The 49,732-nt window shown below is 58.9% G+C and carries 50 protein-coding genes; 30 read left to right on the top strand and 20 right to left on the bottom strand.

What is annotated here, in order from left to right:
• The 4 genes from REA38_RS09065 to REA38_RS09080 form a co-directional block, all read left to right on the top strand.
• Window positions 1-1,006 (top strand): RHS repeat-associated core domain-containing protein (locus tag REA38_RS09065; RefSeq protein ID WP_308885742.1); only part of this gene is annotated, 1,006 nt, incomplete at its 5' end.
• 8 nt (window positions 1,007-1,014) lie between these two features.
• Window positions 1,015-1,416 carry a hypothetical protein gene (locus REA38_RS09070; RefSeq protein ID WP_039566212.1) on the top strand — a complete coding sequence of 134 codons (402 nt, stop codon included), beginning with the start codon at window positions 1,015-1,017 and terminating at the stop codon, window positions 1,414-1,416.
• Between the two features lie 154 nt (window positions 1,417-1,570).
• Window positions 1,571-2,326: a macro domain-containing protein gene (locus REA38_RS09075; RefSeq protein ID WP_308885743.1), complete on the top strand. Its 756-nt coding sequence runs from the start codon at window positions 1,571-1,573 to the stop codon at window positions 2,324-2,326.
• An 11-nt stretch (window positions 2,327-2,337) separates the two neighbouring features.
• Window positions 2,338-2,868, top strand: coding sequence for a hypothetical protein (locus REA38_RS09080; protein WP_308885744.1), 531 nt, complete (start codon window positions 2,338-2,340; stop codon window positions 2,866-2,868).
• Between the two features lie 43 nt (window positions 2,869-2,911).
• Here the strand turns inward: REA38_RS09080 and REA38_RS09085 are convergent, their stop codons facing one another.
• Together REA38_RS09085 and REA38_RS09090 are read right to left on the bottom strand one after the other, a co-directional pair.
• The gene (locus tag REA38_RS09085) at window positions 2,912-3,808 is read right to left on the bottom strand and encodes a PhzF family phenazine biosynthesis protein (protein ID WP_308885745.1); all 897 of its coding nucleotides are present in this window, start codon (window positions 3,806-3,808) and stop codon (window positions 2,912-2,914) included.
• Window positions 3,809-3,862: 54 nt separating this feature from the next.
• Entirely contained in the window at window positions 3,863-4,780 is a 918-nt protein-coding gene (locus tag REA38_RS09090; protein ID WP_164097979.1) for a DMT family transporter, read from the bottom strand.
• 181 nt (window positions 4,781-4,961) lie between these two features.
• On the opposite strand from REA38_RS09090, the gene REA38_RS09095 reads away from it, so the two are divergent.
• The 4 genes from REA38_RS09095 (at window position 4,962) to REA38_RS09110 (ending at window position 7,547) form a co-directional block, all read left to right on the top strand.
• Window positions 4,962-5,831 (top strand): helix-turn-helix domain-containing protein, encoded by an 870-nt coding sequence (locus REA38_RS09095; RefSeq protein ID WP_047567568.1) that lies wholly within the window; start codon window positions 4,962-4,964, stop codon window positions 5,829-5,831.
• A 17-nt stretch (window positions 5,832-5,848) separates the two neighbouring features.
• The gene (locus REA38_RS09100) at window positions 5,849-6,283 is read left to right on the top strand and encodes a glyoxalase/bleomycin resistance/dioxygenase family protein (RefSeq protein WP_060420630.1); all 435 of its coding nucleotides are present in this window, start codon (window positions 5,849-5,851) and stop codon (window positions 6,281-6,283) included.
• Window positions 6,284-6,707: 424 nt separating this feature from the next.
• Window positions 6,708-7,046, top strand: a complete 339-nt coding sequence (locus tag REA38_RS09105; RefSeq protein WP_060420978.1) for a MoaF N-terminal domain-containing protein — start codon at window positions 6,708-6,710, stop codon at window positions 7,044-7,046.
• Between the two features lie 9 nt (window positions 7,047-7,055).
• Window positions 7,056-7,547: an ester cyclase gene (locus REA38_RS09110; protein WP_308885746.1), complete on the top strand. Its 492-nt coding sequence runs from the start codon at window positions 7,056-7,058 to the stop codon at window positions 7,545-7,547.
• A gap of 171 nt (window positions 7,548-7,718) precedes the next feature.
• Here the strand turns inward: REA38_RS09110 and REA38_RS09115 are convergent, their stop codons facing one another.
• Window positions 7,719-8,918 (bottom strand): multidrug efflux MFS transporter, encoded by a 1,200-nt coding sequence (locus REA38_RS09115; protein WP_039566203.1) that lies wholly within the window; start codon window positions 8,916-8,918, stop codon window positions 7,719-7,721.
• 254 nt (window positions 8,919-9,172) lie between these two features.
• On the opposite strand from REA38_RS09115, the gene REA38_RS09120 reads away from it, so the two are divergent.
• From REA38_RS09120 to REA38_RS09130, 3 genes are all read left to right on the top strand, one after another.
• Window positions 9,173-9,745 carry an isochorismatase family cysteine hydrolase gene (locus tag REA38_RS09120; protein WP_197845812.1) on the top strand — a complete coding sequence of 191 codons (573 nt, stop codon included), beginning with the start codon at window positions 9,173-9,175 and terminating at the stop codon, window positions 9,743-9,745.
• Window positions 9,742-10,758, top strand: coding sequence for an FUSC family protein (locus REA38_RS09125; RefSeq protein ID WP_308885748.1), 1,017 nt, complete (start codon window positions 9,742-9,744; stop codon window positions 10,756-10,758). The genes REA38_RS09120 and REA38_RS09125 overlap by 4 nt, the downstream gene beginning before the upstream one ends.
• A gap of 95 nt (window positions 10,759-10,853) precedes the next feature.
• On the top strand, window positions 10,854-11,303 hold the full coding sequence (locus REA38_RS09130) for a MarR family winged helix-turn-helix transcriptional regulator (RefSeq protein WP_103798563.1): 450 nt from the start codon (window positions 10,854-10,856) through the stop codon (window positions 11,301-11,303).
• A gap of 37 nt (window positions 11,304-11,340) precedes the next feature.
• Here the strand turns inward: REA38_RS09130 and REA38_RS09135 are convergent, their stop codons facing one another.
• The gene (locus tag REA38_RS09135; protein WP_033634498.1) at window positions 11,341-11,622 is read right to left on the bottom strand and encodes a YjcB family protein; all 282 of its coding nucleotides are present in this window, start codon (window positions 11,620-11,622) and stop codon (window positions 11,341-11,343) included.
• Window positions 11,623-11,916: 294 nt separating this feature from the next.
• Here REA38_RS09135 and mrdA point away from each other — a divergent pair, with 294 nt between their 5' ends.
• Window positions 11,917-13,842: a penicillin-binding protein 2 gene (gene mrdA, locus REA38_RS09140; RefSeq protein WP_308885749.1), complete on the top strand. Its 1,926-nt coding sequence runs from the start codon at window positions 11,917-11,919 to the stop codon at window positions 13,840-13,842.
• A 107-nt stretch (window positions 13,843-13,949) separates the two neighbouring features.
• The gene (locus tag REA38_RS09145) at window positions 13,950-15,668 is read left to right on the top strand and encodes a penicillin-binding transpeptidase domain-containing protein (RefSeq protein ID WP_308885750.1); all 1,719 of its coding nucleotides are present in this window, start codon (window positions 13,950-13,952) and stop codon (window positions 15,666-15,668) included.
• A gap of 118 nt (window positions 15,669-15,786) precedes the next feature.
• Here REA38_RS09145 and REA38_RS09150 read toward each other — a convergent pair whose 3' ends face one another.
• A complete protein-coding gene (locus REA38_RS09150) occupies window positions 15,787-17,025 on the bottom strand; it encodes a hypothetical protein (protein ID WP_308885751.1) in 1,239 nt (412 codons plus the stop codon).
• Between the two features lie 404 nt (window positions 17,026-17,429).
• Here REA38_RS09150 and REA38_RS09155 point away from each other — a divergent pair, with 404 nt between their 5' ends.
• Window positions 17,430-18,974 (top strand): methyl-accepting chemotaxis protein, encoded by a 1,545-nt coding sequence (locus REA38_RS09155; RefSeq protein ID WP_308885765.1) that lies wholly within the window; start codon window positions 17,430-17,432, stop codon window positions 18,972-18,974.
• Between the two features lie 151 nt (window positions 18,975-19,125).
• On the opposite strand, the gene osmB is transcribed toward REA38_RS09155, so the two are convergent.
• On the bottom strand, window positions 19,126-19,338 hold the full coding sequence (gene osmB, locus REA38_RS09160; RefSeq protein ID WP_033648276.1) for an osmotically-inducible lipoprotein OsmB: 213 nt from the start codon (window positions 19,336-19,338) through the stop codon (window positions 19,126-19,128).
• 227 nt (window positions 19,339-19,565) lie between these two features.
• Between osmB and REA38_RS09165 the strand changes: the two genes are divergently transcribed.
• The 3 genes from REA38_RS09165 (at window position 19,566) to REA38_RS09175 (ending at window position 20,890) form a co-directional block, all read left to right on the top strand.
• Window positions 19,566-19,961, top strand: coding sequence for a DUF427 domain-containing protein (locus REA38_RS09165; RefSeq protein WP_308885752.1), 396 nt, complete (start codon window positions 19,566-19,568; stop codon window positions 19,959-19,961).
• A 130-nt stretch (window positions 19,962-20,091) separates the two neighbouring features.
• The gene (locus REA38_RS09170) at window positions 20,092-20,562 is read left to right on the top strand and encodes an Rrf2 family transcriptional regulator (protein WP_033648278.1); all 471 of its coding nucleotides are present in this window, start codon (window positions 20,092-20,094) and stop codon (window positions 20,560-20,562) included.
• Between the two features lie 193 nt (window positions 20,563-20,755).
• Entirely contained in the window at window positions 20,756-20,890 is a 135-nt protein-coding gene (locus REA38_RS09175; RefSeq protein WP_033634505.1) for an AcrZ family multidrug efflux pump-associated protein, read from the top strand.
• 79 nt (window positions 20,891-20,969) lie between these two features.
• On the opposite strand, the gene REA38_RS09180 is transcribed toward REA38_RS09175, so the two are convergent.
• Window positions 20,970-21,857, bottom strand: coding sequence for a LysR family transcriptional regulator (locus tag REA38_RS09180; protein ID WP_308885753.1), 888 nt, complete (start codon window positions 21,855-21,857; stop codon window positions 20,970-20,972).
• 121 nt (window positions 21,858-21,978) lie between these two features.
• On the opposite strand from REA38_RS09180, the gene REA38_RS09185 reads away from it, so the two are divergent.
• Entirely contained in the window at window positions 21,979-23,136 is a 1,158-nt protein-coding gene (locus tag REA38_RS09185; protein WP_308885754.1) for a serine hydrolase domain-containing protein, read from the top strand.
• Window positions 23,136-24,353 carry an MFS transporter gene (locus REA38_RS09190; protein ID WP_308885755.1) on the top strand — a complete coding sequence of 406 codons (1,218 nt, stop codon included), beginning with the start codon at window positions 23,136-23,138 and terminating at the stop codon, window positions 24,351-24,353. Before REA38_RS09185 ends, REA38_RS09190 begins: the two co-directional genes overlap by 1 nt.
• On the opposite strand, the gene REA38_RS09195 is transcribed toward REA38_RS09190, so the two are convergent.
• Complete coding sequence (locus REA38_RS09195; protein ID WP_230120685.1) at window positions 24,280-25,155, bottom strand: alpha/beta hydrolase; 876 nt, start codon at window positions 25,153-25,155, stop codon at window positions 24,280-24,282. The two genes, REA38_RS09190 and REA38_RS09195, sit on opposite strands and share 74 nt — an antisense overlap.
• Before the next feature lie 148 nt (window positions 25,156-25,303).
• Here REA38_RS09195 and REA38_RS09200 point away from each other — a divergent pair, with 148 nt between their 5' ends.
• The 3 genes from REA38_RS09200 to REA38_RS09210 all read left to right on the top strand — a co-directional run bounded on the left by REA38_RS09200 (window position 25,304) and on the right by REA38_RS09210 (window position 28,641).
• Window positions 25,304-26,053 (top strand): DeoR/GlpR family DNA-binding transcription regulator, encoded by a 750-nt coding sequence (locus tag REA38_RS09200; protein WP_033655028.1) that lies wholly within the window; start codon window positions 25,304-25,306, stop codon window positions 26,051-26,053.
• A gap of 12 nt (window positions 26,054-26,065) precedes the next feature.
• The gene (locus REA38_RS09205) at window positions 26,066-27,133 is read left to right on the top strand and encodes an oxidoreductase (RefSeq protein ID WP_049212345.1); all 1,068 of its coding nucleotides are present in this window, start codon (window positions 26,066-26,068) and stop codon (window positions 27,131-27,133) included.
• Between the two features lie 113 nt (window positions 27,134-27,246).
• A complete protein-coding gene (locus tag REA38_RS09210; protein WP_230120688.1) occupies window positions 27,247-28,641 on the top strand; it encodes an MFS transporter in 1,395 nt (464 codons plus the stop codon).
• Between the two features lie 91 nt (window positions 28,642-28,732).
• On the opposite strand, the gene REA38_RS09215 is transcribed toward REA38_RS09210, so the two are convergent.
• The 5 genes from REA38_RS09215 to REA38_RS09235 form a co-directional block, all read right to left on the bottom strand.
• Window positions 28,733-29,134, bottom strand: coding sequence for a VOC family protein (locus REA38_RS09215; RefSeq protein ID WP_033634513.1), 402 nt, complete (start codon window positions 29,132-29,134; stop codon window positions 28,733-28,735).
• Between the two features lie 144 nt (window positions 29,135-29,278).
• Window positions 29,279-29,473, bottom strand: coding sequence for a ribbon-helix-helix domain-containing protein (locus tag REA38_RS09220; RefSeq protein WP_038872997.1), 195 nt, complete (start codon window positions 29,471-29,473; stop codon window positions 29,279-29,281).
• An 80-nt stretch (window positions 29,474-29,553) separates the two neighbouring features.
• On the bottom strand, window positions 29,554-30,342 hold the full coding sequence (locus REA38_RS09225; RefSeq protein ID WP_033634514.1) for a spermidine synthase: 789 nt from the start codon (window positions 30,340-30,342) through the stop codon (window positions 29,554-29,556).
• Between the two features lie 30 nt (window positions 30,343-30,372).
• On the bottom strand, window positions 30,373-30,828 hold the full coding sequence (gene fabZ / locus REA38_RS09230; RefSeq protein ID WP_308885756.1) for a 3-hydroxyacyl-ACP dehydratase FabZ: 456 nt from the start codon (window positions 30,826-30,828) through the stop codon (window positions 30,373-30,375).
• A gap of 188 nt (window positions 30,829-31,016) precedes the next feature.
• A complete protein-coding gene (locus REA38_RS09235) occupies window positions 31,017-31,511 on the bottom strand; it encodes a TIGR00645 family protein (RefSeq protein ID WP_033648490.1) in 495 nt (164 codons plus the stop codon).
• A 215-nt stretch (window positions 31,512-31,726) separates the two neighbouring features.
• Between REA38_RS09235 and REA38_RS09240 the strand changes: the two genes are divergently transcribed.
• On the top strand, window positions 31,727-32,389 hold the full coding sequence (locus tag REA38_RS09240) for a CPBP family intramembrane glutamic endopeptidase (RefSeq protein ID WP_086579825.1): 663 nt from the start codon (window positions 31,727-31,729) through the stop codon (window positions 32,387-32,389).
• A 22-nt stretch (window positions 32,390-32,411) separates the two neighbouring features.
• On the opposite strand, the gene REA38_RS09245 is transcribed toward REA38_RS09240, so the two are convergent.
• Together REA38_RS09245 and REA38_RS09250 are read right to left on the bottom strand one after the other, a co-directional pair.
• Window positions 32,412-32,705: a SelT/SelW/SelH family protein gene (locus REA38_RS09245; RefSeq protein WP_197794384.1), complete on the bottom strand. Its 294-nt coding sequence runs from the start codon at window positions 32,703-32,705 to the stop codon at window positions 32,412-32,414.
• A 126-nt stretch (window positions 32,706-32,831) separates the two neighbouring features.
• The gene (locus REA38_RS09250; RefSeq protein ID WP_308885758.1) at window positions 32,832-34,070 is read right to left on the bottom strand and encodes an FAD/NAD(P)-binding oxidoreductase; all 1,239 of its coding nucleotides are present in this window, start codon (window positions 34,068-34,070) and stop codon (window positions 32,832-32,834) included.
• Window positions 34,071-34,261: 191 nt separating this feature from the next.
• Here REA38_RS09250 and REA38_RS09255 point away from each other — a divergent pair, with 191 nt between their 5' ends.
• From REA38_RS09255 to adhP, 3 genes are all read left to right on the top strand, one after another.
• A complete protein-coding gene (locus REA38_RS09255) occupies window positions 34,262-35,047 on the top strand; it encodes a sulfite exporter TauE/SafE family protein (protein ID WP_077791463.1) in 786 nt (261 codons plus the stop codon).
• A 17-nt stretch (window positions 35,048-35,064) separates the two neighbouring features.
• Window positions 35,065-36,354 (top strand): bifunctional sulfur transferase/dioxygenase Blh, encoded by a 1,290-nt coding sequence (gene blh, locus REA38_RS09260; RefSeq protein ID WP_033655034.1) that lies wholly within the window; start codon window positions 35,065-35,067, stop codon window positions 36,352-36,354.
• A 204-nt stretch (window positions 36,355-36,558) separates the two neighbouring features.
• Window positions 36,559-37,575, top strand: coding sequence for an alcohol dehydrogenase AdhP (gene adhP / locus REA38_RS09265; RefSeq protein WP_033634519.1), 1,017 nt, complete (start codon window positions 36,559-36,561; stop codon window positions 37,573-37,575).
• Window positions 37,576-37,635: 60 nt separating this feature from the next.
• Here the strand turns inward: adhP and REA38_RS09270 are convergent, their stop codons facing one another.
• The gene (locus tag REA38_RS09270; RefSeq protein ID WP_041035074.1) at window positions 37,636-39,156 is read right to left on the bottom strand and encodes an aldehyde dehydrogenase family protein; all 1,521 of its coding nucleotides are present in this window, start codon (window positions 39,154-39,156) and stop codon (window positions 37,636-37,638) included.
• Between the two features lie 275 nt (window positions 39,157-39,431).
• On the opposite strand from REA38_RS09270, the gene REA38_RS09275 reads away from it, so the two are divergent.
• On the top strand, window positions 39,432-41,195 hold the full coding sequence (locus REA38_RS09275) for a sigma-54-dependent Fis family transcriptional regulator (RefSeq protein ID WP_308885759.1): 1,764 nt from the start codon (window positions 39,432-39,434) through the stop codon (window positions 41,193-41,195).
• 53 nt (window positions 41,196-41,248) lie between these two features.
• Here REA38_RS09275 and REA38_RS09280 read toward each other — a convergent pair whose 3' ends face one another.
• Complete coding sequence (locus REA38_RS09280; RefSeq protein ID WP_308885760.1) at window positions 41,249-42,166, bottom strand: ABC transporter substrate-binding protein; 918 nt, start codon at window positions 42,164-42,166, stop codon at window positions 41,249-41,251.
• 149 nt (window positions 42,167-42,315) lie between these two features.
• Between REA38_RS09280 and REA38_RS09285 the strand changes: the two genes are divergently transcribed.
• Window positions 42,316-43,512 (top strand): MFS transporter, encoded by a 1,197-nt coding sequence (locus REA38_RS09285; RefSeq protein WP_308885761.1) that lies wholly within the window; start codon window positions 42,316-42,318, stop codon window positions 43,510-43,512.
• Here the strand turns inward: REA38_RS09285 and REA38_RS09290 are convergent.
• A complete protein-coding gene (locus REA38_RS09290; protein ID WP_308885762.1) occupies window positions 43,509-45,602 on the bottom strand; it encodes an EAL domain-containing protein in 2,094 nt (697 codons plus the stop codon). The two genes, REA38_RS09285 and REA38_RS09290, sit on opposite strands and share 4 nt — an antisense overlap.
• A 933-nt stretch (window positions 45,603-46,535) precedes the next feature.
• Here REA38_RS09290 and REA38_RS09295 point away from each other — a divergent pair.
• Both REA38_RS09295 and REA38_RS09300 read left to right on the top strand, forming a co-directional pair.
• Window positions 46,536-47,975 (top strand): serralysin family metalloprotease, encoded by a 1,440-nt coding sequence (locus REA38_RS09295; protein WP_308885763.1) that lies wholly within the window; start codon window positions 46,536-46,538, stop codon window positions 47,973-47,975.
• A 98-nt stretch (window positions 47,976-48,073) separates the two neighbouring features.
• Window positions 48,074-48,388: an AprI/Inh family metalloprotease inhibitor gene (locus REA38_RS09300; RefSeq protein WP_308885764.1), complete on the top strand. Its 315-nt coding sequence runs from the start codon at window positions 48,074-48,076 to the stop codon at window positions 48,386-48,388.
• An 86-nt stretch (window positions 48,389-48,474) separates the two neighbouring features.
• On the opposite strand, the gene REA38_RS09305 is transcribed toward REA38_RS09300, so the two are convergent.
• Both REA38_RS09305 and REA38_RS09310 read right to left on the bottom strand, forming a co-directional pair.
• Window positions 48,475-48,771 (bottom strand): DUF1330 domain-containing protein, encoded by a 297-nt coding sequence (locus REA38_RS09305; RefSeq protein ID WP_033655039.1) that lies wholly within the window; start codon window positions 48,769-48,771, stop codon window positions 48,475-48,477.
• A gap of 1 nt (window position 48,772) precedes the next feature.
• Window positions 48,773-49,447, bottom strand: a complete 675-nt coding sequence (locus tag REA38_RS09310) for a GntR family transcriptional regulator (RefSeq protein WP_033648296.1) — start codon at window positions 49,445-49,447, stop codon at window positions 48,773-48,775.
• Window positions 49,448-49,732 lie beyond the last annotated feature (285 nt).

The raw sequence follows: 49,732 nt of genomic DNA on the forward strand, positions 1-49,732 counted from the left end.
CCGTTACGACGCCTGGGGCAACCTGATCAGCCGGCGCAACGGCCTGTACGAACAGCACTACCGCTACGACGCCGACAATCGGCTGGTGCAGGCGCACGGCCGCGGCCCGCAGGGCGAGTTCGAGGCGCAGTATCATTACGACGCGCTGGGCCGCCGCAGCCGCAAGGCGGTGCGCTACAAGGGCAAAACCGAACAGACGACCCGTTTCCTGTGGCAGGGCTACCGGTTGCTGCAGGAGCAGCGCGACGACGGCAGCCGCCGCAGCTGGAGCTACGATCCGGCCAGCCCGTGGAGCCCGCTGGCGGCGCTGGAGCAGGCGGGCGACAGCCGCTCGGCAGATATTTACTGGTATCACACCGATCTGAACAGCGCGCCGCTGGAAGTGACCGACGCGGCGGGCAACCTGTGTTGGTCCGGGCAATACGATACCTTCGGCAAGCTGCAGGGCCAGACGGTGGCCGGTGCGGCGAAGCGGCAGGGCGCGCAGTATCAGCAGCCGCTGCGCTACGCCGGGCAATATCAGGACGACGAAAGCGGCCTGCACTACAACCTGTTCCGCTACTACGAACCCGAGGTGGGGCGTTTCACCACGCAGGATCCGATAGGGTTGGAAGGCGGGCTGAATTTATATGCATACGCGAAAAATCCGCTCATTTGGGTTGACCCGTTAGGCCTTACTGGTTGTAGCATTCAACCTGGTAAAAACTTTAAAGATCACTTTATTCGGCATAAAGGTATACTAGAAGGCTATTTAGGGAAAAAATATCCAAAATGGAAAGTGGATGAAGGTGCTGAGTTCTTGAGAGATGTTGAAAAGTTACGAGATAGCGGGAAATTGGTCCATGTAGGACAAGGGACAATTAAAAAAGGTCAGCCTGTGATGGAGATATATAGAGGTGAAGGGATGACCTATATTTCTAAAAAGCTGTCTGATGGTAGGGAGGAATTTGTAACTCTTATTGAGTCTGGCAAAGGCATGGATCTTGGGATTGTTTTTTCACCATAGGAGTGCATATGAAAGAATTTATTGAGCATGTAACTAGGAGTAGCGTCAGTGATATAATTGTCACGGGTTATATAGATGGGGAAACAGTACCAGTGTTTCATCCGATGTATGACAGAGTTTACTTTATATCAGATGAAACTATATTTGAACTGTATATTGATGATGATGGGATTGTTAATTCACGTTTAGTTGAAAACATCGTTCCATGGTTTGAGGTGGATGAGGATGATAAGTTTTCCATGATGTCAATTTATTCCCAGTCATTTAAAACTGAGCAGGAGGTTAGCATAGTTGGAGTAAATTATAGTGACGATCCGTTCTCAGGGGTTTTCTTAAAATATAAGGCAGGTGACGATGAGCGGCTATTGTCTTTAGAATCAAATAATTTTTTCGGTTTTCTTATTTCATAGTTAAAAGGATTTCGAGATTATTGAATGCTAGTAGTTAATTGAAGCTTTGAGTTTTTTGATAGTGGTATTGAAAATTAGAGGGTTATTGTAAGTAACATGGTGATTGACTGTTATAAATAACTTATTCCATCTGTCGTAGGAGGAGGAAAGAACTGTGGAGTCCGATAAGAATTATTATAAAGGTACATGTGAACTCATTTCTGGCGAAGGGAGGATCTATACCGAGTTTAATGGCGATGCTGCAACAAGACAAATAACTATAATAAATGATTTGTATTATTCATCCTCATCTTTGGAAGATTGGCACGAAGATATAGGTTTTTTACTTTATGATGGTAAGAAAAGTGAGCTTGATCTTTCTGAGTCAAAGTTGATAACTAGTCTTGAATTTGAAAGTGAATGGAATAAGACAATCACCTCTGATGTTTTGAATGATTATGTCAGTTTTAGCTATGGTGATGCATCTATTCCTTTGTCAAAATCTAAAATGATCATTCATATTGTGAATAACAAGGGTAAGTGGGGAAAAGGCTTTGTTCTTCCTCTATCAAAACGCTATCCAGCAGTAAAGGAAGAATATTTAAAGTGGTTCTCTGAAAAAAAGGATTTTTTTCTTGGGAATGTACAGTTCATCTGTGTGAACGAAAATGAGCGGGTATATGTTGCAAATGTGTTGGCTCAGGATGGACTAAAGAAAAGTAAAGATGATAATGCTCAGTATGTTTCATATGAAGCACTTAAAGAATGTCTAAGTCTGGTTTCTGATTATGCATTAAAAGAAAGGCTTAGTATACAATTACCTATGATTGGTGCAGGATTGGGAGGTGGTGATTGGGATGCTATTTTTTCTCTAATTAAAGAGCGCTTGGCAAGAAAGAAAATAAAATGCAACATCGTTAAATTAGGTTGAGTGAGAGTGACATGAACTTCTATACTTTCAGTGGCTTTACATTTGGCGATAACTTGATTTGCTTTCCCGATCCGAAATCAAGATTGTCCAGCTTTTTTATTTGGAATGAAGGTGATGGTAAGTTCCTATTCTACTCACTGCCAAAAGGGAAAGTGCCAAGCGTTTTGAGTAGCGATATTTTTAATTTGCATGACTATTTTCCTGCCAGTCTCGGAATTCCAATTTTTTCAAAAAGGGCTAAGGCTGTATTTGAACGTAAGGTTTCGTCTGAGATGTCATTCTATGAGTGCGCGGTAGAAAACGTAACTGAAACGATTTTTCTGTGTAAAGTGAATAATTATTTTCCAATTATTAATGAGGAAGCCTCGACGTTCAGAGAACTTGAAGATGGAAGCAAGCTCATTGATGTGCCTGCTTACAAGTGTGAAAGGGAGTTATTTATTGCCAGGGATAGCATCTATTGTGAAAGAATAATTGTCTCTCAGCAGTTTGTTGACCTATGTAATGAAGAACAGCTAAACATAGGCTTTGAGCGTTGCTAATTGACGTTCCCAAAAGATGCTCACTATCTTCTTACCCCAAAAACTAAATACCCAATGTCCCGTTAATCAGGGTGCGGCACTGCCCGCCGATCCAGGGTTCGCCGTCAATAAAACGCACGCTCACGCGGCCATCTCGATTCAGTTGGGTGCCCTGGCGCACCTGGTAGCCCTGTGCGGTCTGGCCGCCGTCGGGAAAGCGGTTGGCCTTCAATAAGCGCGCCAGGCAGGCGTTGGCGCTGCCGGTCACCGGATCTTCAATCAAGGCGCCGCATTCCACCATAAACGCGCGCATTTCGTAATCGGCCGGTTCGGCCGTGGTGCAGGCGCCATAGATCACCACGCCATCCACATCACACACCGTTTGCAACCGTTTAATCGTGGCCTGATCCGGCGTTACCGCCAGGCAGGATTGTGCGTCCGGCAGGCGCACCATCAGCCAGCGAATGCCCATCTCGGCAATCACCGGTAGGGGGCCTCCTTCAATCACCGCGGGCCGTAAAGCGGCCATCAGCCGTTCTGTTTCCTCAGTCGCCATTGGGCGGAACTCAACTTCGGGCGCGGCGAACGCCAATGTGCCTTCCGGCTGGATATTGACCGCCACCAGGCCGACGCCGCATTCCTGCATCACCGTCCCAGGCCGTTTAGGCGTCAAACCGGCTTCCAGCAGGGCGTGGGCGGTGCCCAGCGTCGGGTGGCCGGCGAAGGGCAGCTCTTTTTCGGTGGTGAAAATGCGCACCTTATAATCCGCCGCCGGGTGCGTCGGTTTAAGCACAAAGGTGGTTTCCGAAAGGTTGGTCCAACGGGCCAATGCCAGCATTTGCGCGCTGCTCAGCCCCTCGGCCTCCAGCACCACCGCCACGGGGTTGCCCTGCAGCGGCGTACGGGTAAACACGTCCACCTGTTTGTAGGCGCGGGGTGTCACATCATCACTTCTGAGCATTTGCCATCATCCGTTATCAACAAAACCTGATGATAACGATATTCGCCAATGGCTTCAAAGGGTTGAGTTTTGTTTTGAGATACCCGGCCGTCGCCAGTTCAGCCCCGGCTTGGCGAACATCACCAGGTTGCCCAGCAGGATCAGGCACAGGCCCAGCACGGCGTTGAAGTGCCACTGATAGCCTTCGTAGATCGTTGAGATGGTCAGCGCTACCAGCGGGAACAGCAGGGTGCTGTAGGCCGCCGCGCCGGCGCCGATGCGGCCGAGCAGGCTGAAGTAAGCGGCGAAGGCGATCACCGATCCGAAAATCGCCAGGTACAACAGGGAGCCGATATAGCGGCTGCTGAATTCGATCTGGAACGATGCGCCCTGCGCCAGGGCGATCAGCGCCATCAGCAGCGCGCCGTAGGTCATGGCGTAGGTGTTGGTGGAAAAGATATCCAGCCCGCGGCGCTGATGGCGCGTGCTGATCATGTTGCCCAGCGAGAAGCCGTAGGTGCCGAGCGCGCTCAGGCCGATGCCTTTGAGCAGCTCCGGCGCCATGCGGGTGGCGGCCAGATCTTGCCAAAACAGCGCCACGATGCCGGTCAAACCCAGCAGCGCCGCCGGCAGCAGGTTGGGGCTGGGACGCTGGCGGAAAAACAGCAGGCTGTTGAGGGCGTTGAACAGCACCGCCATCGAGAAGATCACCGATTCCAGCCCGCTGCTGATGTAGGCCGCCGCGTGGTAGAAGCAGAAGAAGTTGAAGCCGAACACGCAGCAGCCCTGCAGCACGCAGAACAGATGATCGCGCGGGGCGAGGCGGCGCAGGCGGCGTGTTAGCAACAGCACGGCGAACATCACCGCGGCGGAAATGGCGAAGCGGTAAGCAATCGAGACGGGAATGGCCACCGGGCCTTCCTGTTGCAGGGTGATCGCAATCCAGGTGGTGCCCCAAATCAGCACTACGGCGAGGTACAACAGCGCATTCATTCTATTTGTTACTCCGAAAAAACCGATGGCGCAGTATCCGCTTTGGCGCGCGGCGGCGCTTGCAGCGCTTTGCGCCCAGTTGCATATTCTTGCGCTTTTTTTGCCAAAAGCGCGGGGCGGCGGCTGGTATGCGGCGGCGCCACTCTTTACACTGTCTGCATGTCGAACAACGGGGCCGGCGATGTCCAACTATCAGGCGTTTGAAACACTGCGTGAGCACAAGGCGCGGCTTCACGGCAGCGTGCTGCTGGGCACCGGCGTGGAGCTGGCCGCCTGGTCCAACTGCAACGATCGCGTCACGCAGGAAAGCGCCGACCACCATACCCTGAGCCTGTACGTCGCCGACGGCTATGAGTGCTACCAGCAGGTGCCGGGCGGCTGGCGCAACGGCGGCGGGCCGGATCGGTTCTGCATCATGCCGCGCCAATACGCCTCCACCTGGGACGTGCGCAGCGATCTGTCGTTCGTGCACCTGTATTGCACCGACGGGCATCTGCGGCAGCTGGCGGAGCAGACCTGGGATCGCAGCCCGGCGGCGATCAACGTAGAGCCGCGCAGCTTCGGCGAAGATCCGCAGATCACGCTGCTGTATCGCCAGTTTTTGCTCAACTGCGACTGGCGGGACAGCGCCAATCTGCTGGCGCTCAGCAGCGCGTCGAACCTGCTGATGTCGCATCTGATCCAGCGTTACAGTCAGCTGCAGTGGAAGCTGCCGCAGGCGCGCGGCGGCCTGGCGCCTGCGGTGGCCAGGCGGGTGCGGGAATATATCGAAAACCACCTCGATCGGCCTTTGCTGTTGGCGGATCTGGCGGCGCAGGCCGGGTTGAGCGAATACCATTTCGCCCGCATGTTCAAGCACGCCACCGGGCTGGCGCCGCACCAGTTTGTGATGCGCGCCCGGCTGCAGCGGGCGGAACGGCTACTGCGGCACAGCCAACAGCCGATCACCGAGATCGCGCTGGCGTGCGGCTTCAGCTCCGCCAGCCACTTCAGCAACCGCTTCAAGGCGGCCTATGGATTTGCTCCGCTGCAGGTGCGGCTGGGGCGCTAACCGGAAGGGAGAGCAGCATGGATCAACAATTTGCCGGGCTGGGCGTGTTGTTTGTCGCCGGATTCGGGCCCATCACGCGTGAGAGCGACGAGAGCAAGGCGTTTTATGTCGAGGCGCTGGGGCTGCCGCTCAAGCCGATGCCGGGCAACGAAACCTATCTGCTGTCGGAGCAAGGCGCGCTGGACGGCGTGAAGCATTTCGCCCTGTGGCCGCTGGCGCAGGCGGCGCAGTCCTGCTTTGGCGACGATCGCTGGCCGGCGGATCTCGCGCTGCCGCAGGCGTGGATCGAGTTCGACGTGGCCGACATGGCGGCCGCCACCCAGGGGCTGGTCGATCGCGGTTATCGGCTGTTGGTCGCCAACCGCGAAGAGCCGTGGGGGCAGAGCGTTACCCGTTTGCTCAGCCCGGAAGGGTTGCTGGTCGGCGTCACCTATACGCCCTGGCTGCGTTAAACGCGACGCCGTTCGCCGCCGCCTTTCGGGGGTGGGCGGCTTAAGAACAAATACGCATTAGCTTAAAGCGATCTGCGCTATAGACCCATCAAATCTCCGAGCAGTTTCCCTTCCTGAAAGCAGAAATTCCGTTCATTGCGTAAAAACCAATGGCCAGAACGCGCTATTGCCATGCCATTCCGCGGCGATTTTTCGCCGTCTTTTTTCGCCGCCAGGTGCCTGATAGGAATAGAGATTATTCTTATATTTCTGGCCATCGTCAAGTGATGATAATGATTCTCGTTTTCAACCACGGAAAGGAGAAGGAACGATGAAAACAGTGAAGAGAACGGGCATCGCGCTGGCGATAGCCCTGACTTTCCCCCTCGCATTACCCGCCGCTACGGCGGCGCAACCCTCCCTGACAAACAGTAAGGCGGCAACGATGACGGATAAACACGGGCAGTTCATTGCGGTCGGTAAAGTGGTGCAGGTGACCTTCGGCGATTTCGCCTTCAAGCTGGATTTTACCGATGACAAGACCATGACCTTCACCGGTATCGGCGAGGCGTCGCAGGGCATCACCGACACCGTGCAGTACACCGCGGTGGAGATCCGGCCAAAGGTCTATATGGTCTATTGGCATGAGCCGCAGTCCGGCGACAACGTGACGCATATCGAGGACTTTGAGCGCGGCGAGGTGTACACCAACATCGCCGCCAAGGACGGCAGCTTCACCCATCTGAAAGGGCAGCTGAAAATCGTAGGTCACTCAGGAAAATAAGGAGCAGTTATGAAAAAGGCATTGATCACCTGTGCGATCGTCGGCGGCTTGCTGGCGAGTTACCCGGCGCTGTCAACGGATCAGGCGGCGTCTGACAAATCGTCCGGCAAAGGCGGTTATCATCATGCTCAGCAGAAGCTGAAGGTGGTGGAAGACCTGTACGCGGGCTTTTTCAATCGCCACGACATCGGCGTGGCGCAGAAGCTGATTGTGGAAAACTACAAGCAGCATAACCCGTTCGTCGGCGACGGCATCAAGCCGTTCCTGGATTTCTTCAGCCAGACCTTTAAAGACAATCCGCAGTACAGCGCCAAAATATACCGCAGCGCGGTCAACGGCGATTTGGTCTACGTTCATGTCAAATACCAAAATAACCCGCAGGATCGCGGCACCGCCAGCGTGGATATTTACCGGGTGAACGATCAGGGGAAAATCACCGAGCATTGGGATGTCAATCAGGATGTGCCGGAAAAATCGGCCAACGACAATACCATGTTCTGATCCGCAAGGGCCGCTGCGGCGGCCCTCAACACGCCCGCAACACTTTATTTACTTACATAAATACCAAACGATCGCCGCGTCGAGTAGGCTACGGCCGCCTTTGGCAGTGGTGGCACGGTTGATGGGCGTCATTGTCCCGCCACTGCTTGAGGCGTTCCCCCGCATTCCCCGTTATCCCGCGCGTTGACTCTCCACTTTTTTGAACTGATGGCGCAGCTGCAGCGCATTGCAAAGCACCAACACCGCCGTCACGGCGAACACCCAGCGGAACCCCATCATCGCCGAAATGCCCGATCCCAGCAGCGGGCCAACCACGTTGCCCAGGTACATAAAGGATTGGTTATAGCCGAAGATGCGCCCGGTCACCTGATCGGAGGAATACTTCAGCAGCAGCGCCTGCACCGCCGGCATCAGCGCGCCGTCGGCGAAGCCGAGCAGGAAACGCAGAATGCCCAGCTGCAGCGGCGTATTTACCCAGGCCATCACGGCGAACAGGCCGGTGGTGAACAGCAGCGCGGCGATCAGAATGCGCGCGGTGCCGATGCGATCGCCGAGCCGCCCGAGGCGCGGCGCCGAGATCAGCGCTGCAATGCCGGGCACGGCGGCGATCATGCCGCTGACAAAGGCGATATTGCTGACGTCGCCGGACAGCTCGCGAATGAATAACGTCAGGATCGGGCTGATGGACGAGTTGGCCAGCTGGATCATCAGGGTGCAAACGAACAGGGTGAGGATCAGCGTCGGATAAGGCAGCGAACGGAACACCGCCTTGCCGCTCAGCTGATCCGCTTTTTTCACCGTGATGCGCCGCTCTTTAATCAGGAACAGCGTCACCAGGAAACTGACGAACATCAGCCCGGCGGTGACGAAAAACACTACCCGCAGCCCCAGATGGTCGGCCATCAGCCCACCCAGCAGCGGCCCGGCGATCACGCCGGAGATCTGCCCGGTAGAAAGCGTGCCCAGCGCCCAGCCGCTTTTATCGCGCGGCACCTGCGAGGCGACCAGCGCCATGGCGTTGGGAATATAGCCAGACGTCAGCCCCATCAGGGCGCGCAGCGCGAACAGCTGCCAGACGTTGGTGGCCAGCCCCTGCAGCGCGATGACGATCGCCATGCCCAGCGAGGCGCGCAGCAGCATCAGCTTGCGGCCTTTGCGGTCGGCCAGGCTGCCCCACAGCGGCGACACCACCGCCGAGACCAAAAAGGTGCCGCTGAACACCAGCCCGGACCACAGGCTGAGGGATTGGTGATCGCTGACGCCGAGCTGTTCGACGTACAGCGGCAGAAAAGGGAGGATTTGGCTCATCGCCAGCCCGGTGAAGAAACACCCGAGCCAGACCGAGATCAGATTGACTTTCCACGCTTCCATCGGCTTACCGTACCACGTTGAATTTGGGGAGATTTGTTAAGCAAGATAATAATAACACCGCGAACTGGCCGGTGCGGGGGAAATGCGTGAGAAAACGTAAAGCCCGTCAGCAGCGTTGTTACATTTGGCTATAAATTAATAGCTATATTATCATAGATATTTATTTTAAGCTACTCCACCAAGCCGCTCAACAATCCGGCGGCGGCCACACTCTCTACCCATTTCGCCGCGTTGGCGGCAAGGAGACGCTTTCTATGAATACCGCACTGATCGCTCTGGATTACATCGTGGATATTTCTCACCCGGAAGGAAAAATTGCGCGCTCGGCGCAGCAGGTCATTGAGCGCGATGTCATCGCGCAGGCAAATAACGCATTGTCTCTTGCGCAGCGTAAGGATTGGCTTCGTATATTGGTTAAAGTCGGTTTCGCGGTCGGTTATGTCGATCAGCCTAAATATTCGCGGATGTTTGGGCGGGCGCATCAATTTGGCGCTATCGCACTGGGGCAGCCGGGCACGGATTTTCATCCTGATTTGGCGTCTGATTTGGGGGAGTTAACGATCGTAAAACCGCGCGTCAGCGCGTTTTATGGCACTAATCTGGATGCGGCGTTGCGCGCCCGCCGCATTGAACGGTTGGTGATCTGCGGGGTCAGCAGTACCTGGGCAGTACAGGCGACGGCGCGCGACGCACACGATCGTGATTATCAGGTGTTGATATTGGAAGAGGCTTGCGCGGCGGCCACGGCGGAAGAGCACCGGATCTCGATGGAAACGCTTGCCACTATTGCCGATATCGTCACGCTGGAACAGCTGAGCGCATTGTGAAGCCGCTGCGTGAAGAAATCGCCTGGCGTCCGCTGCGACGGGGAGCATGGGTGTTGGCACCGCTGCTGACCCTGAGCCTGGCGACAGGAAATGCCAATTGGCTGAAGGCTTCGGTGGTCACCATATCGCTGTTTGTCGTTTGCGAACGTCTTGAGCTGGCGCCGCTCGGCGTGGCGCTGCATGCGGCGGCATTGCTGCTGCTCTTTATGGCGCTGTCGTGCGCCATGCACACGCCGGCGATCTTCGTTTTGGCGTGCGTGTTGGCGGCGGCTGCGGCGGTTGGGATCTCCGCGTACGGCGGCAAGCTGCGATCCCTGGGGAATTTTATTTTTATTCCGGCTCTTTATCTGGCGTGTGAAACCGCCGAAGGTAGCGCCGGAGCGTCATTAGTCCAACGTGCCTGGGCGCTGCTCCCTTTTCTGGGAGCAGCCGTCTTGCCGGTGTTGATGCTTGCACTGGCAGAGCACCGGCGGCTAGCACGGCTGTCGACGAGTGACAGCCTGCATCATTATCTCCAACTGCACCGCAGCGACGAGCTTGGCGCCCGCATGGCCTGCGGCGAGGCTTTGTTCGCCGTGAGTTGTGCCGTTGCACTGTCGGCCGCGATCGTTGAGTGGCAACACCTCGATTACGGGCAATGGGTGATCTGGTCGTCTGTCAGCGTGATCACCGGCGATATGGCCGGTACGCGCAACAAACTCCGTCAGCGTGCGTCAGGGGCATTGCTGGGGGTGCCCGTCGGTATTTTGCTGGGTAGCCTCATGCCGCATGGCAATGTGGGTTATGAACTGCTGAGCGTGGTGACGATGCTCACCTTGGTGTCTTTTCATCGTTATGCCTTGGGGTTTGGCGCCCGTTGCGCCTGCATCGCCTGCGCGTTGGTGATTGCCGGAAAAGCGCCGTCGATCGCCGCAGAAAGGGTGGTCAATGTGTTGCTGGGCGGTGGCATCGGTCTACTGTTCGCTTTGGTGGTGCACGCGGTGTTGCCGCTCAACGCAGGTACCCGCCAATAGCGAGCCGGCATATTTCGTCCGCCGATTTTTTCGGTTGACCGTTCCCAGTCTCGGTGTGAAAGTACGGACAAATCTATCGTTATCTATTGATGCCAATGAAAAAAGATCATCCTGAAGACGTGACGCTGCTGCGCACGCAGTTAATGTCGCTGGTGCGCCGTATGCGGCGCGAATCGCGCAGCGACGAAAAATCCTGGGCCCAGCTGATGCTGTTGGGGGCTATCGATCGCCACGGCGGCGAGGCGACGCCGTCGCTGCTGGCGGAATCGGAGCGCATGCGTTCCTCAAACCTGGCGGCCGCGTTGCGTGAGCTCGAGGCCGATGGGCTGCTGGTGCGCACGCCGGATGCCGAAGACAAACGCCGGGTGCGGGTGCGCCTGACGCCCGCCGGGCTGGGCCTGCTGCAGGAGAGCCGCAGCCGGCGCGAGGCGTGGTTGCTGGCGGCGATGGAAAACTGTTTAACGGAGCGGGAGCAGGCGCTGTTGATTGAGGCGGGGGCCTTGATGGCGCGGCTGGCGGCGGCGCCGTCAGCGGAAACGGAATAATCGGCAGGGCGGCCGGTGAGCCGCCCCCGCGGCGAGGTTACGGCATCGGCCAATCGACCGGCATGGTGCTGACCACGTCCACATAGCGATCCCAGGCCGATGACCAGAATTGGGTGAAAGCTTCCAAGGTGAGGTGGATACCCATCAGGCCCATCACGAACCAGCAGGCGGTAAACAGGCCCAGGCTGCTGAACATGAACGCCATGCCGTTGCGGCTGGTTTTACGGCAAACGACGTTTAACTGGCTGGCGAAGAACATCATCACGGCGCTCAGCAACTCCCAGCGCATCATGACTAAACCGGTGGCAATGGTACTCATCGAACTCGATCCTATGTAACAAAAATCCGCATCCGGCAGGGCGCCGACAGGGAAATGCGGGGGAATATCGGGAATATTGTGATTCAGATCACATTGTAGCATTGGGGCGAACGGCGGCTCAATGGGAAGCGCGGTGAAAAAAACGCCGCCGGTAACATTCCAATATGCTGAAACAGTTATGCCATTTCATTAGCAACCTTTTCATGGGGCGGTGCGCCCGATAACGCTATGCTTGCCGGCTTTTCAGTTCCCTGATTTTGCGGGGAAATGTGACGCAAAAGGTATCGGCACCGCATGGCCCTGTTAAAAGAAACAATTCGCGACCACTCTGCGGAAGAGAGGCTGTTTATCCGCCGGGCAGGCGTGGCGCTGGCGCTGGTGGTGGTCTGTTTCGGCGCGCTGATCGTCAACCTCTACCGGCTGCAAATCCGCCAGCACGGCTTTTACCAGACGCGCTCCAACCAGAACGACATCAAAATGCTGCCGATCGCCCCCAGCCGGGGGCTGATCTTCGATCGCAACGGCACGCCTTTAGTGCGAAACGTGACACTGTATCGTATCGAGATCACGCCCAGCAAAATCAGCGACATGGCGGCACTGCTGCAGGCGCTGACGCCGATCGTCGACCTGACGCCGGAAGACATCAGCGCGTTTCGCGACGACATGCACCACAACAGCCGCTACAAACCGGTGACGCTCAAAGCCGGGCTGAGCGACACCGAGGTGGCGCGCTTTGCCGTCAATCAATACCGTTTCGACGGAGTGACGATCGATACCTATCAACAGCGTGAATATCCTTACGGCGCCCAGCTGGCGCACGTGCTGGGCTATGTGTCGAAGATCAACGACAGCGATCTCAAACGCCTGGACAAGGCCGGGCTGAGCGAGAACTATGCCGCCGACCGCAACATCGGCAAACAGGGCATCGAGGCCTATTACGAGGCCGAACTGCACGGCACCACCGGCTATCAGGAGGTGGAGGTGGATAATCACGGTCGCGTGATCCGCCTGCTGAAAGAGCAGCCGCCGAAGGCCGGCAAGAACATCTACCTGACGCTGGATCTGCCGCTGCAGCAGTACATTGAATCGGTGCTGAAGGGGCAGCGCGCCGCGGTGGTGGTGGAAGATCCGCGCGACGGCGGCATCCTGGCGATGGTTTCCAGCCCCAGCTACGATCCCAATCCTTTCGTCAAAGGCATCGGCTATCAGGCCTATAAGGCGCTGCTGACCAACCCGGATTTGCCGCTGATCAACCGCGTCACCCAGGGCTTATACCCGCCGGCGTCGACGGTGAAGCCCTACATGGCCGTTTCGGCGCTGTTCGCCGGGGTGATCACGCCCACCACCACCTTTTTCGGCGCGCCGACCTGGACGCTGCCCGGCACTGAGCGCCGCTACCGCGACTGGCTAAAAACCGGCCACGGCATGCTCAACGTCACCAAAGCGATCGAGGAATCCGCCGACACCTTCTTTTATCAGGTGGCGTATGAAATGGGCATCGATCGTATCCACCACTGGCTGAGCCAGTTCGGCTACGGCCAGTCCACCGGCATCGATCTGAACGAAGAGTACCGCGGCGTGCTGCCGAGCCGCGACTGGAAGCTGAAGGTGCACAAAAAGGGCTGGTATCAGGGGGATACGGTTTCGGTGGGCATCGGCCAGGGGTATTGGGTGGCGACGCCGATCCAGATGGTAAAAGCGCTGACCACGCTGATCAACAACGGCCAGGTGAAAACGCCGCACCTGCTGTATTCGTTGCAGCAGGGCAACCGGGTGACGCGCTACCCGCCGCCGGCGCAAGCGGCGCAGATCGGCGATCCCCACTCGCCTTACTGGGGCATCGTACGCAACGGCATGTACGGCATGGCCAACTTGCCAAACGGCACCGGTTACAAGCTGTTCCACACCGCGCCATACCAGATCGCCGCCAAATCCGGCACCTCGCAGGTGTTCAGCCTGAAGCAAAACCAGACCTACAACGCCAAAATGATCCCGGTGCGGCTGCGCGATCACATCTTCTATACGCTGTTCGCGCCTTACAAAACCCCCCGGGTGGCGATGGCGCTGATCCTGGAAAACGGCGGCGGCGACGGCGTAGTGGCGGGGCCGACCGCCCGCGCGATCCTCGACCACATTTTTGACCCGGCCAACGCGCCGCAGCCCGGCGATGCGGGGCAAAGTAAACCGCAGTTAAACGACAGTGCGGATGTGCAACGGTGAGGCGGTTTGTTTTTACTTTCTTACAAACTGCAATCTCCTGACCATTTCCGGCAAGGTAGACTGAAATAACACCATAAACCGAATAAAAACGCAGGGTTAACACAACAGTGGCGCCATCGACCAAAAAAAGCGGTAAAACCTATTCCACAGTTCGTTTCGGCTGGATTTGCGCCGGCATGCTGGTCTGTTTTTTTCTGTTGGCGTTCAGGGTCGGCTATCTGCAGCTGCTGGAACACCAGCAGCTGGCGGATCAAGCTGACCAGCGCTCTATCCGCACCCAGGTGGTGCCGACCAACCGCGCCATGATCACCGATCGCAACGATGAGGCGCTGGCGGTCAGCGTATCGTCCAAAGACATCGTGCTGGATCCGAAACACATTCTCGATACCCAGACCGACACCGGCAACGAGCGCTGGCAGAGCATGGCCAACGTGCTGAAGATCCCGCTGGCGGACGTGCAGCATCTGATCCAGAGCAACGCGCACAAGCGTTTCGTCTATTTGGCGCGCAAGGTGGAGGACGACAACGCCGCCTACATCAGCAAACTGCACCTGACCGGCGTCAGTACCGAGCAGGATTTCAGCCGCTTTTATCCGATGGGCCAGGACGCCGCCGGGCTGATCGGCATCGTCGGCCAGGACAATCAGGGGCTGGAGGGCATCGAGCTGGGCTTCAACCCGCTGTTGCAGGGCAAAAACGGCCTGCGGGTCTATCAGAAGGACGGCAGCGGCGCGGTGATCGGCGTGCTAAAAAGCGTGGATCCGGTGCCGCCGCCGAACGTGACGCTCAGCATCGACAAATTTATCCAGTATGTGCTCTATGCGCAGATCCGCGACGGCGTGGTGGCCAACCAGGCCGACTCCGGCTGTGCGGTGCTGGTCAAGATCGACACCGGCGAGATCCTCGGCATGGCCAGCTACCCGTCGTTCAACCCGAACAACTATGGCAGCACCCCGGCGAAAGACATTCGCAACGTGTGCAGCAGCGACAGCTTCGAACCAGGCTCGACGGTGAAACCGGTGGTGGTGATGGTGGGGCTGGAACATAAGCTGATCCGGCCGGATACGGTGCTGGACACCACGCCGTATCGGGTGAACGGTCACCTGATTAAAGACGTCGGCCACTGGTCGAAGCTGACCATCACCGGCGTGCTGCAAAAATCGAGCGACATCGCGGTATCGCACATTGCGCTGGCGCTGCCGGCCACGGTGCTGCCTGCGGTCTATCGCAGCTTTGGCCTGGGGCGGCCGACCGAGCTTGGCATCGGCAACGAGAGCAGCGGCTATCTGCCGCAGCATCGTGAACGCTGGGCCGATATCGAACGCGCTACCTTCTCCTTCGGCTATGGGCTGCGCGTGACGCCGCTGCAGATGGCGCGCGAGTACGCCGCTATCGGTTCCTTCGGCATTTATCGGCCGCTGTCGATCACCAAGGTGACGCCGCCGGTGATGGGGCAGCGTATTCTGCCGGCGGATACGGTACGATCCGTGGTGCATATGATGGAGAGCGACGCCTTGCCGGGCGGCAGCGGGGTGAGCGCCGCGGTGCCGGGTTACCGGCTGGCGATCAAAACAGGTACCGCCGAGAAAATGGGCCCGAGCGGCAAATACGACGACGGCTACATCAACTACACCGCCGGCGTGGCGCCGGCCAGCGATCCGCAGGTGGCGCTGGTGGTGATGGTCAACAACCCGAAAGCCGGCAAGCACTTCGGCGGTTCGGTGGCCGGGCCGGTGTTCGGCAAGATCATGGCCCAGGTGCTGGAGCACATGAATATTCTGCCGGACGCCCAGCCGCTTAACGTGGTGTCGTCGGTCAAGGGGTAACCGATCTGCAGGCGCTTCAGCGCCTGCAGATCGGCGTTCACCAACCCGGCGTCGCGGGCGAACAGCGCGTCGACCATGCCCGGCTGGCGGCGATGCTTCAGTGTAGATCCCGCCGCGTTCAGAAGTAGTAACCGATGTTCACGTTGGTGCGAAAATACCATTTATTGCTGCCGGAGGATTGGGTGCCGGTCCAGCCGGTGGCGTTTTCCACGCCGCCCCACGGGTTGGCGTTCTGCGCCCAGGTCAGATCCACCCACAGCATCACCGGCATGGCGAACACCTGAACCCCCAGCGTGTTCATTTTGGAATCTGAGCCGCCGTGCCTGTCTTTCCATAGCACGCTGTAGTCGTTGTAGAACCGCAGCTTTTTCACCGGCCCCCAGGGCACGTCGACGTCGCGCGCCAGGTTGATGGCGGCGGTGGTGGCCTGCGACGGGATCAGATAGGCCGGTGTCAGGCCGTTGCCCCCCATCAAGATCACCGAATTGTTGGCCCCGGCCGGGCCTTTGGCGTCGTAACCGTAGCGGATCACCTGGCCGGACAGATGCCAGGGATCGTAATTCACCAGCGTATGTAAACCCGCCGCCCAGAAGCTGCCGTTATCGCCGGTCGCCTGGTTATAGAGCCGCGAAGCCGCCAGCGAACCGCCGAGCTCATTGTCCCAGCCGCCCTGATGGAAAGCGCGCGTCAGCCGCAGGTTTACCTGATCGCGTTTTTCGTTGCGCTGCAGGTGCTGCGACGCATAGTTGGTGTTTTTCAGATCGTCGTAGCTGGCGACATCGGGGGCGTAACGCACGCCGGTCGGCATCATGCGCGGGTAGTAGGCGGCGTCGAAGACCCAATCGTCATGCTGATATTGGTATTTGGCGCCCAGCCCGGTGTTGACGCCAAAGCCGAGGTAAAACGGAATGCCGTACGACCAGCCGAACTGCGGGTAGGGCATCAGGCCGAACGGTTTGAACGGCGCGCCAAGCTGCACGGCGGAACGCTCAGACAGGTGGTAACCGACATAGGCGCGGTCGATGGCGTATTTGCGCCGATCCTGAAACCAGAATCCGCTATCGAAAAACGCGTCGTTTATCTGGCCGGCGGCATCGATGCGAAAGGCGTCAAAGCGTAAATGCGGCGGATTCCGATAATTGCTGCTGTGCCAGTCTTCATAGCGATAATTGGCACGCAGCGCGCCGCCGATATCAATATTCTTTTTATTATCCTCGCTTTGCCAATGAATATGCGGCAATGCCGGACGGCTTTTTTTTACCGGTGCCGCGGTGGCGGCAGCGTCGTTGGACAATGCGGCGGTGGCCGCATAACTCACTGGTGAAACAAGAAAAAAACAAAGCGTGATCGTGCGCATGCCTGGCCCCTGATGAAAGTAGACTGTTTATTAAGGCGAGCGAGTTTCACCTGTGAACAGGGCATTTACGCTCATTGGTTTTATATTTGAGACGATTTTATTGTGCGTTTCATATATTAAATTCAGCGTCAGTTAATATATGAAACTTTGTTTCTTGTTTAATGGAAAAACTATAAATCCGGTATTAAACAAGTCAAGAAATAAAAATGAGAGTTGACGGGCAATACCGATTATTGGTCTGCGGGGGCGACGCAAAGCAGGCTGAAATATTAGTGTCATCAATGCCCGTTAGACTCGCGGCATCCTGGTATTACTGACTAAAAATCATGAACATAAAACTGACACTGGGCCGCAGGGTAAAATCTGCGGCAGCGCTGCCGCGCGCGTTTGGCTTCGGCAAGAGCATGGGCTTATTAAGCGGCGTAATTTGCGTTATCGCGCTATTTTCTCTGCTGCAATTGTTTTCCACCGTATTTATTTCCAATATTCTGCGCGACGCCAAGGTTAACCTGGTGACGGGCGACGCCTTGCATCGCCAGCAGGCGACGATGGATCGCGCCAGACTGTCGCTGCTGACGGCCAGCGACAGTCTGAACCGTGCGGGCATCTATTATCTGCAGGACAAAGCCACCGGCTCCGACGGCAGCTGGCACAGCCTGCTGGATGAGTCGTTGGCGGCGCTGCAGGCTTCAGAGCAGGCCTTTGCCCGGTTCGAGCGCTTGCGCGCGGATGCGCCGGAAGCGCCGGGCGCCCTGCAAGACAGCTATCGCCTGTTCTATGACGGCCTGAAAGAGCAGGCGCAAGGATTGCAGGGCAACAGCATCGATGCGTTTTTCGCCGTGCCGATCCAGGCGTTTCAGGCGGATTTCAACGAGAAGTATCTCGCTTACCAGGCGCTGAATGAACGGCGTGGCGATGACGTCAACGTGCGGCAGTTGGCGGCGCTGGAGCAGGCCAGAACCTTTGCGCTCGGCGCGTTGGCCGCGCTGGCGCTGATCGCCGTGGGCGTTTGGTTCGGCGTCTCTCGTTGGGTGATCGCACCGCTGCGGCAGGCGATCGCGCACCTCAACGTGCTGGCCGCCGGCGATCTTTCGCGGCCGCTGCCGCCTGGGCGGGCGTTCAACCGTGAGATGCGTCAGCTGCAGACCAGCATTGGCCATATGCAGGGCGGCCTGCAGCGCCTGGTGAGCGAGGTGCGCGATGCGGCGGGCGGGATCCTGAACGGCGTCGGGCGGCTGGCGGACGGCAATCGACAGTTGACGGCGCAGTCGGCGAAGCAGGACGGCGAATTGCAGTTGGCGACCGAGCACGTGCGGCAGCTGGCGGCGCGGGTGGAAGAAAACGGCCAATATGCGCAGCAGGCTAGCCAACGAACCGAACAGGCCCGGCAGTGCGCCGGCGCCGGTGAGCGGATGATGCAAACCGTCAATGTTTCGATGCAAGGGATCGTCAACCAATCGGCCGAGATGCGCGGCATCGTCGCGCTGATCGACAGCGTGGCGTTCCAGACCAATATTCTGGCGCTGAATGCGGCGATCGAGGCTGCGCACGCCGGGGGGCACGGCCGTGGCTTTGCCATCGTGGCCAAAGAGGTGGGCCTGTTGGCGCAAAAGAGCAGCCATTCGACGCGCGATATTCAGCAGTTGATCAACCGTTCGCTGCAGCAAATCGATCAAGGCTCGCAGGCGGTGGATCTACTGACGGGCAACCTGCGCCAGATTATCGATCTGGTGAACAAATGCAGTGCGCTGATGGGGGACATTTCCCTGGCGTCGCTCAATCAGGGGGAGAGCATTCAGGACGTGACGGCGCGCATCGCGGCGCTGAATCAGGTGGCGCGGCAAACCGGCACGGTGGTGAACGCGGTGACCGAGGCTTCGCAGCGGTTGCAGGGCGAATCGGAACGGTTAGAAAAAGCGATGGCGCGCTTCAGGCTGCCGGCGCAATAAATAACCACGCCGCAGATTAATGAATAATAAAGCTGCGTTTAACGTTATTTATTATTTTCCCTCACTGAGGGAATTTATCTCGATAAAAAAACAGGCCGGCGCTTATAGGTTAAAAAAGCGCCGGCCTGCAGAGATTATTTTAACCGGATGATTAACGGCCGGTCTGGTGGCCGATAATGCCGCCCAGCGCTGCGCCGCCCAGGGTGCCCAGCGTACTGCCGTCGGTCAGCACAGCGCCGCCGACGGCGCCCACGCCCGCGCCGATCGCCGTGTTGCGATCGCGCTTGGACATATGCCCGCATGCGGTAACGGAAAGCGTTGCCATGACCACCACCAACACACCTGCGGCACGTTTAATATTCATAATGAGTTCCTGGTAAATTGGCTGATTAATGGATTAAAAATAATCCGATTAACCTGCCGGTAGAAGTTGAGATGAATGTATTCCTCCGTAAGAAAATCGAACAGGTAAAAATTCTTAATTTTGCGGCGCTGAAAAGCAATTGCTCGCCGAATGCGCGGCCGCCGGCAAAACCGCTGGTCTATACTGGGAAGACGCCTCGCGGAGGGGCGCACACTCTGGAGGCCGCCATGTCCGATCTCGTTTCCGCATCCGGCAAACCGGTGAAAATCCCCGGCCCTGATCACCCGATCGCCTTGACCCGCCATCCGACGCGGGTCGTGGTGCGTGCCGGCGGTCAGACCCTGGCCGACAGCCGCCATGCGCTCATTCTGCAGGAAGCCACCTATCCGCCGGTGTTTTACTTTCCGCGTGAGGACGTGAATATGGCGCTGTTGCAGAAAAACGAGCACGTCAGCTACTGCCCTTATAAGGGCGACTGCAGTTATTTCTCCCTGGCGCTTAACGGCGAGCAGGAGGCCAATGTGGCCTGGAGCTATGAAATGCCCTATAACGCCGTGGTGGCGATCAAGGATCATCTGGCATTTTATCCCGACAAAGTGGCGGAAATCCGTGCCGAAGCCTGAGCCCCGCCGCATCCGGGCGTGGGCAGGTTGACATTCTTCTTATCCCTACTCATTATGTGTATTACCGGAAATTGATACGTTTTCCTTATGTTTTAGTCCGACATAAACGAAACTCTGAGCAGGTGCCAAGGTGTCTACCTCTACGCGATTTGCCGTTGCCATCCATATTCTGACCAATATCACGCTGTGCCGTGGCCAGACGGTGCGTTCCGAAGATATCGCGCGCAGCGTCAACACCAACCCGACGGTGGTGCGGCGCATCCTCGGCGCGCTGGCGGAGGCGGGGCTGACCTATTCACAGATGGGGCAAGGCGGCGGGGCGCTGCTGGCGCGGCCGGCGGAAGCGATCTCGTTGCTGGATGTGTATCGCGCGGTGGAAGATCAACCGTATTTCATGCTGCACCGTACCCGGCCTAACGATGCGTGCTATATCGGCCACGCCATTACCCCGGTGCTGGAGCAAGAGTTTGCGCGCGTCGGTCTCGCGCTGGAAGCCAGCCTGGCGCAAACCAGCATCGCCGAAATGGCCGGGCAGGTCGAGCGGCGCGCAGGCTATCCTTTTGTCCCTTGTTCGCCGCAATATCAAGCGGATACGCAATAAAAACCCGCGCCAATTCCTTCTTCGCGCAGAGCATTTTTTGCATTGCGTTAATGTAATTGTGTAAGTTACATTAGCTCGCATCAAGTGTGATGTAGCTCACGTTTTAGACTGCCTCCCCACGATACTCAACCGATTGGCCGGAAACCTTTTCTTCCGGCACAGATTCGCTGTGCTTATAAACCAGGAGAGAACGATGTTAGAAATGATTGAAAGCTTGGCCACCGTGGTGGTCCTGGTGCCGGTAATGGTGGCCGTTTTGCTCGGCGCGATTTACGGCCTGGGTGAAGTGTTCAACGTCTTTTCCGCTATCGGCCGCAAAAAAGGCTGATCGGCACGCCAGGGGGCGGTTCTCGTCCTCCGGCCCCCGCATTTTCCTTCCCATCATTACTCCATCGCGTATACCGTCTCTAATCCCGAAAAAGCCGGGCGCTCAGCGTATCGATAAACACCCTGAGTTTTGGCGTCAGGTGTTTGCTGGAAGGCCAGAGGACTTTAAAGCTGCCGGTGTGGTGGCAATGCTCAGACAAGATCGATTGCAATCGCCCCTGTTCCCGTGCGCGCTTTACGGCAAAATCCGGCAAACAGGCGATGCCCTGGCCGCTTTCCGCCAGATAAATCAGGGTATCGACGGTATTGCAGACCAGCCGGGCGTTGGTCCCTTCGGCGAGCAGCTTTTCCCATCCGGCGATCGGCCAGGGCTCCACTTTGCCGGTAGAGGGAAATTTGTACAGCAGGCAGGCATGGCCTTGCAGTTCCGCCGGTTGATGCGGGATCCCCATCTGGCGCAAATAATCCGGCGAGGCCACCAGCTGCAGATGAAACGTGCCCAGCTGGCGGCTCATCAGCCGTGAGTCTTCGGTCTCGCCGACGCGAACCACGGCATCAAAACCTTCTTCGATGACATCGACCCGACGGTCGGAAAAATCGGTTTCCAGCTCAATTTCCGGGTAACGCCGAACAAATTCCGCCAGCACCGGATTCAACAGGCCGCCCACCAGCGGCAAACTGACACGCAGCTTGCCGCGCGGCGCGCTGTGCGTATCGCTGATTTCCCGTTCCGCCGCCGCCAATTCCCCGAGAATGCGCTGACAGCGGTGCAGAAACAGCCGGCCTTCGGCGGTCAGCGTCATGCTGCGCGTGCTGCGGTGAAACAGGCGCGCGCCCAGCCGGTTTTCCAGGCGGGCGATGCTTTTCCCCACCGCGGAAGCGGAAATGCCGAGCACGCGCCCGGCCTCAACGAAACTCAGCGTCTCCGCGGCCTGCACAAAGACGCTTACCCCAGACAGATTATCCATTGCTTGCCCCATTGCGGATGTGAATGTCCGCTATGAAAGGAAATCTAGCCTGTTTTTCCGTTAATCACCACGCTCTATGCTCGGTGGCGACAGCATGGGCTGACTACCTGGAGCAATAAAGATGAGTGAATACGGATCCTCCACCAACGCGATCGACGGCGCGCTAGAAAAAGCTTTGCGCGAAAAACGCTTGGTTGGCGCGGTCGTTTTGGTGGCGCAGGGCGGTGAGATCGTTTATCGACGCGCGGTGGGCATGGCGGATCGCGAAGCGGGCAAGCCGATGGCGTGCAATACGCTGTTTCGGCTGGCTTCGGTGTCCAAACCGATCGTGTCCACGGCGGCGTTGGCGCTGATGGCGCAAGGCGGCATGCGGTTAGACGATCCGATCACGCGTTGGCTGCCGAATTTTCGCCCGCGGCTGGCGGACGGCACCCAACCGTTGATGACGCTATGGCATTTGATGACCCACACCGCCGGATTAAGCTACCGTTTTTTCCAGCCGGAAGGGGGATTCTACGCTCAGTCGGCGGTCTCCGACGGCATGGATGAGGCGGCGGTAAGCCTGCAGGAAAATGTGCGGCGTATCGCTTCCGCGCCGTTGCTGGCTCCGCCCGGCGCGGCGTGGCGTTATTCCATCGCCACCGATGTGTTGGGCGCGGTTATTGAACAGGCGAGCGGCCTGCCGCTGGCGCAGGCGGTCAAAAAATGGGTGACCGGGCCGCTGGCGATGACGGATACCGATTTCCTGGCGGTGGACGCCGCGCGTTTGGCGGCCGCATACGCCGATCATGCCGGCGAGCCACGCCGCCTGCGCCAGCCGGATCGTTTACCGTTCATCGACGGCAGCGCCGGTTTTCATCTGTCGCCGGCGCGTGCGCTGGATCCGCAGGCGTACGCCTCCGGCGGCGCCGGCATGGTCGGATCGGCGGAGGATTTCCTGCGCCTGCTGGAAACGTTGCGCCAGGGGGGCGGGCAGGTGCTGCCGGCTGATTGGGTGGCGGCGCTGACCACCAACCAAATCGGCGATCTGCCGATGCCGTTTTGGCCTGGGCGTGGGTTTGGCCTGGGCATCACCGTGCTGAAAGATCCCGTCGCCGCGCAAACGCCGGAGTCCGTTGGCAGCTGGCGGATGGGCGGCACCTATGGCCACTCGTGGTTTGTCGATCCGGCCCGGCAGCTCAGCGTGGTGGCGTTTACCAACACGGCGCTGGAGGGGATGTCCGGCGCCTTTGTCGGCGAGATTTGTCAGGCGGTTTATGCCGCGACGGGAGCGATGTGATGGGCCTGTTGCCACCGATTTTCTTCATCGCGCTGGGGCTGTTCGGCGTTTACTGCATCGAGTTTGGCGTAGTGGGTATCTTGCCGCAGATCATCGCGCGCTATGGCATCTCCACGGCGCAGGCCGGCTGGCTGGTCGGGGTCTTCGCCCTGACCATTGCGCTGTTCGGGCCGCTGTTGGTGCTGCTGGCGTCGCGGTTTAATCGCAAACGCATGCTGTTGATCGCGTTGGCCGTGTTTGCGGCAGCCAGCGCGCTGGCCGCTCAGGCGGACAGCTTTGCCATGCTCATGCTGCTGCGCATTTTGCCGGCGTTGTTTCACCCGATCTACTTTTCACTGGCGATGGTGGCGGCCACGGCGCTTTATCCGCCGCATCTAGCCACCAAAGCAACCGCTTATGCGTTTATCGGCACCAGCATGGGCATGGTGTTGGGGATACCGTTGACGCAATGGATCGCCGGGCAGTTCAGTTACGAGGCGTCGTTCCGATTTTGCGCGCTGGTCAACCTGCTGGCGGCGCTGGGATTGCTGTGGCGCTTGCCTGATGCGGCCGTGCAGCGCCTCAGCTATGGCAAGCAGTTGGCCATCCTGCGCAGCGGCACGCTGTGGCTGAATATCACCACCTGCGTGCTGATCTTTGCCGCCATGTTTGCCGTCTACGCCTACGCGGCCGAGTACCTCAGCCGTGAAATCGGCCTCAGCGGCGGCGCCATCGGCTTGCTTCTGGTGGCGTTCGGTGTGGGCGGTGTCGCGGGCAACCTGTTGGCCGGCAAGTGGTTGAGCCGTCATCGTGCGGTGACGGTGTTGCTGCACCCGATAGCCTTGATGGCGGCCTATGCGCTGCTGTATTGCTACGGCAGCGCGAATATCGGTTCAATGACGGCGCTTTGTCTGTACTGGGGGGCGGCGCACACCAGCGGTTTGATCGTGACGCAGATCTGGCTGACCTCCGAAGCGCCGCAGGCGCCGGCGTTCGCCACCGGGCTGTATATCGCCTTTATCAATCTGGGCGTGGCGGTGGGTTCGCTGGTGGGCGGCTGGTTTATCGCTGCCTGGGGGCTGCCGGGCAGCCTGCTGTGCGGGGCCATGTTTGCCGCACTGGCGGCGATCGCGATCGCCGCCAGGCTGTGGCTGCAACGGCAGGTTACGGTTGCGTTGCGTCAATCATCGCCATCACCTGCCGAAACATCGCGCTTTCCGCATCGGCCAGCTCGTTGACCAGCGTAAAGTGATTGCAGTGGCGATCGGCCAGCAGCTGGACGTCGAGGCCGCGCGCCAGGCAGGCGTCATAATAGGCCTGCGTCTGGTTTTTGAAGCCTTGGGTTTCCCGCTGGCCGACGTCGAGCAGGATCTGCGGCGCATGTTCTTTCGCCGGCAGCAAAAACAGCGGGCTGAGGGCTTGCGCCTGTTCGGGCGTCAGGTGCAGCCAGTCGTTGATATAGATATCGCACAGCGGCCGCAGATCGTAGAGGCCGCTCAGCGCCAGCGCGCCTTTGATCGCGTCGGGCGGCAGGCGATAGCGTTGCTGCCAGCCGTCGGCGATCAGCATGCCGCACAGGTGGCCGCCGGCTGAACTGCCGCTGACGAAAATGCGCGCCGGATCGATGCCGAAGGGCGCCCCGTGATGATAGAGCCAGGCGACGGCGCTGCGCACCTCGTGCACGATCTCCGCCAGCGTCGCTTCCGGCGCCAGCGTGTATTCCAGCGTGGCGACCGCCACGCCGCGGCGGGCAAACGCGGCGGCCATCGAGCAGGCCTCCTCTTTGCGCTGTGAATGCCAGTAGCCGCCATGAATAAAGACCAGCAGCGGGGCGGGCTGTGCGCTGGCCGGGAACAGGTCGAGGCGCTCGGCGGCGCTCATGCCGTAGCGCAGATCGTAAATGCCCGGCGTCTGCGCCCTGGCACGCTGGGCCAGCGCGGCGTATTCCGCCATGCAGGCGTCAAAATCTTCCACCGAAGCGCGGGCGTTGTATTGCACGGCGCGCGCGCTCAGGTCTGCAAACGTCAGATCGATGCTCATCACTTCTCCTGATTGTTATGCGTTATGCCCTCATCATCATCCCGCAGGCGAAAAGATGTTTGATCTCCGGTGCGCATCATTGCGGCTTCTCTGATGCTGTTTTCTGCTGTATATTGCTGTTTTATGCTTTTTACTGCGGAATAAACCCATGCACAAAGCGGCACGACAGCGCCATTTACTGGATTTGCTCAGCGAACGCGGGCAGGCGGCGGTGGCGGAATTGGCCGGCGCCATCGGCGTTTCGGTCGATACCGTGCGCCGCGATCTGGCCGATCTCGAGCGGCAAGGGTTGGCGCAGAAACATCACGGCGGGGCGATCGCGCTCGAACCGTCCGGCATGCCGCGCCAGGCGCGCGCGGCGCTGTTGCCGCAGGTCAAGCAGCGGCTCGGCCGCGCGGTGGCCGCGCAGATCCCGCCCGGCAGCACCCTGATGCTGGATGCGGGCAGCACGCTGCTGGCGGTGGCACAGGCGCTGCGCGGGCCGGCTACGGTGATCACCGCTTCGCTGGATATCGCGCAGTGCCTGAGCGACAGACCGGAGATCAACCTGATTCTGCTCGGCGGCCAGTGGGATGCGCGCCAGCGGCTGTTCGCCGGCAGCGCCACCCTGGCGTTGCTGGAACGCTACCGCGCGGATATCGCCTTGCTGGGCGCCTGCGCGGTGCATGCGCAGCTGGGGCTGAGCGCCGGCGACGAGGCCGATGCAGAGGTCAAACGCGCCATGCTGGCCAACAGCGGCGAGCGCTGGCTGGTGGCCGACCATATGAAACTGGATCGCTGCGAACCGCATCACGTTGCGGATCTGGCGCAGATCCAACGGCTGTTTACCGATCGCCCGTGGGACAACCTGGACGAACAGTCACTGATTGAACTTTGTGTCGTCGCCGACGACCGCTAGAGGAGAACACTGATGAACGATACCGCTCGACCGTTGCAGGTGGCGCTGATTGGCTACGGCTTTGTCGGCAAGGCGTTTCACGCGCCGCTGATTAACGCGGTGCCGGGGCTGGAACTGAGCGTGGTGGCTTCGCGCGATGCTGCCAAGGTGCATGCCGATCTGCCGCACGCGCAGGTGATCGCCGATCCGCTGGAGGCCATCCGCCGGCCAGAGGTGGATTTGGTGGTGATCGCGTCGCCGAATGACACCCATGCGCCGCTGGCGCTGGCCGCGCTGGAGGCGGGCAAGCACGTGGTGGTGGATAAGCCCTTTACGCTGGACTTGGCGCAGGCGCGCACGCTGATTGCGGCGGCGGAAAAACACGATCGCCTGCTGTCGGTGTTCCAGAACCGCCGCTGGGACAGCGACTACCTGGGGGTGAAGCAGGTGATCGAACAGGGGCTGATCGGCAAGGTGACGCACTTTGAGTCGCACATCGATCGTTACCGCCCCGAAGTGCGGGTGCGCTGGCGCGAGCAGAACCTGCCGGGCAGCGGGCTGTGGTTTGATCTGGGGCCGCACATGGTCGATCAGGCGCTGCAGCTGTTCGGTTTGCCGCACAGCGTGCAGGCCAACATCGCCACGCTGCGCCCCAACGCGCAGGTTAACGACTGGGCCCACGTGGTGCTCAACTACCCGACGCACCGCGTGATCCTGCATGGCAGCATGCTGGTGGCGGGCGGCGTGTCGCGCTTTACCGTGCACGGCGAGAAAGGCAGCGTGGTCAAAACGCGCGCCGACGGGCAGGAGAGCCAACTGCTGGCCGGCGTGACGCCGGGCTCGGCGGAGTGGGGCAAAGACGACGACGCGATGAGCCTGTTTATCGGCACGGAGCCGGTGCGCACGCTGCCGACGCCGGATGGCGATCAGCGCCAGTATTACTTCCAGGTACGCGACGCCCTGCGCGGCGCCGGCAGCAATCCGGTTACCGCTGCGCAGGCGCTGGCGGTGATGGCGGTGCTGGAGGCGGCCACCCTGGCGGCGGAAACCGGAGTGACTCAGCCGTTGCCGCTCACCGAGGCGGAAATCGCCGCCTGGTAACGGCTCGCGTCAGATAAGGCGTCAGACGCATGGATACAGTGCATACCGTGCGTCTTCCGCCATTCCAACCCCTGACATAGGCTAATCCTCAGTCTATGTCAGGAGTGTTTACCATGTTATCCCATCCTTCGCCGCAGGGCGTCCGCGGCATACTGGCCGCACTGTCTCTGAGCATGCTGCTGTCATCGCTCGGCATCAGCATCGCCAACGTTGGGCTACCGGCGCTCGCCGCCGCGTTCCATGCTTCGTTCCAGGCGGTGCAGTGGGTATTGCTCTGTTATTTACTGGCCGTCACCACCTGCATCATCGGCATCGGCCGCCTCGGCGACAGCCTTAATCGCCGCCGCCTGCTGCTGGCGGGCATCGCGCTGTTTACCGCCGCTTCGCTCGCTTGTGCGCTGGCCCCGCAGCTTTGGCTGCTGCTGGCGGCGCGCATGGCGCAGGGGCTGGGGGGCGCGGTCATGATGTCGATCGCCATGGCGCTGGCGGGCGAAGCGCTGGGCACGGATAAAATCGGCCGCGCGATGGGGCTGCTCGGCACGATGTCGGCAGTGGGCACCGCGCTGGGGCCGTCGTTGGGCGGCGCGCTGATCGCCGGTTTCGGCTGGCGGGCGATGTTTCTTATCAATCTGCCGCTGGGGCTGCTGGCGCTGTGGCTTGCCTGGCGATACCTGCCGAATGGGCCGCACCCGGCAGCGCGCCAGGAACCGTTCGATCGCGCCGGTACGCTGCTGCTGGGCGGTGCATTGCTCTGCTATTCGCTGGCGATGACCCTTGGGCGCGGCAACTTCGGTGCGCTCAATCTGGCGTTGATGCTGGGGGCGCTGTTGGCGGGGGCGCTGTTCATCGGCGTGGAACGCCGCGCCGCATCGCCGCTGTTGGCGCCGGCGATGTTCCGCCACCCGGCCCTGACGGCGGGGCTGGCGGCCAGCGCGCTGGTGATGACGGTCATGACCGCCACGCTGGTGGTCGGGCCGTTCTACCTGTCGCGCGCGCTGGGGCTAAGCGCAGCGCAGGTCGGGCTGGTGATGTCGGCGGGGCCGGCGGTGGCGATCCTGACCGGCATTCCGGCCGGTTATCTGGTGGATCGTTTCGGATCGCAGCGCATTGGCCAGTTTGGGCTGGCGGCGGTGGCCGCCGGGGCAGCGTTGCTGTCGCTGCTTAACCGCTGGGGCGTGCTCGGCTATGTTGGCCCCATCGCGCTGCTGACCGCCGGCTATGCGCTGTTTCAGGTGGCCAACAACACCATGCTGATGAAGGATCTGTTTCCCGAACGGCGCGGGCTGGTCGCCGGCATGGTGAACCTGGCGCGCAATCTTGGGGCGATCACTGGCGCTTCGGCGCTGGGGGCGCTGTTTTATCTGGCTTCGCAGCGGGTGACGGGCGCCGCCGCCGCCGCGGCTTACGGCATGCAGGTGACCTACGGCGTGGCGGCGCTGTTGGCGTTAGCGGCGCTGCTCATCGCCTTCGGCGGCCGCCGCCTGATGCTGCGTTACGATTCGCGCTGAACCGCGTAACGTGCTTGCGCGAACCCGTTGTCCGATGGGGTGACGGCGATGAATCCGGTCACGCCGGTGGCGATATGAACCGAACATTTCATCAGGCGAGATCGCCCCGGTACACCACATGGACCTTGTTGCCGTCGGGGTCGCGCAGGTAAGCGCCGAAATAGCCCTTGCCGTAATGCGCGCGTTCGCCGGGCTCGCCTTCACCGCTGCCGCCCGCCAGCAGGCCGGCGGCGTAAGCGCGTTTGACCTCCAGCTCATCGGCGGCGAGAAACGCCAGCATGCTGCCGTTGCCGGCGCTGGCGGGTTGCCCGTCGAAGGGTTGGTAAGCATAGAAACGCGGCAGCGTTTGGCCCGGCATCACCCAGCAGCGGGCGGCGGGGCCGCCGTCCGGCGTCACTTCCCGCCGCTGTAATCCCAGCGGCAACAGGATGGCGTCGTAGAAGGCGGCGGCGGCGTCCAGATCGCTGACGCCGACGGTAATATGGCTGAACATGGCGCTTCCTTTCCGAAGAGAGAGTATGAACGCATAAAACAGTAGCAGCGATATTGCCGAATGGACAGACCGCAACGGAGGATTCGGATTAGGGACGCGCGCAGGGGAATAGCGCGCTTCACGGTATGCGGGGCAGGCCGCCGCTCAATTGCTCTCTACGCGCGGGTTGGCGTGAGTCGGCTGGCTGGGATAGTCCACCTGATGCTTATGCAGGTAATCGCGGATCAGCTGGCGCACCACCTGGGAAGGGGTGACGTCCTGCTGCAGGCACAGGTCTTCCAGGGCTTTTTTCTTGTCCGGGTCAATCAGCACCGTTAGCCGCGCCGTTTTCTTTTCCATCAGGATCCTCCAGAGAATGATAACTGAATGATAATACCATGTGGGCGAAGCGGCCAGCCAGACCGCGTCGCCGCCCGTCTTTAGCGGAAATGCAACCGCTCTATTTTGCGTGACAGGTAGCCGAGTTCGCAGTTGAACAGCTCGCCGCTGCCGGCGGCCAGGCTGCGCAGCGCGCTCAGCGGCAGCGTCACCTGGGCCGGCGTGGCGTAAATGATCACGTTGCCGCTGGGGGCGACGCAAAACAATACGGTGCCGAATATTCGCTGCAGGCTGTGGTACAGCAGGCTGTTTTCGTCAGGCAGATCGTGGTAATTGAGCACCAGCCAGCCCCCGTCGTTCAGCCGCGCGGCGCAGTTTTCCAGGAAGGTCTGGGTGCCTTGCTGCGGATCCATGGCGAACGCCGAATAGAGATCGGAGAAGATCAGATCGTAGCGCGTCTCGACGGGCGGGCGCACGAAGTCCATGGCGTCGGCGGTGCGCAGGCTGATGGTGTCGGTGGCCGGCAGCGTAAAATAGCGGCGCGCGACGGCGATCACCGCAGCGCGCAGCTCGACGACGTCGAGGCGCATCGCCGGATCGAGCGCGTGCAGCGCGCGCAGCAGACTGCCGCCGCCCAACCCCAAAATCAACGCCGAGCTCGGCGGTTGCCAGGCCACCGCCATCAGCATCGCTTTGATGTAGTTGTGGATCGGCTGCGCGGGGTTGCTGAGGCTCATCTTGCTCTGTTCGCAGATGCCGTCAAACCGCAGCGTGCGGTAGTCCTTGTGATCGGAAACGATGATTTCGCCCCAGGCGTCGGCTTCGCGAGCGATCACCTGGCCGCGCGGAGAGAAATCGAGGGTTCTGAGTAAGCTGTCAACCAGAGACATGGTATTCGCAGGGCTCCTTTGGCAAGCGGCCTATTTACGGGCGCACATGAAATCGGCGGTGCAAATGCGCCGGCCATCGATGCTGGCGCGGCCGGTAAAGCGGGCGATCGCCCCGCGCCGACGAACAAAAGCGACCTCCATCAGCACCTGGTCCCCGGGGCGGGCGGCGCGATAAAACCGCGCGCGCTGAATGGCGGCGAAATAGTAATGCTCCCCCTCATTCAGCGCCCCGAGATAGTAGTGGGCCAGCAGACCGGTGCTTTGCGCCAGCGCTTCCACCAACAGCACGCCGGGAAATCCGGCGAAGTACGCGTGGCCGTTCCAGAACGTCGGCTCATTGGCGGTGATGTTCTTGATGGCGCTCAACCGCCCTTCGGCAATGCAGGTGCCGGCGGGCAGCACGCGATCGACCAGCAGGCAGGGATAACGATGAGGCAAAATCGCCTGAATATCGTTGAATTGCAGGGGGTGACCAGTCAATGGCATGAGAGAGCGTGATCCTGTCTGCGGCGAAACCGGTGCGAGGGCCGGCGTTCAGTCCATGATGAGTGTAATAACATTATAATAAAATTATCATCAGATGTGCCAGATGAAAAAAACGACGGCGCAGAAACAGGCGAAGAGAGGAGCGAGAGGGAGGCACCCGATCCTGGCGATCGGGTGTGGCAGCGCGTTTAGTGCTTGGAGCGGGTCACTTTATCCAGGTAGCCCATCACGAAGGCGGACAGCACAAAGGTAAGGTGGATGATCACATACCACATCAGCTTGTTGTCCGGCACGTTCTTGGCGTCCATAAACACCCGCAGCAGGTGAATGGAGGAGATGGCAACGATAGACGCAGCAACTTTGTTTTTCAGCGAGGTGGCATCCATTTTGCCCAGCCAGCTCAGCTTTTCTTTCCCTTCGGTGATATCCAACTGCGAGACGAAGTTTTCATACCCGGAGAACATCACCATCACCAACAGCCCGCCCACCAGCGCCATGTCGACCAGCGACAGCAGGGTCAGGATCAGATCGGCTTCGGCGATAGAAAAAATGTTGGGCAGGACGTGCAGGATCTCCTGAAAAAACTTGATCGACAGGGCGACCAGAGCCAGTGAAAGGCCGACATAAACCGGTGCGAGCAGCCAACGGGAGGCGTACATCGTGTTTTCGAGCAAGCGTTCAATCATAAAAATTTATTAATTACGTGGCTAAAAGAGCGCTCAGTATAACTCAGGAGACCCGGGCGAAATCAACCGCGTGCCAATGGCTTGGAGAAATTTGCGAATGTACGTTTGCTTCGAACGGGTTCATGACAATGATATCGCATGGGGATAAACTGCCGCGGTCTCTTGCCTTGCTACTGTTCCGTCAATCGCTGCTCAAAACTAAGGATGGTTAGATGGTCGACAATGCGTTTATCGCGAGAACGCGAGCCGTCAACGGCTGCTTTTCCATGTTTTTGCTGATGTTCCTGATTACGTTTATTCCGCTGTTCCTTGAGAACAGAGCCGCCTTGATGCGACAAGGGCTATTGCTGCCGCTGCTGTATGGAATGGAATTCGTCGCTATCTTTTCGTTATACCTGCTCTTTTTCCGCCGCAGAGAAGGATTGGGCAAAGGCGAGGTTAAGCGCAGCGATTTTGCACTGCTGCTGTTCGCGCTGTTGGTGATTCAGTTTATTTTCCCGCGTTTGATGGGCGTGGAGAAAACGGAAACCTGGGTGACGGAGCAGGTGGCATTGCCCGGCGAGATTTTGGCGCTCAATGCCGCTTTGTTGATTTTCGTCGTCCCCGTCTATGAAGAGATCGTATTTCGCGGCTGTCTGTTTAACGCACTGATGTATTGGTTTAACGACAAGGTGCTTTGGGCCGCGTTAACGGTGTCTGTCATCTTTGCCGTTTTGCATACCCAGTACACCGATTGGCGCACATTGGCAGCTCTGGTGCTCATCTCGCTGGTGTTGACGGCCGCTCGAGTCAAATCCAAAGGGATCTATTTGCCCATCGGGCTGCATATGACCATGAACGGCGTCGTGATGGCGGCCAGCTATGCGTTAAGCTGAAGCCGTGCTTACCGCCCGATTTTCAGTGCCGGGCTTTTTTACCGTCGCTGTGGCCGAGAGAGCGTTCGGGGAAGCTGTGATCGCGCAGCCGTTGCTTTAACTGCGCCGCATCGGGGAAACCGCCGTCAATCTTGCGATCCCAAATCATTACGCCATCGACGCTGATTTGATAGATCCCGCCGGTGCCCGGCATCAGGGTGACGGAGGCGAGATCGTCGCCGAAGGTGTTCAGCAGCTCTTGCGCCATCCAGCCGGCGCGCAGCAGCCAGTTGCATTGTGAACAGTAGTGGATCGTAACGGCGGGGGCATTTTTCATCGATGATCGACCGGTAGTGGTAACGGCTTGCAATCAGCCTGAGGAACCTGCAAACGATGGTGGCCTCGTCTCGCCAAATAGTCAAGCGTCTGCAGCGGCAGGAATGAGAGGGGGGCCGAGCGCGCGTCACGGCCGCTTGCTGCTGGCAAACCATTCAACCCCACGCAGCATGCCCGCCCAATAAAACCGGGGTAAAAACCAGGCTTTCAGCCACCAGGCCAGACGGCTGGGCTGGGTGGCGTCGAGCAGCGGAAACGTGGGCAGCAATTTACCGTCATAGCCAAACTCCGCCAGCACAACTTTGCCTTTCTCAACCGTCAATGGACAGGAACCATAACCATCATAATGGGCAGTGAGAGGCGCGCCCTGAATCAGCGCCGCGACGTTTTCAGCCGCCACCACCACCTGCTTGCGGGCTGCCGCCAGGGTTTTGGCATTTGGCGTCGAGCAACAGTCGCCTACCGCAAAAATATCCGGCCAATGCTTATGCTGCAGCGTCGATTTATCCACATCGCACCAGCCGGCACCATCAGCGAGGCCGCTTTGCGAAATAAACGCCGGGGCCGATTGGGGCGGCACCACGTGGAGCATATCGAAGGGCAGAGTTAACTCGCGTTTTCCTTCTTCATTTGTCTCTACGGCAAATGTCGCTTGCCGCTTCTCGCCATCAACGCGGATCAAATGATGACTGAAATTGACCTGTGCTCGGTATTTTTCCAAATACTCGGTCAGCGGGGGAACAAATTGCGGAATGCCGAAAACCGCCGCGCCCGCAAGGCAGAAATTGACGTTAATATTATTCAGGATGCCTTGGCGACGCCAGTAATCGCATGATAGATACAAGGCTTTTTGCGGTGCGCCGGCGCACTTGATGGGGAGCGGTGGCTGAGAAAATATCGCCTGGCCGCCTTTCATTTCGCGGACCAGTTGCCAGGTATATTCGGCAAGATCAAAGCGATAATTAGAGGTGACGCCGTTTAATCCCAGGGTTTCTTCAAGGCCCTCTATTTTATCCCAGCGTAAAATCAGTCCGCATGCAACAATAAGAAAGTCATAGTTTATTTTCCGCCCCTGGCGGGTCTCGATGTATTTTTGACTGGGCTCAACCCTGACCACGCTATCCTGTATCCATGCGGTGCCTGAGGGCAGAACGGCATGCATGGAGCGCCGTGTTTTCGTGATATCAAAGAGCCCGCCACCCACCAGAGTCCATGCCGGTTGATAATAATGACAATCGTTAGGCTCCACTATCGTTATATCGATGTCTTTAACTCGCTTCCTTATGCTTGCCGCGATACCTATTCCGGATGAGCCGCCGCCAATAATAACGACGCTTTTCTGGGGGTTTATTTTTTCTGGTTTCATGCAGGCCTCCTTTCATAAGAAAGTAGGGGGTTGTCGCCCAGATTAAAAGCGAATTCATAGAACTTGTGGTTATATAAAAAATCACATATTCCATTTAGCTATATGTAATAACAAATCGAAATAAGTTATTTGACATTGCCGGTGAACTGATCGTTAATAAATGGCATGAGCATCATTAAGGGATTAACGCAGTGGATTTTTTCCATTTCAGTTTTTATATCGTGATGCTGTTAGTGGTCACCGGGGGAATTGTGGGATTTCTCCTGGCTCTGACCGGCGGCGGCGGCTCAATCGTCTGCGTGCCATTATTGCTGTATATGGTGAAAGTGCCGGATACGCATTTGATTATAGGGACCAGCGCCATGTCTGTGGCCATTAACGCGCTGATCAACCTGGCCGCGCACGCCTCCAAAGGCAACGTCAGGTGGCAGACCGGGCTTGTCGTTTCGCTGCTCGCCGTCATGGGGGCTCTGGCCGGCTCTCAGATGGGAAAAATCACGGACGGACACTACATAACCCTGCCTTTCTCCCTGTTGATGCTGGTGGTCGCCGGATTGACGCTGAAAAGAAATCCCCTTGCCGGCAACCCCTTGCCGTCCTCCCATTCTGCCGTTCATCCCGCCATCGTATGGCCCAGCGTTCTCGCGCTGGGCGGGCTGGCGGGCTTTCTGGGCATTGGCGGCGGATTTTTGGTTGTGCCGGCGCTGGTCTGGTTTTTTCGCTTCTCGATGGTTGAGGCGGTGGCAACCTCACTGGTGGTCGTGGCGGCCATGGGGCTGTCGACCAGCGCCAGCTACGCCATGTCCGGAAAGGTGTCGCTCGCCATTACGTGCTGGCTCATCGTCGGCGGCGTTCTGGGGGGCGTGGTGGGGGTGGCACTCGCCGAGCGCCTGAAAAAACGCGAGGGCATTATCAACGTGCTCTATGCCCTCATGCTCCTGGCGCTGGCCCTGTATATGTTATTTAAAAGCCTATGAAACGGAAGGAAAAAAACATGCGCATCCGCACTTACCACCCTCAGCTCTCCTTTTCGGGCGCGCCCGAAGCGAGTGATTTCAAGGCGCTGTCTCATCAGGGCTACCGCCTTATCGTCAACAATCGGCCGGACGAGGAGCCGGGGGAGTATCTTGACCATCAGCAAGAGAAAGCGTTGGCTGAACAAGGGGGGATGCGCTACGTCTATCTCCCTTATACGTTCGATACGCTGACCTGGGAGACCGTTTACACCTTCCAGTTTCTGTTGCGGCAAGGCAAGAAAACCCTGGCGCACTGCAGAAGCGGGGCTCGCTCTGCCTGCCTTTCCCTGCTGTATGCGTTGCGCGAAGGTCAGATAGATGAAGCGCAGTTTCGCCGCCAATGCGACGAATACGGCGCGGACGCCGATAAGGCGCTCAGCTGGTACGGCAAGCATCGGTCCGTGCGGGCCACGGCGGAAGTTCACGCGTTTTATGAGCCGGAAAGCGGCAGCCTGCAGTATGTGGTTGCCGATCCCGAGGCGCGCCGCTGTGCGATTATCGACCCGGTGCTGGATTTTGACCGCCGATCGGGCACGGTCTCGCATCAACAGGCCAAAGATATCCTGAATTTTATCCATCAACGGGGGTGGGGAGTGGCCTGGGTGCTGGATACGCACCCGCACGCCGATCATTTTTCGGCTGCCACCTGGCTGGCGCAGAAAACCGGCGCCTTCACCGGCATCGGTGAAAAAATTACCGCCGTTCAGGGGCTGTGGGAAGAGATCTATAACTTAAAAGACCTGCCTGCGGCCAATACCGTCTGGGATGCGCTGTTCGCGGACGGCGACGTCTTTTTTATCGGCAACCTGCGCGCTGAAGTCCTGCTGTCTCCCGGGCACACGCTGGCGTCCGTCACTTATTACATTGCGGATGCGGCGTTTATCCACGATACGTTCTTCATGCCGGACAGCGGTACCGCAAGGGCCGATTTTCCTGGCGGCAATGCGGAAGCCTTGTGGGAGTCATTGCAGCGGATCTTGAGCCTGCCGGCGGATACCCGCCTGTTTACCGGCCATGATTACCGCCCGGCGGGGCGTGAGGCCCGCTGGGAAAGCACCGTGAGAGAGCAGCGCGAGAACAATCCCTGGGTGGTCAACATGGATAAATCCCGCTTTATTGCGCAAAGAAAGCAGCGGGACGCCACGCTGCCGCACCCGGAACTCATGCTGATGGCGCTGCAGGTCAATATTCGCGGCGGCGTGTTGCCTGACTGCGAAGACGATGGGCAACGCTACCTGAAAATTCCCGTGAATCGATTTAAGCGCTGAATCAAGCCAGAGGTGCGCGATCGTTCGCCGCCGCTGCGGTCAATGCGAATGAGATCGCGCCCGTCTGTTAATTGTTTTTTATGAAATAATCATGCTGGTTCATATTTAATTATTTGTTTTTACACAAATCATGCGGCGCTTGCCCTCACCGAATACAGTCACTACATTAACAACTGTACTTCCCACTCTGCTAAGGAAAACACCATGAAAGCTGCCGTAGTGACGAAAAACCATACCGTAGACATTCAGGATAAAGTGCTGCGCCCGCTGAAGCACGGCGAAGCGGCGTTGAAAATGGAGTGTTGCGGGGTGTGCCACACCGATTTGCACGTGAAAAACGGCGATTTCGGCGAGGTGCCGGGCATTACGTTGGGGCATGAGGGCATCGGCGTGGTCTCCGCCGTCGGTGAGGGCGTCACCTCGCTAAAAGTGGGTGACCGCGCCAGCGTCGCCTGGTTTTACCAGGGTTGCGGCCATTGCGAATACTGCGTCAGCGGCAACGAAACCCTGTGCCGTTCGGTGAAAAACGCCGGCTACAGCGTTGACGGCGGCATGGCGGAAGAGTGCATCGTGGTGGCGGACTACGCGGTGAAAGTGCCGGACGGGCTCGATTCTTTCGCCGCCAGCAGCATCACCTGCGCCGGCGTCACCACCTACAAGGCGGTGAAAATTTCCGATATCAAGCCGGGGCAGTGGATCGCCATCTATGGCCTGGGCGGGCTGGGCAACCTGGCGCTGCAGTACGCCAAGAACGTGTTTAACGCCAAGGTGATCGCCATCGACGTCAACGACGGCCAGTTGGAGTTCGCCAAACAGATCGGCGCCGATCTGGCCATCAATTCCAAAACGCAAAACGCCGAGGAGATCATTCAACAGCAAACCGGCGGCGCTCACGCGGCGGTGGTGACGGCGGTGGCGAAAGCGGCCTTCAACTCGGCGGTCAATGCGGTGCGCGCCGGCGGTAAAGTGGTGGCGGTGGGGCTGCCGCCGGAGAGCATGGATCTGAGCATTCCGCGCCTGGTGCTGGACGGCATTCAGGTGGTGGGTTCGCTGGTGGGCACGCGCGAAGATCTGAAAGAGGCGTTCCAGTTCGCCGCCGAAGGCAAAGTGACGCCGAAAGTGACCAAGCGGCCGCTGGGCGATATCAACGCCATCTTCGACGAGATGAAGGCGGGCACCATTCGCGGTCGCATGGTAATCGATCTCGGCATGGCGAAGTAACCGTTGCTAAACTAAAAAGGAAGGCCACCTGCGGGTGGCCTTCTGGTTGTTACGCCCGGCTCAGAACAGGCCCAGCGGTTTGGCGTCGTAGCTGACCAGCAGGTTTTTCACCTGTTGATAGTGCGACAGCGCCGCCTTGTGGGTCTCGCGCCCGATGCCGGAGTTCTTGTAGCCGCCGAACGCGGCGTGCGCCGGATAAAGGTGGTAACAGTTGGTCCACACGCGCCCGGCCTTGATCGCGCGGCCCATGCGATAGGCGCGGTTGATGTCGCGGGTCCACAGCCCGGCGCCCAGCCCGAACTCGGTGTCGTTGGCCAGCGCCAGCGCTTCGGCTTCATCTTTAAAGGTGGCGACGCCGATCACCGGCCCGAAGATCTCCTCGCGGAAGAAGCGCATGCTGTTGTTGCCGGTAATCAACGTCGGCTGCAGGTAGAAACCGTTTTGCAATTCATCCCCATGCTGCGTGCGTTTGCCGCCGGCGAGGATGTTGCCGCCCTCATTCTTGGCGATGTCGATGTAGGACAGGATCTTATCGTACTGTTCTTGCGACGCTTGCGCGCCGAGCATGGTGTCGGTGTCGAAGGGATCGCCCTGGCGGATGGTGGCGATGCGCGCCAGCACTTTTTCCATAAACTGCGGATAGATAGATTCTTCAATCAGCGCGCGTGAAGGGCAGGTGCAGACCTCCCCCTGGTTGAAGAAACCGAGCACCAGCCCCTCAACCGCCTTGTCGATGAACTCCGGCTCCGCCTGCATGATGTCGGCGAAATAGATGTTGGGCGATTTACCGCCCAGCTCGACGGTACTGGGGATGATGTTTTCCGCCGCGCAGGCGAGGATGTGGCGGCCGATCGGCGTGGAGCCGGTGAACGCGATCTTCTCGATGCGTTTGCTGCGCGCCAGCGCTTCGCCGGCCTCGGCGCCGAAGCCTTGCACCACGTTGAGCACGCCCGGCGGCAGCAGATCGCCGATCTCTTCCATCAGCACGCTGATGCCGAGCGGGGTCTGTTCCGCCGGTTTCAGCACCACGCAGTTACCGCCCGCCAGCGCCGGCGCCAGTTTCCAGGCGGCCATCAGCAGCGGGAAATTCCACGGGATGATCTGGCCGACCACGCCCAGCGGTTCATAGATATGGTAGGCCACGGTGTTCTGGTCGATCTCCGCCGCGGTGCCTTCCTGCGCGCGCAGGCAGCCGGCGAAGTAACGGAAATGGTCGACCGCCAGCGGCAGATCGGCATTCAGGGTTTCGCGGATCGGTTTGCCGTTGTCCCAGGTTTCGGTCAGCGCCAGCATCTCCAGCCGCGATTCGATGCGATCGGCGATCGCCAATAGCACGTTGGAACGCGCCTGCACGCTGGTTTTGCCCCAGGCGTCCGCCGCCGCGTGCGCCGCGTCGAGCGCCAGCTCGATGTCCTTGGCGTCGGAACGCGGGAATTCGGCGATCGGCTGGCCGGTCACCGGCGAGGTGTTGGTGAAGTAGTTGCCGGATACCGGTTCGACGAATTTGCCGCCAATGTAGTTGCCATAGCGTTTGCGGAACGAAACCAGCGAGCCAGGCAAACCGGGGTGGACATATTTCATGTTAAGCACCTCTCTGCAGATGAAAATCAGCGCTATTGGGCTGCGCCTGTGAATGCGGCATGCCGCCGCAGCACAGAGAAGCACGGCGCGTGCCAGATTAACGAAAGGCGAGAATGATGACAAAAAGGGCTTATTTATTAGCGTGTTAAAAAATGATGTGGCTTAGCGAATCGGGCGATTCCGCCGCCGTCGGTGTTTTTTTGTGTCCCGTGTCGCAACGCTTGATACACATCTGTGATACATATTTGCAACACTCGCAAACGGGGGAGAAACGCATGTTGCCTGACGACCGCTTGCCCACCGAGGGCGCCAGTCCGCTGGCGGAATCCTGGCAGCGCAGCCGGGGTTACGGCCTGACGCGCGCCGATCGCCATATCCCGTTTATCAAAGCCGGACTGCTCGAAGAGCTGCGCAGCCGCAACGACTGGGTACCGCAACGGGTACAGCCGCTGATCGAGCAGCTGGGCGCGCAAATTACGCGCCAGCCCGCCATTGTGGTGATCGCCGACGCCGACGGGCTGGTGCTGGAAACCCGCGGCAATACCGACTTTTTGCACAAGGCGTCGCGCTTTGCGCTGGCGCCGGGCAACCAGTGGGGAGAAGCGGAGCGGGGCACCAACGCCATCGGCACCGCGCTGGCGCTGGGCGCGTTCTGCGAAGTGCGCGGCGGCCAGCATTTCCTCAACCAAAACGCCGGGTTGAACTGCACCGCCGCGCCGATCTATCGGCCGGATGGCCGCATTGCCGGCATACTGGATCTCTCCGCCCCCGCGCAGCGGCCGTACCGCGATGCGCAGCGCCTGATCATGCAGGCGGTGCGGCATATCGAACACCGCTGGGTCAGAAGCGCGATCGCCGATCGTCACTGGACGCTGCGCCTGCACGCCGATGCCGGTCGTCTGGGCAGCGCGCAGGAGCTGCTGCTGGTGTTTCACGACGAAGTGCTGGTCGCCGCCAATCGGCTGGCGATGATGGAGTTTCAGCTCTCGCCGGCCGCATTCGGCTCCGTCGAGTTCGCCCAGCTGTTCCCCGATCTGTTGCGACAGCCCTCCGGCGCGCCGCGTCAGACGCTGGCCGGCAATCAACGGCACTATTATTCTCTGCTCGAGGCGCCGCAGCGCCGCGTCAGCGCCCTGCGTTCCACGCCGCCGGCGGAATGGCATGACGAGCAGCATCAGAAAGCGCTGCGGATCCTCAACGCCGGCCTTTCGCTGTGCGTGACCGGCGAAACCGGCTGCGGTAAAGAGCACTTCAGCCGACGCCTGTTTCAAGAGAGCCGCTGGCGCAACGGCAACTTCGTGGCGATCAACTGCGCGGCGCTGCCCGAGCCGCTGATCGAATCCGAGCTGTTCGGCTATGCGCCGGGGGCGTTTACCGGCGCCAACCCGAAAGGCTATATCGGCAAGATCCGCGAGGCGGACGGCGGCGTGCTGTTCCTCGATGAAATCGGCGACATGCCGGCGGGCCTGCAAACGCGGCTGCTGCGGGTGTTACAGGAAAAAACGGTCATGCCGCTCGGCAGCCGCAGCGCTTATCCGGTCGATTTCGCGCTGGTCTGCGCCACGCACCACGATCTGCATCGGCAGGTTGAGGCGGGGGCGTTTCGCGAGGATTTGCTGTACCGCATACAGGAATACAGCCTGCGCATTCCGCCGCTCCGAGAGCGGGCGCAGCTGGAGGCCTTTATTATGCAGCTGTGGCGAGAGCTGGGCGGTGAGCGGCGCGACATTCGCCTGCTGCCGGAAGCGTTGGCGATGCTGGCGCGCTACCCGTGGCCCGGCAACGTGCGGCAGCTGTTGAGTACGCTCAAGGTGCTGCTGGCGCTGGCGGACGATCATGCGGTGCTCACTCTGGACGATCTGCCGCAGTCCATCGCGGTGCTGGCGCCGCACCAAGAGAACGCCGATACCGGCCTGGAGGCGCTGCAGGCGGCAATCGACAGGGCGGGCGGTAACCTCAGCCTGGCGGCCAAGGCGCTCGGCGTTTCGCGCAGCACGCTGTACCGCAAGCTGGGAAGGCAGAAAGCGGCGGCGGAATGACACTTCTCGATTGAGCGGCGATAAGGCTCCGCTGCGCGGAGCCTGTTGCTCTCTCAATCCCCCAGCCCCGGCGGGTTAATCTCCGAATGGGCGATCTTCTCGTCGCTCTCCGCCCAGCGATCCAGCACCTGCAGATAGCTGCCGTTGGCGATGGCGCTGTTGAGCGATGCCTGCACCGCATCCACCAGGCCATTGCCTTTCTTCAGCGTGACGGCGATGTTGGCGGTCTTCGGCCAGCCGCCGGGCACGATGCCTACCAGCCGGGTTTTGCCGGTCAGCCGCGCCTGATAAGCGCCGGAGACGTTGGGGCCGAAGGTGGCGTCGGCGCGGCCGGACTGAATGGCCAGCGTGGAGGCGGCCTTGTCGGTGACGTACACTGGCTGCAGCGGTGCCAGCCCCTTGGCGCGGTTCTCCTTGTCCCAGGCCAGCAGCACCGCTTCCTGATTGGTGCCGGAATCGACGATGATCTTTTTACCGGCGATATCCGGCGCGGTGTTGATCTGGGTGATTTTACTGTCGGATTTGACGTAGAACCCCAGCGTATCCTGGCGATAGGTGGCGAAATCGAATTTGGTCTTGCGTTCGTTGGTTACGGTGATGTTGTAAACCGCGGCGTCATATTTGCCGGAGGCCACCCCCAGCGGCCAGTCTTCCCACGAGGTGGGCACCAGCTTGAGTTTCAATCCCAAGCCGTCGGCCACCAGGCGCGCGATGTCCGCCTCGCTGCCGATCACCGTTTTATTGTCGCGGGCGTACAGGCCGAACGGCGGGCCGCTGCCCAGCAGGGAAATGGCCACCGTCAGCGTGCCGGGTTCCACGAACCGGAAGCCGGCGGGGATTTTGGACACGGCTTCGGCGCTCTTCACCGTGTGGATCGGCGTTTCGTTGGCGACGAGATCCACCCCTGGCGCGGCCGCGGCGGAAAAGCTCAGCAGCGCCGCCATCACAATCATCTTTTTGCTATATATCATTATGTTAATTACCTTCATTATTATGGGTGTCACAAGGTCGTTGCACTATCTCTAAAGGCGGCAGATCTGTGAACGAACAAAATCAACTATCCAATCTTGGAAATGTCATGAAGCGCCGCCGGTGGCGCTGAATCTCTCGAGGATGAACCATGTCGTCGCGTTTCGCTACGTTGGGCCGCATACCGCGCGGCGTGTGGGTATTGGGTGGGGTGAGTCTGTTGATGGACGTCTCCTCGGAAATGATCCACAGCCTGCTGCCGCTGTTTATGGCGACGACGCTCGGCGCCAGCGTGATCGTCATCGGGCTGATCGAAGGGCTGGCGGAGGCGACGGCATTGATCGTCAAGGTGTTCTCCGGCGTGCTGAGCGATTACCTCGGCAAGCGCAAAGGGTTGGCGCTGCTGGGCTACGGGCTGGGCGCCATCAGCAAACCGTTTTTCGCCATCGCGTCGTCGTCCGGCATGGTGATGAGCGCGCGCCTGCTGGATCGCGTGGGCAAAGGCATCCGCGGGGCGCCGCGTGATGCTCTGGTGGCCGACGTGACGCCGCCGGAGATTCGCGGCGCGGCCTTCGGGCTGCGCCAGTCGCTGGATACCGTCGGTGCCTTTTTAGGGCCGCTGCTGGCCGTCGGCCTGATGCTGCTGTGGCACAACGATTTTCGCGCCATCTTTTGGGTGGCGGCGATCCCGGCGGCGCTGGCGATTGCGCTGCTGTTTTTTGGCCTGAAAGAGCCGGCCGCCGCGATAACCCACAAGCGCACCAACCCGATCACCCGCGCCAATCTGCGGCTGCTGGGGCGCGGCTATTGGTGGGTGGTGGGTATCGGCGCCGTCTTCACGCTGGCGCGCTTCAGCGAAGCGTTCCTGGTGCTGAAGGCGCAGCAGGGCGGCACGCCGCTGGCGTTGATCCCGCTGGTGATGGTCGCCATGAATCTGGTCTACGCCTGCTCGGCCTATCCGTTCGGTAAACTGTCCGATCGCATGAGCCATGAAGGATTGCTGAAAGCCGGGCTGCTGGTGCTGATCGTCGCCGATGTGGTGTTGGCGCTGAGCGATCATTGGGGCGGGGTGCTGTTTGGCGTGGCGCTGTGGGGCGTGCACATGGGCATGACGCAGGGACTGTTGGCGGCGATGGTGGCGCATACCGCGCCGGCGCACCTGCGCGGCACCGCGTTCGGCATGTTCAATCTGATCAGCGGCGTGGCGCTGCTGCTGGCGAGTCTCGGGGCCGGAACCCTGTGGGAGCTGTTCGGTTCCGCCTCCACCTTCTACGCCGGGGCGCTCATCTGCGTGGTGACGCTGGTTGGCATGCAACTGGCGCCGTTCGGCGAACGGCGGGGCGCTTAACGGCCGTCGACAAGTTGCGGCATCGCCTGCAGCAGCTCGGGCACCCGCTGGGATTCCACAGCCCGGCTGAACAAATAACCCTGGCCGATATGGAAACCGGCTTCGCACAGCGTTTGCCGCTGCTGCTCGGTTTCCACGCCCTCGGCGATGATATCGATCGACAGTTTTTGGCCGAGGATGTCGATGCTTTCCACGATCGCCAGGATCGCCGGTTCGGTATTCATCCGTTGAACGAAGTCGCAGTCCAGCTTAATGCAGTCCAGCGGGTAATCCATGATATGGCTGAAGGAGGAGTGGCCGGTGCCGAAATCGTCCAGCGCGATGCGGATGCCCATCTCCTTGAGCATTTGCAGCGCGCGCAGCACGTACTTCGAGCCGTGCTTGTTGAACGCGTGTTCGGTCACTTCCAGTTCGATCAGAGGGTGGGGAATGTGGAACTTCAGCAGGCGCTGCAGGAAGGTTTCGGCGTAGTTGTCGCGTAAAAACTCGATCGGCGACACGTTCAGCGAGATGGGCCGCACCGCCACGCCGGCCGCGCGCCAGCGGGCGATATCGGCGAAGACCTTCAGCTGCATGGCCTCGCTGATCTTGGTCGCCAGCTCGTAGTCGTTGAACGCTTCGCTTACCGTTGCCGGCAGCTGCACGCCGTTGATCGGGCAGTGCCAGCGCAGCAGCGCTTCAAAGCCGACGATGCTGCCGTCGGTCAGGCAGACCTTCGGCTGGTAGCTGGGACGGATGCAGTTGTCGCGCACGATCTGGCGCGCGTAGTTGAGCTGGCTGGCGCGGGCGCGCGCTTTGTCCATCATTTTGCGGTCGAACATATAGACACCGCCGCGGCCGCCGTCTTTCAGCTCATACAGCGCGGTATCGGCGCATTTCATCAGTTCCGAAGCGTCGCGCGCGTCTTTGGGGTAGATGGCGCCGCCAAGGCTCATGCCGCAATGCAGCGTCTTGCCGCCGTGGGTGATCGGCGTCTCCAGCTGCAGCAGAAACTTGTTGGCGATGCGGAAAATATCCTGCTCGTTTTCGACGTCGCTGATCACCACGGCAAACTCGTCGCCGCCGAGGCGGGAGACGAACGAGTGCGCATTCATGCAGGCGCTGAGTCTTTTACCCAAGATCCGCAGCAGATGGTCGCCCGCCGCGTGGCCCAGCGTGTCGTTCACCAGCTTGAAGTGGTCAAGATCCAACAGCATCAGCCCGAGGGACTTGTTGCCGTGCAGGGCGCGCTTCATCTCTTGCTTCAGCTTTTTCTTGAAGAGGCGCCGGTTGGGCAGGCCGGTCAATTCGTCATATTCGCTGGCGAGCAACAGACGTTGTTCCATCACGCGCTGCGAAGTCACGTCGCGCGAGACGCACAAGATCTCGGCCACGGCGCCGTGTTCGTCGCTGACCGGCGTGAGAATGTTGTCCCAGTGCTGTTTTTTACCCTGCGGCGTCACGCTCAATCCGGTGAAGCGCGCATTCTTTCCGGCTCTGACGCTGCGCAGCGCCTTACTGCCGCGGCGCCGGATCTCGGGCGACAGCAGCCCCAGCCAGGGCATGCCAAACTCTTTTTGCGCCGGATCAAGGCCAAGGGCCAGGCTGCCGGAGCGGTTCATGTGGCGCAGCGTGCCGTCGTGATTGATCACTTTGATGCAGTCGACGCTGGCGTCCAGCATGTCTTGCTGGATAGAGAGCGCCTGAACGTTTTGCTGGCGCTGCAGCATTTGCGGATGGATGTCGGTCGCCGTGAGGTACCAGCTGAGCTCCAGCGCCATGCCGTCCTGCCGGGCGTTGAACGCCAGCATAAACCAACGGTAGGCGCCGCTGCGATCGCGCAGGCGGGCTTCGCCGGCGAACGAGGAAAGGGCCACGATCGCCTGGCGCCATTGCGCGGCCAGCCGCTCGCGATCGTCGGGGTGCAGGGCATCGAGCCAGTCGGCGGCGCCGTGTTCACCGGCGATGGCGCCGGTATAGTCGCGCCACTGTTTATTGAAGTAACCGCCAAGGCGGTTGCCGAAGCAAATCAGGCCGGGCAAGTCGTCTACGATTTCGCCATAGAGATCAATCGGATTTTTGTTATTGCTCTGCTTGGGCAACAGGGTCATGCGGTATTTCCTCGGAAAATTACCCATATTCTCGCTCTAGGGCAGAGCTTCTTTCAATATAGTCTTGCCAATTAAAATGGGAATAGCCAGCGGGCGCGGCTAAAAATCGGCCCGCCAGCATGGAATACATCCCGCGTGAACGCATTAGGAATACTCCTGTTATTTATAAGCATCCCTTATATTGCAGCGAAAAATAAGTAATCGGACCACGCCGCGTTATTGCCGTGAAAATTAATCATTCCTGATGTTTCTCTGTGGCCAAATGTTCAGTCGCCATGATGTACTTCCGAACGGTATTCTGCCTGCTCTATGCGGTAACACTGACAAAAACCTCAGTCCAGACGGTGGTAAACGCCATTTTATGCACTCTGCAACGCCCGTCATCGCCCGTTCACTGAGGCTTAGCGAAAAAATCATGATGCAAATCAAGAAATGTTTTGTTTCATCTGTTGACACTTTGCTTACGTGTGAGATAGCCTCGCGAATGCTAATCATTAGCAAAACTGGATGGTGGCGCAAATGCATTCACGTAATTTTCTTCGGGTAACGGTTCGGATAACAGGCAACGGTCACAACACGAGACCACGTCTGCTGTGGTCTCTGGCAACGAGACAATGCATCGAACGGCCGTTGTCATCCGCCCCTTTGAGCGGCATCTCAACTTAGCCTCAACGCGCGAACTCTGGAATCAAACCCTTGCCGGATCAATGCGCCTATTATTTCCGTGCATTTTGCACGGACATATCGCGATCTCACGCAGTTGCATCAGTTCTCAATCATGGGTAAGGAGGCATCGGGTAGTTAAAAGTCAATTGTAAAGGGATAGGCAAAAAGAGTGGGGCGTATCGGGTGATCGCTATTCTCAGGATCTTGATTATCCCCAAGGGACATTTCGGATGTCATAGCAATACTAGCTACTTTGTGGAGAAAGTTATGGGTAATACCATGAATGGAAACGAAACGGGTTGGGACAGCGTTAACGATCTTATTCACTACCATGAGCGCGGGAATGGCCTGACGATAAATAACAAACCGTCTTATGACATAAATCAGGCGGGGTTGCAGATCGCGCGCGGCGATAAAACCTGGAATGGCGTACACGTCACGGGAAAAGAGGCGACGGTGACCTATTCCTTCCCGGATTGGGATTATAACGAACTGAACCTGGGCCACCGCTCCCCGGAACGTGATACGGGGCTGAGCGCGTTCACGCAACAGCAACAAGAACAGGCGAAGCTGTCTTTGCAATCCTGGGCCGATGTTGCCAACATCAAATTTGTCGAAGTTGCCGCAGGCCAACCCTCCAATATTACCTTTGGCAATTATGAGGGGACAGGACAAGCGTATGCCTTGAAACCGTTCTCATATAATGGCAATGATTACAGGGGGTTCAATTCTGATGGGCAAAGTTGGTACAACATTAAGAATCACTCCGAAAATTTGCATCCTGAGCTAGGTAATTACGGTCGCTTAACCATTACCCATGAAATTGGCCATACTCTCGGGTTAGATCACCCGGGCACTTATAATGCGGGGCAAGGCAGCCCAAATTATACCAAGGCAGTTTACGCCGAAGATACCCGGCAGTTTAGCGTAATGAGTTACTGGAATGAATCCATTACCAACGCGGATCATGGCCATTACTATGCCGCTGCGCCGCTGGTTGATGATATCGCGGCCATCCAGCATCTTTACGGCGCCAATATGACCACCCGAACCGGCGACACCGTTTACGGGTTTAATTCAAATACAGGCCGAGACTTCTATACGCTCAACGACAGCCACGACAAACTGGTGATGTCTGTTTGGGATGCAGGCGGTAATGACACCCTTGATTTCTCGGGGTATAGCCAAAATCAACGTATCAACTTGAACGAAGGCGCTTTCTCCGACGTCGGGGGATTAAAAGGGAATGTTTCCATCGCCGCTGGCGTCACCATCGAAAACGCGATAGGGGGCTCAGGTAATGACGTCATTGTTGGGAATCACGCAGACAATACGCTAAAAGGCGGCGCCGGCAACGATGTCATTTACGGTGGAGCGGGCCAGGATCAATTATGGGGAGGGCAAGGCAACGACATTTTTGTCTTCTCTGATGTGAATGACTCGCCTGTTCGGGCTCCTGATACCATTTGGGACTTTGAGTCAGGCAAGGACAAGATCGATCTGTCCTTCTTCAACCAGGGCCCTAAAGGCAGTGATTTCATTCAGTTTGTCGATCATTTCAGCGGGCAGGCCGGTGAGGCGCTGGTATCCTATGATACCCAGAGCAATCTGAGTGAATTGGCCTTCAATATCCATGGCGGTGCAAATCCAGACTTCCTGGTGCACATCGTCGGGCAGGCCGATGTCGCTGTTGACTTTATCGTGTAAAACGGCAACGGTGGGCGATGATGCCCACCGTTTCGCATGGGCCAGCTATGTGCAAATTTATTCTTGTCGGAATAATTTTCTTGTTTTCAGGAGCCTCTATGGCAAGCAGTCTGGTGTTACCTTCCGCCGAAACGCTATCCGGGCAGTGGACGGTCAGTGATAAATCAAAGTCTTGTGTTGTGCAGCTCAACGCGGAGAATGTGGAATCGGCCGGCGGCTATAGCCTGAAATTTTTATCTGATTGCACGCCCGACGTCTTGTCGCAAGAGCCTGTGGCGTGGCGTCCTGCTCCCGATGGCATTGCGCTGTTGGACAAGGATGGGCTGACCGTACTTTTCTTCTCTCAGGAAGACGATCATTATCGCAGCCAGATCTGGGCTGAAACTGGGAAGATCCTGAAGAGAAATAACTAGCGGAAAACGCCGGCTTGACCCGGCGCTTCTGAACGCGGTTATCACGCCTCACATCACCCAGCCTCCGCCGTAACGGCGGGGGCTTTTTAATGGGCGGGCGGCAAGCCGTCGACGATGGTAATCATGGCTTCCGCCACGTGGCACCGCTGTTGTTTCGCCAACTGATAGGCCGGCGAATGGTAGCAGGCCAACGCGGTGGCGTAGTCGTCGAATTCGATCAGCACATGTTTCACAAACGATGGGCCTTCCAGCGTTTGCGCCTGTTCGCCGCGGGCGAGAAAACGGGCGTTGAACTGGCGAAACGCCTGGGGCGCCAAATCCATGTAATGCTGATATTGCTGCGGATCTTTCACGGTAACATGGGCGATCCAGTAAGCGGGCATCTCAGGACTCCTGTTGCAGAATGCGCTTGGCCAGCGCGGCGGCCTCGGTCAGGTGATCGATGACTTCTTGCCTGGCCTGCGTCGGATTGTTTTGTTCGATGGCGTGATAAATGCGCGTCATGCGCTCGAAGCCGGCCAGCTGGCGCTCCGGGGTCTTCAGGGTCAGGGCGCGCAGGCGGCTGATGCGGCTGTTCAGGCGTTGAACGATTTCCCAGGCGATGGCGTGATGGGCCACTTGGAAAATGGTTTCATAAAAGGCCTGCGAGGCTTCAACGCGCTGAATATCGTCCTGCCCGGCCGACGCCTGATTAATCGCAATTAATTTTTCATGCAGTTTCTTTTTATCTTCCGGCCCGGCTTTCAGGGCGCAGTCGTGAGCGGCATCCTGTTCAAGCAGCAGGCGAATAGTATAAATCTGCTCGGCAATTTCCCAGGTCAGAATAGCGACAATCGGCCCTTTCTTGCCGAGCGTTTCAATGAGCCCCTCCGCTTCGAGATAACGGATCACCTCGCGCACCACGCTGCGGCTGACGCCCAGCTCCTCGCACAGGCTGCGTTCCACCAAACGATCGCCGGCCTGAAAATACCCTGAGATAATCGCCTGCCTAATTTTCGCCAATGCCAATTCGCGCAAGGTGACCGGTGCATTCTCAATCTTCAATGACGCCTGAACCATAATTGTCTCTATTTTTGTGGATCATCATTAATCCGGATAACGACGCGAATTCCCGTTTGCCCGGTACTATTAACATCTTTCCAACCTGCAAAGCAACGGCGGCCGATTTCGCGCCGCATCGCCAAAACGGTGAATGTTGCCGCAGTGCGTATTCTGCCGAAGTTGAACGGTTATTCCGGGGGAACGTGAACGCGTTATTTCCTAACGCGCCCTAACTTCTTTTTATTACACCGACCGTTCACTTTCAGTCAACCTGTGCCAGTCGTTTTCTCATCGACTCGCCTT

The organism is Serratia sp. MF1(2023) (genome assembly GCF_030954545.1).
Taxonomy (GTDB): Bacteria; Pseudomonadota; Gammaproteobacteria; order Enterobacterales; family Enterobacteriaceae; genus Serratia; species Serratia sarumanii.

Coding starts and splice junctions, on each gene's coding strand:
- REA38_RS09070 (WP_039566212.1), top strand. CDS start 1,015: ATGAAAGAATTTATTGAGCATGTAACTAGGAGTAGCGTCAGTGATATA.
- REA38_RS09080 (WP_308885744.1), top strand. CDS start 2,338: ATGAACTTCTATACTTTCAGTGGCTTTACATTTGGCGATAACTTGATT.
- REA38_RS09085 (WP_308885745.1), bottom strand. CDS start 3,808: ATGCTCAGAAGTGATGATGTGACACCCCGCGCCTACAAACAGGTGGAC.
- REA38_RS09090 (WP_164097979.1), bottom strand. CDS start 4,780: ATGAATGCGCTGTTGTACCTCGCCGTAGTGCTGATTTGGGGCACCACC.
- REA38_RS09095 (WP_047567568.1), top strand. CDS start 4,962: ATGTCCAACTATCAGGCGTTTGAAACACTGCGTGAGCACAAGGCGCGG.
- REA38_RS09100 (WP_060420630.1), top strand. CDS start 5,849: ATGGATCAACAATTTGCCGGGCTGGGCGTGTTGTTTGTCGCCGGATTC.
- REA38_RS09105 (WP_060420978.1), top strand. CDS start 6,708: ATGACGGATAAACACGGGCAGTTCATTGCGGTCGGTAAAGTGGTGCAG.
- REA38_RS09110 (WP_308885746.1), top strand. CDS start 7,056: ATGAAAAAGGCATTGATCACCTGTGCGATCGTCGGCGGCTTGCTGGCG.
- REA38_RS09115 (WP_039566203.1), bottom strand. CDS start 8,918: ATGGAAGCGTGGAAAGTCAATCTGATCTCGGTCTGGCTCGGGTGTTTC.
- REA38_RS09120 (WP_197845812.1), top strand. CDS start 9,173: ATGAATACCGCACTGATCGCTCTGGATTACATCGTGGATATTTCTCAC.
- REA38_RS09130 (WP_103798563.1), top strand. CDS start 10,854: ATGAAAAAAGATCATCCTGAAGACGTGACGCTGCTGCGCACGCAGTTA.
- REA38_RS09135 (WP_033634498.1), bottom strand. CDS start 11,622: ATGAGTACCATTGCCACCGGTTTAGTCATGATGCGCTGGGAGTTGCTG.
- mrdA (WP_308885749.1), top strand. CDS start 11,917: ATGGCCCTGTTAAAAGAAACAATTCGCGACCACTCTGCGGAAGAGAGG.
- REA38_RS09150 (WP_308885751.1), bottom strand. CDS start 17,025: ATGCGCACGATCACGCTTTGTTTTTTTCTTGTTTCACCAGTGAGTTAT.
- REA38_RS09155 (WP_308885765.1), top strand. CDS start 17,430: ATGGGCTTATTAAGCGGCGTAATTTGCGTTATCGCGCTATTTTCTCTG.
- osmB (WP_033648276.1), bottom strand. CDS start 19,338: ATGAATATTAAACGTGCCGCAGGTGTGTTGGTGGTGGTCATGGCAACG.
- REA38_RS09165 (WP_308885752.1), top strand. CDS start 19,566: ATGTCCGATCTCGTTTCCGCATCCGGCAAACCGGTGAAAATCCCCGGC.
- REA38_RS09175 (WP_033634505.1), top strand. CDS start 20,756: ATGTTAGAAATGATTGAAAGCTTGGCCACCGTGGTGGTCCTGGTGCCG.
- REA38_RS09180 (WP_308885753.1), bottom strand. CDS start 21,857: ATGGATAATCTGTCTGGGGTAAGCGTCTTTGTGCAGGCCGCGGAGACG.
- REA38_RS09185 (WP_308885754.1), top strand. CDS start 21,979: ATGAGTGAATACGGATCCTCCACCAACGCGATCGACGGCGCGCTAGAA.
- REA38_RS09190 (WP_308885755.1), top strand. CDS start 23,136: ATGGGCCTGTTGCCACCGATTTTCTTCATCGCGCTGGGGCTGTTCGGC.
- REA38_RS09195 (WP_230120685.1), bottom strand. CDS start 25,155: ATGAGCATCGATCTGACGTTTGCAGACCTGAGCGCGCGCGCCGTGCAA.
- REA38_RS09200 (WP_033655028.1), top strand. CDS start 25,304: ATGCACAAAGCGGCACGACAGCGCCATTTACTGGATTTGCTCAGCGAA.
- REA38_RS09205 (WP_049212345.1), top strand. CDS start 26,066: ATGAACGATACCGCTCGACCGTTGCAGGTGGCGCTGATTGGCTACGGC.
- REA38_RS09210 (WP_230120688.1), top strand. CDS start 27,247: ATGTTATCCCATCCTTCGCCGCAGGGCGTCCGCGGCATACTGGCCGCA.
- REA38_RS09215 (WP_033634513.1), bottom strand. CDS start 29,134: ATGTTCAGCCATATTACCGTCGGCGTCAGCGATCTGGACGCCGCCGCC.
- REA38_RS09220 (WP_038872997.1), bottom strand. CDS start 29,473: ATGGAAAAGAAAACGGCGCGGCTAACGGTGCTGATTGACCCGGACAAG.
- REA38_RS09225 (WP_033634514.1), bottom strand. CDS start 30,342: ATGTCTCTGGTTGACAGCTTACTCAGAACCCTCGATTTCTCTCCGCGC.
- fabZ (WP_308885756.1), bottom strand. CDS start 30,828: ATGCCATTGACTGGTCACCCCCTGCAATTCAACGATATTCAGGCGATT.
- REA38_RS09240 (WP_086579825.1), top strand. CDS start 31,727: ATGGTCGACAATGCGTTTATCGCGAGAACGCGAGCCGTCAACGGCTGC.
- REA38_RS09245 (WP_197794384.1), bottom strand. CDS start 32,705: ATGAAAAATGCCCCCGCCGTTACGATCCACTACTGTTCACAATGCAAC.
- REA38_RS09250 (WP_308885758.1), bottom strand. CDS start 34,070: ATGAAACCAGAAAAAATAAACCCCCAGAAAAGCGTCGTTATTATTGGC.
- blh (WP_033655034.1), top strand. CDS start 35,065: ATGCGCATCCGCACTTACCACCCTCAGCTCTCCTTTTCGGGCGCGCCC.
- adhP (WP_033634519.1), top strand. CDS start 36,559: ATGAAAGCTGCCGTAGTGACGAAAAACCATACCGTAGACATTCAGGAT.
- REA38_RS09270 (WP_041035074.1), bottom strand. CDS start 39,156: ATGAAATATGTCCACCCCGGTTTGCCTGGCTCGCTGGTTTCGTTCCGC.
- REA38_RS09275 (WP_308885759.1), top strand. CDS start 39,432: ATGTTGCCTGACGACCGCTTGCCCACCGAGGGCGCCAGTCCGCTGGCG.
- REA38_RS09280 (WP_308885760.1), bottom strand. CDS start 42,166: ATGATATATAGCAAAAAGATGATTGTGATGGCGGCGCTGCTGAGCTTT.
- REA38_RS09285 (WP_308885761.1), top strand. CDS start 42,316: ATGTCGTCGCGTTTCGCTACGTTGGGCCGCATACCGCGCGGCGTGTGG.
- REA38_RS09290 (WP_308885762.1), bottom strand. CDS start 45,602: ATGACCCTGTTGCCCAAGCAGAGCAATAACAAAAATCCGATTGATCTC.
- REA38_RS09295 (WP_308885763.1), top strand. CDS start 46,536: ATGGGTAATACCATGAATGGAAACGAAACGGGTTGGGACAGCGTTAAC.
- REA38_RS09300 (WP_308885764.1), top strand. CDS start 48,074: ATGGCAAGCAGTCTGGTGTTACCTTCCGCCGAAACGCTATCCGGGCAG.
- REA38_RS09305 (WP_033655039.1), bottom strand. CDS start 48,771: ATGCCCGCTTACTGGATCGCCCATGTTACCGTGAAAGATCCGCAGCAA.
- REA38_RS09310 (WP_033648296.1), bottom strand. CDS start 49,447: ATGGTTCAGGCGTCATTGAAGATTGAGAATGCACCGGTCACCTTGCGC.